Raw genomic sequence first — 57,671 nt, 5'->3', positions numbered from 1 at the left:
AAAGTTCAAGAAAGACGTTGTCAATTATGTGTTCGACTCTATATGCTACGGCTTAGGACTAAAGACAGCCGTCAAGGAACCTTCAAGTAATAGCTTTGATCCATACATAAACGAGTCGGATAACATACTGGATAAACTTCCAAGAATGTTAGCAGAGTTGAAGAAAGAATATGATGAGGCATTGAAGTCCCTTCTTGTACTTCCAAAAGATATTATTTGGGATGCAGTTGCTTATTATCCAGCGTCAGCAGAGAATCAGCTGTATTTGATAGAAGGTAAGATTCATGTCATCAGCAATCAATTGGGTATCAACGATAACAACTGGTGCAAGAATCTGAAGGAAAAGACTTTGAACAGTCATAGACAAAGGAAGGTAAACTCTGTCAAAGAAGTATTGGATGCAAAGAAGATAGATTTCACCAACCTATTGAATACCGCACTTGTCAAGCCATCAGCTTCCTACATCAGCAAGTCTGGACACTATGCTTCTGATAAACTGTCTGACATCGAAAAATTGGAATCAGAGATAAAAGGTCTATATGGTGAAATGGGTGTTAAGTATGATGATTGGTGCAAAATAGAAAAGAACAGAATCTTGTCACCATACGTTGTTTCTGATAGTAGTCGCCTTCGTCAGATGCTGTTGAAGATAGCAATGCCAGCAGCCATATTCTGCGGAGTTGGCTATTATGGCGGAACTTATGCAGTATCTACTGACGAAATCAACGCTTATGAGCAAAGGATGAAAGCAGCAGACGGTTATCTTGCCAATGGAAATTACGGAAAAGCCATTGCAGGTTTTATACAAGCTTCCAACCAGTATGACGGAAGTTTCAGAACATCATCTTATAAGGATGAAGCATTGTCACAGGCAGATGTTTGTTTCGCAAAGATGCAAGACCAAGTAACTTTTTTGATAGATGGAAAGCAATACGGACAGATACTTGCCCTTATGAATTCTATTCCAACGGAATACTTGGCTGCAAATCAGAATAAGAGCGACTGGATTGAAAAGACCAAAATAGATCTGCAAAATACAGTAGCAGAAGAAGTTGACCAACTGGCAGAAATAATTTCGTTCAACGGAGGTCATCTAACGGAGGACGGTAAGAAATACCTTGATCAACTTTTGGCTGTATCTCCCGACAACTATTGGTTGAACCTTATTAAGACGAAAGAAAAATGAAGAATTCAGCAAAAAACAAAATAAAGGCATTGTTGCTTTCTGCTGCTGCGGCATTATTGCCAACTCATGCTCAAGCAGAAGAAACCGCCACTTTTATGCCTGACCTTGGCAATAATGATGATTTCTTCGGTGAGACTAAACGCTCATGGGGAAAGGTATTCAAGAATGTAGCAAAACTCGATAAGAATGGTGAGGTGAAATACATTGCAAGCCATCGTTCGCACATGTCACATCGTTCAGGTGGTGGCGGTGGTGGATCTGGTCACAGGTCACACTACTCTCATTATTCATCATACGGAGGTGGTTCAAGTCATTACTCATCAAGTTCTCGTAGCAGTTCGTATTCTTACAGCAAACCTAAGCCAAAGACTGCAGGTGATTATTCAATCGGTGATAGAACATTAAAGACAGGTATCCATGGAAGTGACGTAACCTCACTTACAGGCTACCTTGCAACAGCTTTATACATCAACCGCTCTTGGATAAAGGAAAAGGATGGCTATTGTCTCTATGATGCTACCATAGCATCCGCTGTCAAGCACTTTCAAAAGGATGCAGGTTTACCTCAGACTGGTATTGCAGACCAAACGACCATTAACAAGTTGAAGTCATGGAATAATAACAAGACAACCGTTATCCTTGGTACTCGTGAGTTATCGTATTCAGAATCATCAACCGATAAGGGTACTGATGTGACAGAACTTGTGAACTTGTTGACCAAGGCTGGATTCGCTCCTGATCCGAAGAAGATTGTTATGACAAATGATGGTAGAACAGAGTTTACTAAGGATATTGCAACAGCAGTTCGTTTCTTCCAAGCATACAACAACCTTAGTGTTACAGGAAGAGCTAATGAGGCAACTATCAAAGCGTTAAAAACAAAGGCACAATAACATGAATAAAATAGCATCAAATATGATAAAGTCTTTATTAGTTGCATCTGTATTTTCCATATCGGGAAATGATGTAGAAGATACAAACGACTATATGTATACTGTAGGAAATAATGATGATGAACAAACAGTTACGAGTAAGAAGAAATCTATTATAAAAAACGTCATAAAATTAAATGGAAATGGTAAGTTTACTTTGATCGCTGGCCATCGTTCTCATTATTCTCACCGTTCACATTATTCAGGGAGAAGAAGCAGATGTACTTCATTTAGGTCACCTATAGAAATGGTGTTGGGAGACAGGACTATCTTAAAAGGAATGTATGGAGCTGACATAGATATGTTAGCTGCGATTTTGGACTCTAAAGGTCTATACGACAAACAATACGTGACTAAAATCAAAGGTATGACATGCTTTGATTTTAGAATGGAGCAATGCATAAGGAATATACAGGCAAAGTATGGTATGACTGTAGATGGAGTATGCACCAGTGAAGTTCTTTCCAAAATTCTATAACCTATGGAAATAAAAATAGATAGAAATATATATTCGGACTCTTGCATATCCAAGGTTGTATATTTATTGTCTGAAAAATTTAGTATAGCAAGAACCTTTGTCAACAATTACGAGATTCTTACAATAATTCATAAAACAGACGATGATTTTGATGTCAACGATTTTTGGGATAAAATGAATGACTTTAAGTTAAGGGAAATCATCAATATAGAGACCAAGGACATTAAAACAATTTTATATGCAAAGGCATTTGGCGAATTTGACAATTTAGACGAAAATGATTTCGATTAATAAATATCACATACTTCCATTTAACTTTATCAGGATCAAGAATAAAGAGGTTCTGGTAAATGAATTAGGAGACATGATTGTCGTTCCAACTGGTACCGCATGCCGTTTAGTGAACCAGGAAATTATTGAGGAAGAGTTGTTCAAAAGCCTTTATGCCAATTTCTTTGTAACAAACAATTATTTCTCCCCATTGATGAATGTCTATGCCACCAGACTTAGAGAGAAGAAAGGTTTTCTGGACAACTTTACCTCACTCCATATATTCGTTTTAACCCTTCGTTGCAATCAGAATTGTGTGTATTGTCAAGCATCAAGTCAAGATGAGGTAAGCAAGCATTGTTCTATGAGCTTTCATACAATGGGCAAAGCTGTGGAGTTGATGTTTAAGTCTCGCTCTCCATTTCTTACAATGGAGTTTCAAGGTGGAGAACCTACATTGGAACCCAAGCTGATTAGATATGGCATAGAACGCGCAGAAGAAACAAACAAGACTGAGAAAAGGAAGATAGATTACGTTCTCTGTACGAATAGCATAAATCTGACAGAGGAGATAATGGATATTTGCCAAACTTACCATGTGCTGATTTCTACATCTCTTGATGGTCCTGAATGGCTACATAATAGAAACAGAGGCAAGAATGATAGTTATGAGAAAGTTGTTGCCGGTATAACAAAGGCAAGAGAATTATTAGGGTATGACCAAGTCTCTGCTTTGATGACTGCATCGGAAGAAGGTGTTTTTCACCCTATTGAGATAGTTGATGAATATTACCGATTAGGCTTCAACAGCATCTTCCTAAGAGCATTAAATCCTTACGGACTTGCAAGAGACAATTCCGATTGGGACGTATATACAGACAAGTTCATTGATTTCTACAAGAAAGCCCTTAATCACATTATAGAGCTTAACCTTAACGGAAAGTTTTTCATTGAGGAGTTTGCTGCTATCATTCTCCGAAAGATGCTAACACCTTTCTGTACAGGTTTTGTTGACTTGCAATCACCAGCAGGCATCATAAATTCTGTCCTTGTATATAATTATGATGGCTATGTATATGCATCAGATGAGTCACGTATGCTGGCAGAATTCAATGACTACACTTTCCGCTTGGGAAGTGTGGATGACAAATATGAAGATATTGTCTATGGTCAGAAGGCAAGAGAATTGGGAAAGATATGGTGTAACGAGACGATAGCAGGTTGCTCTGATTGTCCGATACGAGTGTATTGTGGTGCTGATCCAGTACGTAACTATTCCACCCAAGGTGATACGTATGGTTACAGACCAAACTCATGGTTATGCAGGAAGAACAAAGCCATCATCGAGTACATTATAGAATTAATAGTAACGCGTCATGATGAGGTGATGCCGATATTCAAAAGTTGGTTGGTATGAAACAAAGACCATTAGACATATTATCTAACGACAATACTTTGTTCTGTACGGAACAGTGTAACAATCATTGTCTGATGTGCTGTCAACCACCGATAAATGTTGATGACATTGATTGGTTGTACGAAGAAAACCTGTTACGCATACAAAACGCTCCCAAGGATTTACCCATAATAGGTATTACAGGAGGTGAGCCAACTTTATTAGGCGAAAAGCTAATCTCTCTCATAAAGTATATTCGTGAGCAACTTCCTGACACTGATATTCACATTCTTAGCAATGGTCGCAATTTCAAAGATGCAGATTACACATCTGCTTTAGTGGAAGCTGGTGAAGGACGTATCATCTTCGGCATACCTTTACATTCCGATTTTTACAAGGATCATGATATAATTGCAGGAGCAAAGGGTGCTTTTGAGGAAACCATAATAGGACTGTACAATTTGGCATCTGTAGGAGCGTGTATTGAACTGAGAATAGTAATGAATAAGCTTAACTACAGAAGGTTATTGCCTATGGCAGAATTTATCCACAAGAATCTACCCTTTGTTGCATGGATAGCATTCATGGGTATGGAATATACAGGATATGCCATCAAGAATTCTAAAAATATTTGGGTTGAGCCGAAGGATTATATTGCACATCTATTGAATGTAGTAAAATTTCTGGATGAATGGCGCTACAATGTGTGTATATATAACATACCGTTGTGCCTCTTGCCCGATAGCTTTCATGATTTTGCCCAAAAGAGCATATCAGATTGGAAGAACGACTATCCTGACATCTGCCAAGAATGTAAAAAGAAAGAAATGTGTTGTGGCTTGTTCGCAACATCAATAAAACCATACGAAGGATTAAAAGCGATACAATAATGGGAAAAATCAGAATATATTCAAAACCGCCAAAGCCAATCGTTTTGCTTTCAGAAACGTACACTGTATTAAGTTCTTACAAGTCGGGAAGAGCGACCTTGCGTTTGACTCCTGATGGTGAATACCTTTTTACAGTCTATGGCGATATAGGCGAGTCAACAGCAAAACGAAGCTCTACCCATAAGGCTACAGAGCAGAAAATGACTAACATTATGCTCAAGATGTATGAGGATACACAGGATGCTTATACTGCAATACAAAAGAAGAGCAAATTACGTTTGGCTTCATCGTATTCTGTTCAGCAGAATGTAAAACCACAAGGCGTATACCAGTGGAAGACATTGGATATAAAGAAACCTACGGACAACGAAACAAAAGAGCTTGTTATGAGTGAAGCAAGAAATTTGGCTCACAATCCCCAAAGTTCTTCTGTTAGTGAATCTGAGTTTGTGAAGGCAAACTTAGAGAGCGTGAAGAAACAACGTATGGACGCATGGGATGAGATTCAGAAGTTGTTCAATCTCATTGAAAAAGCTCAAGCAGATAGAGCCAATGCTTCTTTCAAAAGGGCATATGATGCGAGTGTAAGAGCGCAACAAGAAATCATTGATGGCGAGAGTCATATAGTTGATGATGCTTTTCACTCATTCTCTAATACATTGATGGTGCCTTTTATTATAGAGTTGGAGTACAAATACAATCAGGCAGCTAAGAGTATTGACGTAAGCATAGAACTGACTGAAGATCCTTTGTTGAAGATGCCAATGAAAAAAGCAACTTTGAAGACAACGGGCAAGCTATCTGTTCGCGCAAAGGCACAAGGTGATGTTCAACGGGATTATGCCTACACCTGTTTGTCGCTCATGTATTATATAGCATGTAATGTGTTCAATATCACTCCGAACATACAAACCTGTAGAATAGCTCTATATACAGCGAGAAAGGCAGATGGTATCTGCTGGTTGGAATTTAACAGAAATAGGTTTGCCACATTGCATCTCTCAACATTAGATCTTCTGTTGGACATTATGGCATGGCCCAACGTCTCTAACTTAAAAGTATTGAAAACCACTTCGAAACTGGAAAGCATTGAGAAAACTGCATTTGAGAATCAGATTAAGTCACAGATTTCATCTTTAATGTAGAATGACTCGAAAGCGACTGAAAGTAATGAACCTACTATTGGTGCTACTGCTATTGTGGAATCCAATGGTTTTATGGCAATACTACCAGAGTATGGTCATTGCTTTTTTATTGTCTATAACTATCGTGAGTATCGGTTTAGTCATTTCGAGAGTTCGTAGTTTGAGGTTGAAAGTTTGGGCATTCAACCTTGTAACTATTGCGAGCATACTCTTTCATGCAGAGGTGATTTTCACGATGGTGTATGCATATAAAGAGATACCGAACCTGTATGAACTGCATGGGAAATACTATTTCAATAAACCTTATCTCGACCAACAGTTCAATGATCCTGAATTTGTAACACGATACAAGACAAATTGCCAAGGATATAGGGTTGATGATTTATCCTCACAGGAGCAGAAAATTGAAAAATGTGATTGGCTATTTATCGGAGATTCATATACACAAGGTGCTCAGGTAGAATACAATCAGTTGTTCAGCTCTTTGATTTATAAAGACTTTCCCGATAAAGTCATAGTTAATGCAGGTATAAGTGGTGCTGGTCTTTATGATGAGTTGAATTATTTCAAAGACAAGGGCAAAAAGTTGTCTCCCAAAGTTGTGTTCCTTCAGATAGGAGCTTTTAACGACTTTATGAATATCAGAGAACATCAGCCATCCTTACAGGATTACATCATGGAGTGGTCGGCGCTATATCGCTACTTCGAGTATAACATAGCCAATAGTGATGAGTTGCCATTAGGCAGATGGACGGAACCATTCTTTCCTAACAAGGAAGATAATATTGACAACAATATCTTCTTTAAACAAACGTCTGATTACAAGGAAGCCGACAAGAAGGCATTCAAGGAAAGTATCTCAGAATTCAAAAAAGAAGTTGAATCTATCGGTGGTAAGTTGGTACTTATCTTTATCCCTTCAAAAGAACAGATTTCGCCAGAATTGTTGAAGGAGGTTTTGGATGAGTACAATATAAGCAAAGAAGAAATTGACCTTTCTATTCCAAACAAATTATGCCAATCGGTAGCGAATGCTCTTGGAGTGGAGCTTTATGATTTGACAACGGAGTTCAGGCAATCCAACTCATTTCCATTCTTTACACATGATGAGCACATGAATGTAGTTGGACACCAGCTTATAGCAGAGAGGATTGTCAAAAAGTTAAGCTCGATAAGTGGTGGATATGACTATTTGAGTGAGGGTAATTATCATGAGCGTTATCCAACGATTCATGCCGATGGTACTATGGTGTATCAGTCTCAAACAGAGCACTATTATACTATAAATAGATTGAATGTGAACAATGGTAATCGTGAGGAATTGTGGAGAGGTGTTAGCGAACTGGTACATCCTATGATTTCAAATGATGGTAGATACCTTGTGTTTACAGAGGGCAAACAAGAGTCTTTGAATACAGATGTTATTCTCTATGACTTTTTTAAAGGACATCAAGTTGCCATTAACAAGAAACCAGCAAAGGGAGCTATTCCATGTGTCAATAAATCGGCAACAAAGATAGCTTTTCCTTCCTGGACAATGGATCACACGACTCCCTGCATTGTACTTTATGATATCGCAACAGGTAGACAAACGCAATTTGAAGATGGTGTAGAGTGTTGGCGACCAGTATTCTCGAATGACGATCGACACATCTATTATATTCAGAAAGAAACACAAGATAGCCACTTTGTAATTAAAAGCTATGACGTAGCAACTGGCAAAAAATGCGTTGTATTAAAGCATCCATACGATATTTGGGATATTGCGGTATCACCTTCCGGGAAGTACATTGCTTATGCAGGAAACAAGGATACAAATTGGGATTTGTTTATCTATGACATGGAACAGAAGCAAAGCCGACAGATAACACATACTCTTGGTGATGAGTGGGATCCTGCTTTTGGCATTTCTGATGATGAATTATGGTTTGCAGGTGTCTTCGGCATCAATGATGGCATCTACCATATAAAGCTAAAAAAATGACAAAACTATATCAGACATTAATATGGTTGTCAAGTGTAGGTGTATTGACTTGCTTCGTCAAGATGTATGTCTTGATGTTCCTTGTTATGTCTGTTATCATCGTGTTATCTTCCAAATTCATAGAAAGGAGCCTGAGTAAAGTTGTGGTAATTACTGACATCGCTATTCTCGTTTCGGCATTCTTTACATTGAAAAGTCCATTGGGATTGATCCTTCCTTTAGGTTATTCTGTATTTGCATTTTCTGCAATATCTTTGATTATAAACCAATATCGTGATTACAAGGATTACACAGCTTTGGAAATTCTCTGTTACCTATTCTTCTTTCCAAAGATATTTGCAGGCCCGATTGATAGAGTCGATGATTTTGTTAGGCAACTGAGAGGGAAAAAGAAACCTACATTGAAGAAACTTTATCTTCCAATCAAGATGTGCATCTTTGCGTGTTTCTATAAATTTGTCATTGCAGACAGATTATATATCCTATGCAATGATGACTATGATGGATTGAATGAGGTATGTAGCATTTTATGTTATGGAGTGGCTTTCTTCTTTGATTTCTATGCGTATTCTATTTTTGCCATTGCATTTGGTAAATTGTTAGGTATAGATCTTCCTGAGAACTTTGATTCACCATATTGTAGCAGGACATTTCGAGATTTCTGGAAGAAATGGAATGTCACATTAGGAACTTGGTTGAGAGATTACATTTATATCCCTTTAGGTGGCAACAGAATATCAGCAAGGCAATGGAGATTAAATATTTTATTGGTTTTTGTTGTTAGTGCAATATGGCATGACTTGTCTATCCCGTTTATCGTGTGGGGAATAACTCATGCGATACTCTTAATAATGGAACGAAACCTTAATATCAAGGGCAATAGATACTATGGTTTTTTCGTCTTTCTGGTTTGCATCCTTTTATGGCAACTGTTTGATGTTAATGGAATTGAAGATTTTGTGTTTCGTCTTATAAAGGTTACGGAATATCAACCTATAGACAATTCTATTGTGGTTGGAGTATTTGTTTCTTTGTGTGCATTATGGTTTGCTGACAGAAGTTCTACCAAGGATATCATATTCAGACACAAGGATTCGAATCGCTATATTTTGAAAGAAGTTCCAATAACAAGTATAATTTTTGTGCTTGACATCTTATTGGCAAATAATCCAAGTATAAATTTCTTTTATATGAAGTTCTGATGGTCGTATTGGGAATAACTGCATATTATCATGATTCGTCTGCTGCACTAATAGTGAACGGACAAATCGTAGCTGGAGCGTTGGAGGAACGTTTCAGCAGGAAGAAACATGATAACAGGTTCCCGATTTTGGCTATTCAGTTTTGTATGGAATACGCAGGAATATCATTAGATGATGTGGATGTTATTACTTTCTACGAGAAACCATTCAGGAAGTTCGAACGCATCATTAAGGATAGTATTGTTTATGTTCCCAAAAGTTATGATCGTTTTTTGAAGTCTGTTCCTATATGGCTCAAAGAACGACTGAATATGCGAAAGACCATAAAGAAAGAGCTGAAAGAAGTCTATAGTCGTGTTAAGGCTGACATTCGATTTGTAGATCATCATCTTGCACATGCTGCTAACGCATATTTCCTATCACCATATCAGGATGCTGCAATACTGGTATTGGATGCGGTTGGTGAGGATTCGACGACATCTATTTATAGTGTGTCTAACGATAAAATTACTTTGATTCAACAGCAAATTTATCCAAACTCCATAGGGCTATTGTATTCTGCCTTTACGTATTTCTTGGGATTCAAAGTGAACTCTGATGAATACAAGGTCATGGGATTAGCACCATACGGCAACAAGGATTCGGAAGAAACAAATCGCTTTGTCAGTATAACTAAGGATAATCTTGTAGAGATCCACGAGGATGGAGGTATTGTGCTCAATACAAAGTACTTCTCTTTCATGTATTCCGATAAGATGGTCAATGACAAGAAGTGGGAAAGGTTATTTGGTATCAGTAAACGAAATGTTGGAGAAGAAATTACCACATCTCACAAGAACCTTGCTTTGGCAATACAGTCAATTACGGAAGAGATTTTCTGTAAGTTGGCAGTTACTGCAAAGAACGTAGCGGGCAAGACCAATTTATGTATCTCGGGCGGTTGCGCTTTGAATTGTGCCGCCAATGGTGTATTACTAAAGACTCACTTGTTTGACAACATATATGTGCCTTATGCTCCTGATGATTCTGGATGTGCTATTGGTGCAGCATTGGTTTGCTCATTATTGATGAATGGTAAGATTGAGGATACTTCATTCATAGGTCCTGAGTATAATGATAATCGTATAGTGGCAGCAATTGAACAGAATGGATTGATATACAAGCATCTTAAAGATGCAGAGTTGTGTGATGAAGTAACAGAACTGTTGCATGAAGGAAAAGTCGTTGGTTGGTACCAAGGCAGAATGGAGTTCGGACCACGAGCTTTGGGTAACAGAAGTATTCTTGCAGATCCGAGGAATGCAGAGATGAAAGACAAGGTCAACTCCAAGATTAAATTTCGTGAAGAGTTCCGTCCGTTTGCACCTGTAATACTGGATAAGTATGCAGATGAGATAATGGAACTACACGGAACGGAAAGCGAACACATGATGTTCACCTACACGATGAAGAAAAAGGGATTTGATGCAGTCACTCATGAAGATATGAGTGCAAGAACTCAGATTCTACATAGAGAATATAATAACAAGCTATACAAATTGCTTGAAGTATTCTATGAAAAAACAGAATGCCCGATGTTGCTGAACACAAGTTTCAATGTCATGGGTGAACCGATAGTATGCACTCCGGAAGATGCAATTAGGACTTACTTAAACTCTGGTTTGGATGCTTTGGTAATAGGTAATAATTTAATAAAGAAGTGATATGGATTTAATAAAGGAACTGTTTATATACATATACTCACAACGGAAATGGTGGCTTGCACCAATCATTCTGTTGCTGTTGATAGTTGGGCTATTCGTAATCTTTGCGGATTCTGCAATAGCGCCATTCATTTACACATTATTCTAATGAAAAAAATTGCACATATCAGATCCGTTGGAAAGATTATAAATAAGGCTATTGTTACGGTCTTGTTGACACTTGTGTGGTTATTTGTGATAATGCCATATCATATATTCATGCACAGTAACAGAGGAGGTAGATGGATTACTTTCAACAAAACTTATAGTCAAGATGATTTTATTCACATGGGATAAAACATTGGATTATGACAAGAGAACAAATAGAGGACATCATTGAAAGGGCAGAACACTCAACAAGGCAAGTGTTTATTATGTTAGGTGTTATCATCGTAAGCATCCTGCCCCCTAAATGTTTATGCAGACTTATACCGTTTACAATAAAAATGGCATATGGGATGATTAGAGTCTATCATCTTCATATACCATTTTATTTTTAGGGACATTTACTGAATATCCTTACTTAGATTTATTTTCCTTCTCTCTCATTTCCTTTACCTTTTCAACTCCCGGCATCTTTTTAGCCAATACACTTTCTCCTGTAGGAAAGTAAAGCGGAAAGATCTGCGATAAGAAACTTACAATATCACTACGCTTCTTACCCATGTTGAAAAAAGCGGAACAAACAAAGTACATAAGAGCTTGCTGACTACATGTATCTTTTAACTGAATGGTTATTGAGGGAGTGATTATCAAATCGTGTTCTGCAAATGCGCAAGCACTGGCAAGAATAGCTTCCTGTTCTTCTTCGGTAAACATCTTTATTTTTCCAGCCAACCATTCAAGCTCTCTTTGCTGAAGTGCTTGTTGCTTTTCGTTTTGATGCTCCAATAGGATTGCTACATTTTTTTGTTGCTTTTCTGTCAAGGCGTTTTCTAATGCTTGATTCTTTCGTTTAAGAACGTTGAATTTCAGCAAAGCAGCAATGTACATACAGAAATATCCTACTGCAATATCGAATATTAGGACAAGCAGATAATTGTTACTTGAGTTTTGTGTGTCACCAGTCATATATTCACTAATAGGGATTACAGCTAATAGCATGATGATGGCTATTGCATAAAGTACCCTGTATCGCATCTTGTGGCTTACTTGCGGTAAAGAGGCAAACAAAAAGGCGATAATCAAAACGGCAATTATTGCACTGAATGGTATGAAAGATGTCTCCATAGTTTTATTGCTCAGTTTGAGGGTTAACAATAATGCGCCAATAGCCACCATGGTCTGCTCCTTCACGAGACAAAATCCCCATAGAACGAAGCTTTGAAATATGTTTTTCTACGGCTCGGGAGCTTATTCCTATTTTATAGGCCATTGCTTCTGCAGACATTGATGGGTCGGAAATGACGAAATCAATAATCTTTTGTGCGGTTTTCCCAATGCTTTTAGATTTGTTTTTCGAATCTCCGAACTTTTTCTCCGAACCTTTTGGGATTATCTCCGAACCTTTCTCCGAACTTTCTTGCGTATCACCAAAGGTTTTCACCGAACTTTTGCTGTTTCCACCGAACTTTTCCACCGAACTTTCTTCGTTTTCAGGGTACTTTTCGAGGGTACTGTTTACCCTGTTAGCCACTTCCTCAACAGGTATTCTTCCGTTGTCACCCCAGTTCAGATTATAGAAAGTGGTGTAGAAAGAAGTCGCTTCCGTTTGATATTGAGGTTCTTTGCCTTGCAGGAAATTGGGTAGTTTTTCCGTAAGCTCCCGCATTTTGCGTAAACCGGAGCCACGTTTCTCCATATAGTCCAACTGTGTGAACATGTCTGCAATGACAGGGTTGCGGCGCATGGACGGCACTTTGTATATGTCACGGTCTTGAATCTGTGTACCGTCAAGCATTGCGCCCGGTGATACTAGTTCTACTCGGTCATCGTAAATGTCAATATGTACTTCACCACCCATCACGGTGTAATCCCGATGGATAAGGTGGTTTACCAATCCTTCGAAGATGGCACGGTCTGAATAGTCGGGGAGGTTTAGACGATAGTTCGGCATCTTCACCCAACCACTCATGGTATAGTTCTTGATGAAGTCCATGCCGTATTTCAATAGCAATACAAGGTTAGCCCGATGCTCTACGGAACTGATGGCATCATCTTTATAGAGTCCAGTCCAACGGGTACAGAAAATACGTGATTGGAATACGGTACAATTATCCACAAACAGCAATCCGGCATTGGTCAGTTTGCCATCAGGAGTTACCAGTCCAAATGATTCCAAATATTTGTCATTCCATTCCTGATGGGTTTGCTCACGGAAGGTATTGGCAAGGATAACAAAAGAATGCTTGCTGGCATCCACTTGGGTAGGCAGTGAATCCCAAGTCATGTGCGTACCTTTCAATACCAATGAAAGAAGTTGTTGCGAATTACACTCCACGCTTTCATTGCCAATTCGCATATATGCGGTACGTGTTCCATCCTGATAGTAATAATAAGGTGTAAGCGTTCCTGTCTTTACTTTCACTTCAAGCAGGGTATGCCCTTCGTGTTCTATCGGAATAAGTTGAACTTCCGGCACAGGGTCAAGTCGTGCCTTTATCATTTCACTGATAAAATCAGCATCGGCTTGTGGATTCTCCAACCCTACAATTACGCCGTCATCATTCACTCCATAAAACAAACTGCCACCGTCCGTATTGGCAAAAGCCGACACGGATTTAAGCCACGACTTCACTTTCTTACGTTCCAGCATTTCCTTGAAATCGTAAGCTGAGCATTCTGTTATCAATGTATTGTTATGTATCTGCATTATTCGTATAATATTTAATTCTTATCACAAAGGTAGTGATAATATGATAATTTCAAGTGTTTTAACTTACAAAGAAAGTCTCAAGTCTGCTAAGAGAACAGCCGTTTCCGTTTCATCTTTCGGTGCATCTTTGGGCTTCCATGCCACAACAAACCGTACAGATGCGGATTTCACCTTGTAACCTCTTTGTTCCCATTCAGATAACGTGCCCTGCATTCTTGATGATAATTTTGCTATAGGTTTATCGGTCGATGAACTATACAAGAAGAAATCATTGTAAATTAAAGAATCTCCTCCTCTTAGTGCTAAAACCTCTTGTTTCCGTTCTTTGAAGAATCCCAAATTGACATCTTTGTGAGAGAGTTGCAGTACAATTTCTTCAGGCATGTCATATTGTCGCTGATCTATAAGATAGCGGTCTGCACTCAAATGATTGAAACAATCACCGTTTGTATGTATGAACAGCCTGTTTTTCGCACGGGTTATTCCTACGTAATATCGACGCATCAGATGGGCATCCTTTACATAATTGTCGGATATGAGCATATACACATCGTCAAACTCTCTGCCTTTGGCCTTGTGAATAGTTGATACCACAACGTCGGCTCCTGATGTGTCGCAAAAGTCTTCCACTGACGACTCAAATACAAACTCCTTGAAGTCACTGAAATATTTTGTTTTGTTGGTTTGTTCAAACAGTTCCACACACCGCTTCACATACATCAAGCTTAGACTTCTGTCATAAGTAGAGAAGGTGTTATGCTTGGCTTCTTCCCACAGTTCTTCCGTGATTAACGGTGTTTTTATCCGCTTGTTTATATACCTCAGGAAATATCTCATTTCGGCCATATTCCAAAAACGTAGGTCGTCCATTGATTGTATCAGTTTACTGTTTATGCCATGTTTCCGCAAAAGAGCCATCAGGATAACGGCCTCTTCATTTGTTTGGGTCAGTACACAAGAAGTTCCTTTATCCCTATGTTGAAGCAAGTTTTCGACGAGCGGCTGATACATATATTCCGATTGATAGCGTATCACTTCAACCCAACCCTTTTCTTTTCTCATGGAGATAATTGGTGTACTTTTTATCCTTTTATGTATATTTTTCAAGAATCCGTTGGCAAAATCCACCGGCTGGCGCGCACTGCGGTAATTTTCGGTCATTTCGACAAACGTGCTTCCGCTTTCTTGCGCCAGTCGGTACATATAACCGGAATCGGAACCGCGGAATTCATAGATGTTCTGGTCATCGTCTCCCACTGCTATCACACGCATCTCCTCATTATTAGCCATTAAAGCCTTTACAAGCGCATGCTCTTCAGCTCCCATATCCTGAGCCTCATCTATGACTAACACCGTCTTGCCAATCTTATTGGGTTCTACTTCTCCTTGACATATCATCTCGGCTGCATTTGAAACGACATTTCTTGATTCTTCAAGATTTCCTATCCGTCCCAGGAGGTCAAAACAATAGGAGTGGAATGTTTTTATTTCGACAAAGTGGGCGGCGTTGCCTATCAACTCCATGAGCTTTTGTTTGAATTCCGTAGCGGCTGCCCTTGAAAAGGTTAGCATCAGGAGCTGTTCGTGTTTCACATCTTCAAGTAGCAGAAGTGAGGCCAGTTTGTGGACCAATACACGTGTCTTTCCACTACCTGGGCCGGCTGCGACTACAATGCAACGTGAACCCTTATCGGAAATAATATCCATTTGCCGTTTGGATAATTGTCCGAACAATTGTTTGTACTTCTGTGGTGTCAAGTTACGTTGTATCTCGTTTGCTCTGTCTCCTTTGAAATATTTTATGACAAACTTTCTGTAGTCCATTTGGAAATAGTCCTGAACATATTGCAAGGCCGCATGATAATCTCTTACCATCAGATTGGCATATTCGCCTACAATATGCACTTGCTGGATTTTCAACTTGTAGAATTCGTTGAGCATCCGATAGTCGTCTTGCTTGTATCTCGACTTGTTGTCCTTTATTCTTTGGATATTCATGGCATTATAAAGTACCAAAAATCCGCCTTCAAGTTTTAGTGAACCGATTTTCGACAAATACAGAAGTGCTTCTTCCACGTCTTCTAATTGAATGTCATCAAGTCTGCTGAAAAGGGATTGAGTGCTTGACTTTATTCGGTTCAGAAGTTCTACCACGGAGAACTGGATGGCTTTACCGGGCATGTTTTCCTTTTCTGCATAAGAAGCTGATTGATATAGCCATTCCACGGCAAAACGGCTTATCTCCAATCGCTTCTCAAAGCGTCTCATAGTAGACTCCAAGTCTGCCTGGCGACTTATTTCCATATTGCGGACCGCATCTTCTTTCTTACGGGTGTACCCCTTGATGGTGAGGAAATAGAGCAGCGTCCGGATATCTTTTTCTTTGGATGTGCTGATTCCGTCGTTCACGGCATTTTCATTCAGTTGCTTGCATGATATTCGTAAAGTTCCGTCGGGAATATGATTAAGGATGTATTGTTCAAGTTTTGCAAAGCGTTCGAGGAGAATTTGTGACTTTCGTTCCGAATCACCTGCATCCTGCAAATAGGCAGATATATCTTTACTGTCTGCCAATATACCTTCCTGTCGCATGCGCTCCACTACAGATATAACATCTCTTTTGCTTAGTCCCAAAATGTCTGCCAGATAATCGATTCGTGATTCTGCTTCCGAATCCTGAGCCTTGGCGATATGTTTTTGAGAAATCAATGACTTGATGATACGGACTGCCTTTTCTATTTCATCGTTGCCAAAAAGTAGTGATGCTGCTATGCGTTCTCTTGCTTCGTCCATATTCTTTACCGTTATTCCCGTGGCATATACATGAGGTACATTGTTTCCTCTTACCAAGTATCCGCTTTGTTCCAAAGCTGCTAATGCTGTCCGTACACGGGTCTCAATGTCAGATACCGAATCATCCCATCCTGCTTGCCGGGCAATTTCCAACGCAGAACAGTTGACTTTCATACGGTGTTTGGTAAGGTCTTTGACGGCTTTCCATACCTGTTGTATTTCACTAATGCTAAGTTTCGTTTGGTTTAGCAATATAAAATGCTTGTCCAAATCATTGTCACTGTAAAGCACATAACAACGTGCGCTAAGACCAGGATCACGACCTGCCCTGCCAGCTTCCTGTACATAATTCTCCAGCGAATCGGAAATATCATAATGCACTACAAGACCGACATCTTTCTTATCGACTCCCATACCAAATGCAGACGTGGCCACGATGATGTGTGCCTGATCGTTCATAAAAGCATCTTGGTTGGCAATTTTTTCATCGGCTTCCATTTTCCCATTGAAAGGGAGTGCCTTGTAACCGTCACGAGTCAGTTTTGCAGCCAGTTCCTTTGTCCGTTTGGTGCGTGACACGTAAACAATTGTCGGACAATCGGCTTCTGCTACAAGTTCTCTCAGTTTTAAATATTTGTCATTGTCATTCTCTACATGTATGACGGAATAGTGTAGATTTGTTCTTGAGGCTGTTGATGCGAATAATTCCAAGTTCAAATCCAAAGTCTGCTTGAAATAGTCACAGATGTCTTGGATTACTTTCTGTTTTGCCGTGGCCGTGAAACAGGATACAGGAATCGGGGTTTTGCATTTTTTCTTTTGCTGGTATTTTTGGATGAATTTGCCAATGTAGAGATAGTCAACTCTGAAATCCTGCCCCCATGAAGAAAAGCAGTGCGCTTCGTCTATCACAAACCTTACAACGTGGCGCGCCATCAATATTTTTTCGATTGTTTTTGAACGGAGCATTTCGGGAGAGATATACAACAACGAGGCTTCTCCGTCTTGTACTCTTTGTATGGACAGTGATCTTGTGATAGGGTCTAACATCCCATTTATGGTTACGGCATCCGTGATTCCTCTGTCGGCAAGGTTGTCTACCTGGTCTTTCATCAAGGACTGTAAGGGGGAGATGACAACCGTAAGCCCGTGCACGGAGTGTCCCGCCATGAGTGCAGGCAGTTGAAAGGTAAGTGATTTACCACCGCCGGTAGGAAATATTGCCAGCAGCGATTTCCCTTTTACCGCAGCTTGGGCAGCACGTTCTTGCAGTGGCTCGCCTTCGTATGTTCGGAAGCGCTCATATCCGAAAAATGTTTTTAGGTTATGGAGCACATCCAATTGCGTATGGCAGTAGTCGCAGCCTTCTTTGCAAGTAGTGTGTCGCAGGAGTTTTATGATAAATTCCACTTCCGGATAATTATAAAGTACCCATCCGGGAGTGATGGAGCGGTAATCGGTGGTGTCAATCAGAGCCAATGCGTATGCCAATCCGCATGGATATTGGTTGATGAGCATGTGAAGATCGGCATGTTGGCAAATCTTTCCGGCATAAAGTTCTTTAATAAGTTCAGGTATTCCTTTATGGATATACTCCGCACTTACCATACTGAGAAATCCTTCAAATTCCTTCTTGTCCTTCAGCAGCGATGCAAATAGTATACGCTTTTCTTTCGGTAATGAATGCCAGCATGCTATTTCATCCAACAATAAGTCTTTTGCTTTCTTGCAATCGTTCACCGGATTGTTCATTTGTTCGCTCATCAGTTTGTCATCTTTCACAAGCCTGTGGTAAGGGCGTTCAGGGAACAGTAAAGGCGAAACATAAAGTGTATCAACTAAAATCCAGCGGCATATTTTGTCCGTAAACAGGTATTTAGCATCATGGTGAACGATATTGTGTCCGCAGATGTAGTCTACATCGTTTAAGAAAATGAATAGTTCTTCTTTTGAGATTTTATGAAATGTCGTGTTATCATGCTTGAGGGCTCCTATATCATGGGTTCTATGGTCTTTCAAGCCTATTTCAACATCTACTATGGCATAATTGTGGGCACTACATGGTACAGAGGTGGTTTTATTGCCGATGATATTGTTTCTATCCTCGGTTTTCTTGATTCCTATGAGTTTGCTCCATATTGACATATCTCAATATAATAAATAGTTTTACAACTTGAATTTGTTATGTATCTGCATCGTTTTCTTATTGTTGTTTGGGTATAACATCCCAATATCATACACAAAGGTAAGGATAAAACCGAAGAATCTGTTAAAAACATCGCTTTCTTTTGATTTTTATGCGTTTACATCTCGTTGTTTATGAATAAAAATCCTACTTTTGTGAGCAAGAGCGTGTGTTGCTTATGAATGCTTATTTTCGGGTTTGCGTTATATTTGCAACACGTGTACGTAAGTCGCTGATAGATATATTACGTTGATTTTGAGGAAGTCAAATGATTCCGATAAGGAAACAGATAATAAACAATAAGCAAAAGCGTGCAGCTCTGGTGAGTTGCACGCTTTTGTGTTTCAGGGGGAGGGTATGAGCTCGCTTGACTGCATCACAAGTAGTCCTTCTTATCAACCTTATAGTTTTCGGGAGACACAGAATAAAGTGTTAATCGTCTAAATTCTCAAATTTTGAATACTCTCCATTAAACTTCAAACGCACGATTCCCGTATCTCCATTCCTGTTTTGAGCAATAATAATTTCTGCTGTACCACGTAAGTTATTTCCTTCTGTATTCAGCTAATTCCTTTTTTAGACTTCCTATGATTGTTTCCGGTACGGAACGAGAGGAGGGAGATTAATGGCTTGTATGTGAGAATGAGTATCTCCTTTTTAATTTCAGTTCAAAAAATGTTTCCATTGTTTTTTCTTTATTGTTGTTGAAATAAGTCTTGATATAGACTTACATTATAGTATGTTGTATAATCTGTTTTCAAATACAGGTTTCCACATTCATGAGTATGTCCGAATAGGTGGACTTTTGGTGGATGCTTTGAGATGGCTTCTGCAAGAAGTGAGCAACCATGTCCATTATCTAAGTAACCTTTTGCCGCTCCATGTGTGACAAGTATATCCAAACTGTCAGGAATACTCAACGGGGTATGCAACCAAGGTCTGGCCTCAATGGAGTAGAAATTCAATCCACTAAAAGAAAATCCATTGTTCAACAAAAGTTTCACATTGTTCGGTATCTGTTTTTGAACGTCAGCAATCGGATATATGTCAAATGACAAATCATGGTTTCCGGGTACGAAGAGTCGCAGCAGTGCAGGAATGTTAGAATACCATTCCATAAATCGGGCAAAGTTGTATTCATCGGTTTCTACATCGCCTGCACAAATCAGAATATCCGTATCAGGCGGAATTTGAACTTCTTCGTGCTTCCCATGTGTGTCAGAAAATGCGAAGATATTAAAACCTTTATATCGAATCATCATATCGGCAGTGCTATTTTATTTTTCAATAGATATTCGTTCCCGGAATTGCCCTGGTTGTAATGGGTGAATTGCCCGGCATATATTTTCTTCTCATACTTCTGCGCAAACCTTACGGTGTGCATGGTTCCGCTGTGAATAGGGCATTCCGCCACAATCAACTTCTGGCATAAAGCGGCCTGTAAGCGATTACGGGCTATCAATCGTGTGGGATTGGCTTTCACGCCAATTACTTGCTCGGACAATAGAAGACCTTCATTTTGAAGAATCCTATCTTGCAGTGGCTTGTTCTCTTTGGGATGAGTAATATCCAACCCGGAAGCCACAATAGCGATAGTTTTACCATTAACAGAAAGACATCCTTGATGGGCAGCAGTGTCGCAACCTAAAGCCATACCGCTGATAACTACTTCTCCATTCTTTGCACATTCTACCGCACAATTATAGGCAATATAACAGCCTTTTTCCCCGGCTTTTCTTGCTCCTGCGATTGCAACGGCTTTTCTGTCCAATAAATCCATATTTCCCAATAAATGAATGAGTGGAGGACAATCTTCTCCTATGACACGTAGGCATTGAGGAAAGTCGGGATGATGGAAGGGGAATGAACAGATACCCAACCTTTCTTGCTCTTTTATCCGTGACTTGGCCTTGTTCAATAGCTCTTCCAAATCATCCCGTTCTTTCGCTATATTATTGAAGAAATTTTCATCAGCCCGGAATATTTCAGATGCTTTTACGCCCAGCCATTGTAGACATAAAATCTGTTCTACGTTCAATCTTTTTCCCATGCCCAATCAGTATAGAGTACCTTTATATAAAGATGGCGTAGCTTTTGCATTGCCCAGGCAGCACAACGTAATATCACCGTCGTATTCACATTCAACAGTGAAGAAGCCAAGAGCATCCGGTTCGCAGGTTACTATTTCGTATTTACACACCTGTTGTCCACAATGAACAATAGAAGTACTGTTCAACTGAGAACGAATACTCACTTTGCAACCAAACTTCTCGGCTATCATGTCTTTGTTCCTTACATTTTTTTTACCGGCAACCGATTTTGATAACCATTCCTCTATGGTTACATTTGCAGGTATTTCAGCTTTTATAAATCCTTTCAAATCACAATAATAATCTGTTCCTAAATCCTCGAATTGAATGATGTTTATCCTATATTTCGCTCTTGGTACATTGAGTATATCTTCAGAGATGATTTCACCGGTAATGTTGCATTCCTCGATAATGGTTTTCAGAATGTCTATGGTAGAGATGGAAAGCGAATCCACCATTTTCAAGATACTTTCCTTTAAGGACATATTAGTAAGGTGGTCATCTATCACATCATTCACCGCCTTTGCCGAGAGGTTGGAGAACTCTTTGATGTAGCGTATCCGTCCGGGGCGACCCAACAGGTTCTCGTCGATATTCAATTCGTTAGTCGTAAGGATATACAATTTTCGTTTGCTATTATATACTCCGTCTATCATTTTCAGCAATACATCTTCCTCTTCATCAAAAGTTTTTTCCGCTTCGTCTATCAGTATGATTGCTTCGAAACACAGTGATTGAATGAACTCCAGCATACCATCCATCGGTTTGGAAATGACAATGACAGGCAGTCCGATTTTGTTGCAGAGCAACTTGGCGGCAATGGTTTTGCCCGTTCCTTTTATACCGTTGAAGATAACACCGAGATTCTTATTATTCTTGACAAACAATTCCGAAGTCCATGTTGTGATAATCCGTTTCATCACATCTTCGCATTCGAGGTCATATATCTTGAAACTGAACGCAAAGGTTTCGTCTATCTTCTCCAATCCAAGTCTTCCGGTGTTTGGTTCTTTATAGATTCGGAATACTCCATTGCCGGGTGTTGACATCAAAGAGGCATAGCCGGGTATAGGGAAAAGAATGCCGCCTTGGTTTATCCATTTCTGTTTCTCGATTATTCTTAAATCTTCTTTTTGCAATTTGTTCGTTCCCGGATATTCGTATTCTTCTTTGGTGAGCATATAAACCTCTACATCTACCAATTCATCACAGCCGGTAATGCCATGCTCCCGTTCCAATCCTTTGAAGATAAAACCACTTTTGATTGCCACCCTGCGCGAAGCGTCGTTGCGAGGGAAGACTGTTATAACGAGTGTACCTACACAGCATTCATTGAAGAGGTAGGGTAAGATAGATTTTATGGTTTCTGTCATATACCCATTCCCTCGTGCTTCTTTGTGGAGGAAATAGCAGATTTTATAGTTTGCAGCGTTTCCGTTCGTTTCTTGAAGTGAGCAAGGATATAACTCAAATACGCCAATCACCTTTTGTGCTTCTTCCTTTTTGGTAATGACAAACAGGTTACCGGTAACCAGCTCTTTCCGAATTTTCCCTTCTGCTTCGCTCGGATGGCTCATCGGGGAGAAACCGGTTTGGAGAGCGGTCTGTTCGTCACTCATCAGTTCATAGACGCCTAAAGCATCTGTTGTTTCTGCATTTCGGATGCAAAGTCTTTCTGTTGATATTTTCATACTTATCATAATTTTTGTTCTTGCATTAATAAAATTGAATCGACCATCAGAAACCGGAACTTGGGATTTCTGACGGTCGATTCAATTATATACAAGTTGAGATGAAAATTTCAGAATTGAGAAAGAAAATGCAGAATTATCTGGAGATAATCTTTTCTATATCTTCCTTGATGGCATTCAGCACCTCGCTCACTGTTGCATTTTCCTGTATTTTCTTTGATTGATACAAAAAACGGTCACCATATTTATTATAGGTACGGGTTCCATCTTTGTGCTTCCTTGCTTCTATCTTTTTATTCGCATCTATACATATGGAGGGAAATTCAACAGCCTCATCATCGAATTGGAAGAATGATTGTGGGATTTTCTCATTTTTTGTATTTTCCCAATATTCTTCGTGCGTAGCAGGCTTTTCTCTTATCCATTCTATACCGCGGCAATACCTATCTCCTTGGAGTTGCACCAGTAAGATGTATTCATTGTGAATTTTCACTTTTGCTTCCAACAAACCTTGTCCGTGAGTAAAGCCCCAGTTTGTATAGACTTTATTCGAGTTAGTTTCCTTGCCTTTTATCTCCTCTATGTTTAATCCGGAAATAGTCCGTACTTTCAACAAATCATTTAAATGCTGATTGAGTTTGACACATAGTTGCGAGTACCATATCTTGTCTTGCAAATCCCCAATCCGTAGTTCATTGCAATACTCTTTGTTTGTCTTCGCTAACAAGAACGTGTCTCCTTCATTTACTTTCCAACTTTGAGCAAGAGTATGCAAACTCTGTATAAATAGACAATAATCTTCAATTAAAGCCCGATGGTATGGTTCTTCCACATCATTTTTTTTGTTCTTGCTTATGGTTATGGTTATGGCTTCGTACAACTGCTTGTAACTGCAAATCTTCCATTTTCCTTCTTTTTCAATATCTTTCTTGTCTGGAAACTCTGTTGCCAGCGATAATAGTATCAAGTTATCTTCCGGCGTGGGTTTTAACTTAGCTGCATATTCATCCAACTGGTTTTTACGAGGAATGCTCTTTACTTTGTTCTCCAATACAAACGGGATATGCTCACCATTACACAGCTGTACGCATAGGTCTAAATTCAACAGTTCTCTTTTTACTTTCCATGCTTTGGATTTCCATTTTACACTACATCCTAATTCCTCGAATATTGCTATGAACAGGTCAGGGTATCGTTCTCCTATCCAAGACAGGAAATTGCTATGAAACAATTCCTTGGAGGACAATGACAAATTGAATAGCGGTGATGACAGGAGTTTTTCTTTTATCTCTTCTTTCATGATTTTATGTATTAGTGGTACAACAATATCTTTTGTAATCTCAAAATTCAGCCGATGTTCTCCCTCGAACCATCTTGCATTGTCTTTTTTGTAATGGGCAATAAATTCATCATGCCCATGTACTAAAGTGTCGTTCTTACCGAACAAGGCGTATGTCTTGTTTTGGTCAAATGGTGAGAGGTCCTCAAATTGGCATTTTTCTATTGCTTGATAGGCATCACATAATTCGGATGTGATTTCGTACTGGGTTTTGCCGTCTTGGCGGGGATTCAGAAATTCATGAACACCAATCTGGGTGCGCATGAATTCGGAAACGTGAAAAGCCGGGTTGACCAGTATTTTGCGATAACCTCTGAGCTGTCCGGCAAACATGCCGCCCATGGATGTGCCGATGATTATATTCGGATGCTCTTTTTTACACAGAGAACGTAGCATATCAAGAGCTTCGTCTGGAAGAATGGGCAAGTCGGGAGACAAGATTTCATAATTCGGGCAGAACATCCGCAAATTCTTTGCTGTTGATGATGAGCCGGAAGATGACAAACCATGTATATACAATATTTTCTGTTTCATACAAATAGTTTTTTATTCAAATATATGCGCCAGAGCTGGAAAATTTCAAAGTCGTACAACTTTAACATATCTTTAACATAATGGTTGTCTATAGTTGATTTTCCTTTTCCCTTATCTCCCGAATCTTTTCCAGTCCCGGCATTTTCTTTGATAATGCACTCTCACCAGCAGGGAAGTAGGATTTTAAACAATACAATAAACGGATAGACCGCCCCTCAGATAAGGGCAAAACCGGAAGATTGTATAGGTAGAATCCGTGTATGCCCCATGCTTTTTATCACGGAGGTTTATGTAAAACCTTGTCCCGCGCACGTGGGCTCGTCGGTTCGCGCATGTGTGCCCGTCGGTTCACGCACGTAAACCGGCGAGCCCACGTGCATGGGACGAAGCTTTGTAATAAGGTTTCGGGAATTATGCATCAAGCTTCTCTGCATTACACATAGGGCATCAAGGGAAAAAGTACCCGTGTTCGGGGAGCAAAAGCCACACTTCCGGCACTGTATGCAACGGGATTTCCCCCCTAAATGCAGTATTTGCACGAGGAAAGTGAAGAATAAGCCCCAAATCGGTGTTAATAGATGTTATTTTGATATGATTGAAAATTGGGTAAAAAAGCATTGCTAAGTTCTTACTATCAGATGATTAAGGCTGTAAATGAGAAGAAAAAGTAGTGCTGGCAACCGTTTTGCCAGCACTTGCCAGCACGGTTGCCAGCACTGCTGTAATGCCGATGAACAGGGCGATACAAGCAATCAGTGCTGCGTGCTGGCAAAATTGATGATTTTCAAAAACTGGCTGCTGAAGCTTGAGCGGGGGGATTAACATGAACTATGTACCAGCAATGTTTCACCTTTTCTTTATAACACTATTCACCACCCGTATGGAGGAAACCAATTTGTTTGTCGAAGTAAATACATCCACATTCCAAATATGGGATGAACGTCCTTTGTGCAGGATAGTACCTACTGCCCTTACAGTATCTCCCTCGTGTGCAGAGGAAATGTGGTTTCCACTGACTTGCATTCCCACGACAATTTCGTCGGGTTCGCAGATTATCATGGAGCCGAGTCCTGCGACGGTTTCGGCCAAAGCGAGGGTGGCACCGCCGTGCAAGATGCCGAAAGGTTGGCGGGTACGGTGGTCTACCGGCATGGTTGCTTCTACACGTTCTTCCGAAGCGTACGTATATTGGATGCCCAAGTTTCCCATCAATGCGTGGCGTGCCCGTTCGTTCAGCAAGTCGAGGGGAATCTCTGCCGCATGTACTTCTGCCAATATTAGTTTTTCTACGGCCAGAGCCACTCCATCTTCTGCATTCGATGTGGTCACATAGTCTGCACAGACTTTTACCGAGTCTTGTGAATGTCCCATAGCTACCCCCATGCCGGCCAATTGGAGCATGGTCACATCGCATACGCCATCTCCAATGGCGATGACTTCTTCCCGTTTTACTCCCAAATGTTCTAACAGGACGCCTAAGGTATTTGCTTTATCGACTCCGCAGGGCACTACTTCTAAGAAGTAAGGCTCGGAACGGAATGTGTCCAAAGTTCCGGCCAGACGCCTTTTCCAATGTTGTTCCAGCCCGACCAAAGCTTCCTCCTTATTGCTCACCAGCATACATTTGCATGGTGCAAAATCTATGGCAGTGGAGAATTCTTCTTCTCTGATTATTCTCAAGTTATTCAGTTGGGCTTCACGCTTTATGTGTTCATTGTTCGGACTGTCTGTTATGATGTTGTCATCATGGTAGGTAAAGATGGCAAAACCGTTCTTGCGGGCTTTCTTTTCCAGATAAGGCAGCATTTCCGGATTGATGCGGCGTTCAAACAGTATTTCTCCGTTCTGCGCCTTTATTATCTGGCAACCATTGTAGGAGAGTACGAATCCTCCATAATTACCTAGTTCAAGGACCTTGGCCAATGGCATCAGCCCGTAAGTCGGCCTACCGGATGCCAAGACTATGCGCACTCCCATTTGCTGTACCTTCAGCAAAGCTGCTAATGTTCTTTTACTGATTTCTCTTTCATCATTGAGTAGCGTTCCGTCTACATCAAGAACCAATAATTTATATTTCATGGCAACTCAATTTTGGGGTTATTATGTTACAAAGTTAGAAAAATGACTGTTAAAACGGTAATATTCGTTTTATTGTTTACTGAATTTTCTTTTATTTATTCTATCTTTGCCTGCGTTTTGTTCCGCATTCTCTATCCGGAGAAGCGGATGAAAAGGGAATCGGGTGAAAGTCCCGAACAGTCCCGCTGCTGTGAGTTCCATGTTCGGTGTATCATACTTGTGCCACTGTCTTTCAGAAAGGATGGGAAGGCGATGCACCGGGAACGAGTCAGAAGACCTGCAAAACAAAGTCGAAAAATTGTCCATTCGAGGAAAGTGGGCAGTGCGCAAATGGTTTTAAGATAATCTTCAATTATTCTATGTCAGGAAGGACTAAGGTACAATTGGTCTGTGCCGTTTTCTTGAGTGTAAGCATGTTCCGGCTCTCTGCCCAGGAAGTGGGGGGAGATACGATTACGGGGAAAGTGTATCAGATAGAGAAAGTGACAGTGACAGCACGTCGGTCACCCAACAAAGTAACTTCTGCCGTACCCGTACAGACTATGTCACAGCAGGATATCAGCCGGTTGGGAATACAGAATATGGCAGATGCCGTGCGGCGCTTTGCCGGTGCCAATGTCAAGGACTATGGAGGTATTGGAGGATTGAAAACGGTTTCCATCCGCAATATGGGGGCGGCTCATACGGCTGTCAGTTATGATGGGGTGGCGGTGAGCAACTGTCAGGCAGGGCAGATAGACATCGGACGTTTTTCATTGGACAATGTTTCCATGCTTTCGCTCGCCATCGGGCAGTCGGAGGACTTGTTGCAGTCTGCCCGCTTGTATGCATCGGCCGGTGTGCTGGGCATAGAGACGGAAAAGCCTCATTTTGACGATGGACGTAATGCCGCTTTCCAGGCACGGGTGCGTGGCGGTTCGTTCGGAATGGTCAGCCCTTCGCTGCGTTGGTGGCAGAAGTTGGGCGGTCGTACACGCGTGGCGGTAGATGCCGGTTATATGAGGGCGGACGGGAATTATCCTTTTACGCTGGTCAATGGCAAATATGTGACGGAAGAGAAACGTAATAACTCCGGCATCTATTCATGGCAGGGCGAAGCCACCCTTTATCATACGTTCAAGGATGGCGGTGAACTGGATGTGAAAGGCTACTACTTCTATTCCCGTCGGGGACTTCCGGGGGCGGTTACACTCTATAATCCTCTTTCCGATGAGACACTTTGGGATGAGAATACTTTTGTACAGGCACGTTATAGGAAGCATTTTTCGCCCCAATGGAGTTTGCAGGCGCAGGCAAAGTATAATCATGGCTGGAACAAGTATAAGGATGAAGGCAAGGAATATACCGACGGATATTATCGGGAAAATCACCGGCAAGACGAGTATTATATCTCCGCGACCGTTCTCTACCGTCCTCTGGAAACTTTGACCCTTTCGTTGGCGCAGGACGGAGTGATGAACAAGCTACGCAACAGCTTGCCGGAATGTCCTTTCCCCACAAGATATACTTCTATCAGTGCTTTCAATGCACGCTATCGGCAAGGATGGCTCACGGCCACCGCTTCGTTGGTGCATACCGCCACGTCGGAGCATACAGAGAAGGGTACGACTCCCGACGATTTCCATCGTTTTGCCCCTTCTCTGTCGGTCAGCATGCAGCCGTGGCAGGACGAGTCACTGTATCTCCGGCTGATGTATAAGAGTACGTTCCGTCTGCCCACTTTCAATGACCTCTATTACTACCGGCTGGGCAACCGCAATCTGCGGCCCGAGAAAGCGGACGAATATAATGTCGGTATCACATGGAGCAAATCCGGATGGGCTGTGTTCGATTATATTTCCTTTACGCTCGACGGTTACTACAACGATGTGACGGATAAGATTGTGGCTTTTCCCACCACCTATGCGTGGAAGATGGCAAACTACGGCAAGGTACATGCCGCAGGTGTGGATGCCACTTTGGCCGCCACTGTACCCTTGACAAAAAAAATAAAACTGGTTATGTCGGGCGGATATACGTGGCAGAAGGCCATTGACCTGACCGATGCCGATGCCAAGAACTATAAAGACCAATTGCCTTATACCCCTCTCCATAGCGGAAATGCGTCTGCCATTGTGGAAACGCCGTGGGTGAATGTGGGCTACTCGGTGGTGGGAGTGGGAAAACGCTACTATTTGTCGCAGAACCTTCCGGAGAATGAGATTGAGGGGTATTGGGAGCATACGATGAGCCTCTCTCATGAGTTTGCTTTGGGCAGTTGCCGACTCCGGTTGCAGGCTGAGATTATAAACCTGACCGATGAACAGTATGACGTGATAAAATATTATCCTATGCCGGGCCGTTCGTGGCGGCTGACGGGGACCTTTAAGTTTTGAGTCAGCCATTTATAAACAATAAGAAATAATTATAAACAATAACAACAGTGATTATGAAAGTAAGAAGTTTATTATTCGGTATGCTCTGCATGCTTGCTTTGGGTGCCTCTTTGGTATCTTGTAGTGACGACGACGATGATTCTCTGGATGATGACGGGTCGAAGGTGACACTGCCGCAGACGCGTGTCTATATTCTGAACGAAGGCTCTCAAGGGGCCAACAATGCAGGACTTGCCTTTTATGCACCCAATAAGGATGCGGATTTTATCAGTGATATCTACAAGACCCAAAACAATGCCAAGTTGGGTGACCTTGGTCAGAGCATGATTGAGTATGAAGATGAAATATATATAGCCGTTTATGGCTCTAATTATCTGACCAAGCTGAATGCTGCAGGTGTGGAGTTGAAACGTGTTTCGTTCGTAGGCGACAACGACCTCAGTGCTGGTATTCGCTATATAGATGCTGAGGATGGGTATATCTATGCTTCCTTTTGGGGAGGAGCAGTGGCTAAAATCAATGCGACAACGTTGGAGGTAGTGGATAAATTGACCGGACTTGGTGACAATCTGGAAGGTGTGGCAATCTGTGAGGACATGCTTTATGTTTCGAATAGTTGTACTGCTGACTATACTTATCACAATGATGTTAAAGTGATAGACTTGCGAACATTCACACTAAAGGAAACATTGACAGTGGCTTCCAATCCCAATACACAAATGCTGGAAGAGGACGACAAAGTGTTCCTCATTTCTGATGATTATTCTTCTGCAGAGGGCTATGTGCTGCAGATGATTGAGCCGGCCAAAGGCAACAAGGTTACCAAGATAGGCAATGCCACTTATATGGCTGCCAATAATGATATATTGTATCTGGTGAATTCAATGACGGACTGGAGTACTAAACCGGTTACAACTGTCAACACTTTCTTTACTTACAACATCAAGACGGGACAGATGAATAATGCTTCTTTCCTGAAAGATGCTCCTGCTGAACTTGTATCGAGTACATTGCATATGTTGACAATAAACGACAATAACGGTGATATTTATATCAGTACTTCCGATTTCATTACGAACGGTACCATCTACCGTTTCAAGAAAGACGGTACGTTCATAGAAAAGTTCGATGCAGGAGGTGTCAATCCTAATTCCGCTGTTTTCTTTAATTAATGTCGATGAAAAGGAACAGCTTTCTTATCTGCATACTCGCAGTCTTGCTTCTTTTCTCCTGCGGGGGAAGGGGCAAGACTGCCTCTGCTTTGCCCGACGGTGACACCATTCCCTTACGTTATGCGGAGAACCTTACCTTAGTGTCCTATCCCGACTATACCCTTGCCACCCTGCGCAATCCCTGGGATACGTTGCACACGCTGCATACCTATATCCTGGTTCCTAAAGACCGTGAACTCCCGGCACATCTTCCGGAAGGTACCGTGGTGCGTACCCCGCTCTCCAAATCGGTCATTTACTCTTCCGTACATTGCGGGTTGATGGATAATCTGGGCGTGTTCAGTAGTATCGGCGGCGTTTGCGACCTGAAGTACATTAAGCTGCCGGCCGTGCACGAGGCTTGCCGTCGGGGTATCATTGTCGATTGCGGCGATGGTATGAATCCCGATATGGAACGTATCATCGACCTGCATCCCGATGCCATTCTTCTATCTCCGTTCGAGAACAGTGGTGGTTATGGCCGTATCGAGAAACTGGATATTCCCATCATCGAATGTGCCGACTATATGGAAACTTCCGCTTTGGGCCGTGCCGAATGGATGTGTTTTTACGGGCTGCTCTTCGGGGCTGCGCCACAAGCCGACAGTCTGTTTGCCGAGGTGGATAGCTGCTACCGGCGCCTCAAGATGCGTGCAAAGCTTTCCTCCACCTCACTGTCCATTGTCAGCGAGATGAAAAGTGGTTCGGCATGGTACGCTCCGGGAGGGCGTAGCACTATAGGAAGGCTTTTTCAGGATGCTTGCGGGCGTTACGCTTTTGCCGACGATACCCACAGCGGTTCTGTTCCTCTGGCTTTCGAGACCGTTTTCGACAAGGCGGGCGATGCCGACGTCTGGCTGGTGAAGTACAACCGTGACCGCGATATGACCTACGCTGATTTGGAGGCGGATTATATCGGCTACACCGGTTTTAAGGCTTTCAAGACCCGGAATGTCTATGGTTGTAATACGGCGAAAGTTCCTTTCTACGAGGAGACTCCGTTCCGTCCCGATTATTTGTTATCCGACCTAATACAGATTCTGCATCCCGAAATAGGAGATTTGGGAGGTTTGCGCTATTTTTGCAGACTGAAGGAGTGATGAACACAGAGATACGGAACTTTTGTGAAAGTAATAGAAAACTCTGTGCCTCCGTGTCTCTGTGTGCTAAATAATGTAACTATGAGTAAAGGCTGGAAATATGGTATCGGGCTGGGAGTAGTAATCTTATTGCTTTTTGCGGGCAATCTGCTGGTGGGGTCGGTTTCGATTCCGCCTGCCGATGTTTTCCGTATCCTGCTCGGTGGAGAGGGGGAGAAGGCAAGCTGGAGCTTCATCCTTTGGGAATCCCGTTTGCCCCAAGCGCTGACGGCGCTGCTTTGCGGTGGCGCATTGGCTGTCTGCGGACTGATGTTGCAGACGGCTTTCAAGAATCCGCTGGCAGGACCATCCATTCTGGGCATCAACGCCGGGGCAAGTCTGGGAGTGGCCTTCGTCATGCTGCTGTTTGGCGGCAGCATCACGGCAGGGGTGTTCAGTCTGTCCGGCTTCTTCTCCGTACTGCTTGGCGCATTTATCGGAGCCATGCTGATTATGGCACTTATCCTTTTCTTTTCCACGCTGATAAAGAGCAATGTCATGCTGCTGATAACGGGTATCATGATAGGCTACATCGCTTCTTCGGCCATTGCCCTGCTGAACTTCTTTGCTACGGCAGAGGGGGTGCAGTCCTATATGATATGGGGGCTGGGCAACTTCGGTGGAGTTTCCCTACAGCAGATGCCGGCCTTTGCGCTGGTCACTATTGTGGGACTGTTCGGCTCATTATTGTTGATAAAGCCCCTGAACGCCTTGTTGCTGGGAGAGCGCTATGCCGAAAATCTAGGTGTAAATATCCGCCGTGTGCGCAACTGGCTTTTGATTATCACCGGGCTCTTGACGGCTGTCACCACCGCTTTCTGTGGTCCGGTCGCCTTTATTGGCCTGGCCGTGCCGCATGTGGCCCGCATGATATTGGGGACAGCCAATCACAATTCCCTATTGCCGGTCACCATCCTGAGTGGCGGTGCAGTGGCACTGCTTTGCAACTTGATTTGCGTCTTGCCCGGCGAAGCGGGTATTATCCCCTTGAATGCCGTCACGCCCATTATCGGTGCGCCGGTCATCATCTACGTTATTCTGAGCCAGCGGAAGCCCCAACAATTCAACTAAGCTATTGCCGACAGCTTGACAAGTTTTTGCCTTACTATTGGCAAGACTTTGCCACCGCGTTGGCAAACTTTTGCCATAGGCATGGCAAAGTTTTGCCAAACCTATGGCAATGTCTTGGCAAAATTTCTCTCTGATTATCAACGTGCTACTTTTTTTTGTATTTTTCTCTCCATTCTATAGGGTTTTATCTTCCTCACCGCTCTTATTAATAGAAACCCCTTAAAAACATGCCTTATGAAAAACTTTGTAGGATTTACACTTGGGTGTTTGTTTGCATTCTTATCTTCGGGTATCACCCCGTTGATGGCGCAGGACGCGGCAGTGAACGAGCTCGTCATCACCGGTACGGTCAAGAATAAGGACAGCAGGAAGAAACTCGAAAACGTGAACGTCTCTGTTGTCGGCAACAATATCGGAACGGTGACCAATGCCGACGGCACATTCTCCTTGAAAGTAGCGGAAGCGGAAGCTTTCCGTGGACTGGAAGTCTCCCATATCGGCTATCTCACTACACACCTCTCTCTGGAAGAACTTGAAAAAACGGGCGGGCTGACCATCTGGATGATACCGGCTCCCAATCTTTTGAGCGAGATTGTGGTCTATGGCAATAATCCCCGCGTCATAGTGGAAGAGGCCATCAAGAAAATTCCAGTAAACTATTCTGGCAATGACAACATGCTGACCGCCTTCTATCGGGAAACCGTGCAGAAGCGCCGCCGCTATATCAGCGTGTCCGAGGCAGTGATGGATGTCTATAAGACGGATTATAACTCCCGCGATGTGGACCGCGACAAGGTGCAGCTGCTGAAAGGCCGCCGCCTGCTGAGCCAAAAGCAGAGTGACACGCTGGCTGTGAAAGTGGTGGGAGGCCCCAATTTGTCCCTTTATCTGGACATTGTGAAGAATGGCGATGCGCTGTTGAGCACGGACAATCTGGACTATTATGAATTCCGTATGGAGGACCCCGTCAATTTGGATAACCGCATGCAGTATGTGGTCAGCTTCCGTCCGCGGGTCAGCCTGATGTATGCCTTGTTCATCGGGAAACTGTATATAGACTACGAACGGCTTTCCTTTACACGTGCCGAGTTTGGCCTGGACATGGCAAACCGGGTGAAGGCAGTGGAGGCCATTCTGCATAAGAAGCCCGTCGGCTTACGGTTCCGCCCGCAGGAAGTCACCTATCTGGTGACCTACAAGCAGCAGGGGGCCAAGACTTACCTGAACTATATACGGAATGTCATCCGCTTTAAATGCGACTGGAAAAAAAGGCTGTTCTCCTCCAGCTACACCGCTTTCTCTGAAATGGTGGTGACCGACAGGACGGAAAGCCCTCTCTCCGGCATCTCCAACAAGAACACCTTCAAACGGAAGCAGGTATTCTACGACCTGGTGGATGAGTACTGGAACGAAGACTTCTGGAGGAACTACAATATCATAGAACCTACGGAATCCCTGGAGAATGCAGTCAGCAAATTGCGGAAACAATCCAATTGATTATCTGATAGTTTTCCTTATATTTGGAGCAACCGAGAAAAAACACCGTGTATGCTGGACGAACTGATGATACTGGCCAGAATAAAGGAGGGCGATATAAAGGCGTTCGAAGGAATCTTCCGCCGGTATTATTCCCCTCTTTGCTGGTATGCTGCGGGCATCACGGGTGATACGGCGTCTGCCGAGGAAATTGTGGAGGAGCTGTTCTACGTGCTGTGGAAGAACCGGGAGCGGTTACAAGTATTCCAGTCCGTGAAAAGCTATCTCTACCGTTCTGTGAGGAATGAAGCCGTGCAGTTTTGTGAGCATCAGGAGGTCAAGGAGCGCTATCGGGCATCTGTCCGTACGGAGTCCGGGCCGGGCTATTCGTCCGACCCCCACGCGCATTTGGAGTACGAGGAACTACGGACTCTCATCCGGCATACGCTCGACAAGCAGCCCCGGCGCCGGCAGCAGATTTTCAGGATGCACCGCATGGAGGGGAAGAAATATGCAGAGATTGCCTTGTCGCTTTCGTTGTCCGTCAAGACGGTGGAAGCGGAAATGACCAAGGTACTCCGAACCTTACGAAATGAAATTGATAATTATATCCGGACACAATGATGGAAGTAGATAAAAAGAAGACAAGGACCGACGAGGCATGGGTACGGCTTTATGCCCGCTTCGAAACGGACTGCCTGCTGCCGGCAGATGCGGAACATGCTCCGGCAATGCACCGCAGGCTTTACCTCAAGTGGGGGAGCGTTGCGGCAGCCGTGATTGCCGGAATCGTATGTTTTGCCGCATGGTGGGCCGTACCGGAACAAGGTGGGGACAGTCGTAGCTTGCTGACGGAGGAGAACCGGGAGAAGCCCACACTGGTCAAGACCCTTGAAGACGGTTCGGTGGTATATCTGGCGCAGGAAAGTACGCTGAAGTATCCCGAACATTTTGCGGAAGACAAGCGGGAAGTGAACCTGCAGGGTGAAGCCTTCTTCGATGTGGCAAAGAAACCCGAGCAGGCTTTTACGATTGAGACGGCGAGGGTGCGTGTGGAGGTGCTGGGCACGGCTTTCAATGTCAGGAGCAATGAAGGGGCCCCCTTCAGCTTGTCCGTGAAGCGCGGGAAGGTGAAGGTGCTGCTGAAACAAGAGGAACAGACGGTCTTTGTAGAGGCGGGAGAAACGGTTATCTTGCAGGGGGGCAGTCTGCTCGTCAGCGAGACGGAGAATCCGGAGCTCTTTGACCGTTACACCAGCAACATCCGTTTCAAGGACGAGTGCCTGGAGGATGTGCTGCGTGCTATCAATAAGGAGTCTGCCGGCTGGCAGATAGAAGCCGCGTCGCCAACCCTGGGCAAAAGGCGGCTGACGGTCGAATTTTCGAATAACTCCCCGGAGTCTGTGGCCGAGCTGATATGCTGGACGTTCGACTTGAAGTGTACACGTCAGGGCAATAGACTGATATTGTCGGAACAATGAATTCAATGAAATGCTTCATTCTCCATTTTTCACTCTTCATTTTCTTCCTGGCGGGCAGTGCAAGAGCGGACGGAGGCGATGTGCTGGACCGCATCGTCCGGCTGCCCGGAATGAAGGGAACGGTTTATGCGCTGTTGGGGAAAGTCTCGGAGCAGTCCGGCTATCTGTTTATCTATGACAGCAAGGTCATCCATAACGACTCAGTAGTGAGGGTTAGGAAGCAGGAGTGTTCCGTGAGACAGGCCATTCATAGGATAACCGGCAGTCGGAACCTCGAATTGAAGGTATTAGGCAACCATATATTGATAACACGGGCGGCAGAAAGGAAGAGTATGGAAGAAACGGTACTCCTGCCGCCCCGACCGGCGTATTCCACCATTGCCGGAATCCTGTTGGACAAGGAGACGGGAGAGCCCGTCGTCAGTGCGTCGGTCATCGCACAAGGAACCTCACTGGGTAACATTACCAACCAGAACGGTGAATTCCGGCTCAACCTGCCCGACTCGTTGAGGCGCTGCATGCTCTCCTTCTCCCATCTGGGTTATGTGGGGCAAACGGTGGAAGCCTCTGCTTTGGAAGGACGCAGCAATGTCCTGAGCCTTGAGCCGAAAGTCATTTCCTTGCAAGAAGTGCTTATCCGCCTGGTGGAGCCTAAAAAGCTGCTTCGCGAGATGATAGAGCACCGGGATAGGAACTGCTCCACTTCTCCGGTCTATCTGACCACCTTCTACCGGGAAGGTGTACAACTGAAGAACAAGTTCCAGAGCCTGACGGAGGCCGTTTTCAAGGTCTACAAATCACCGACGATGGAACCCGGACAGAAAGACCAGGTGAAACTGCTCAAGATGAGCAAGATAGATAACCGGGAGCAGACGGACAGTGTGCTTGCCAAAATCAGCTCCGGGGTGGAGGCGTGTCTGCAGTTGGACATCATGAAGAATCTTCCCGACTTCCTCTTGCTGGAATCCGGCGAGGAACTTTATACCTATACTTCGGGCGACATCGTATCGGTGGACGACCGTACTGCCAACGTCGTCTATTTTGAGCAGAAACGGGGGGTAAAGGAACCTTTGTTCTGCGGAGAACTCTATATAGACTCGGAGAACAGCGCCTTGCTACGCGCTCGCTTCGAAATTCATCCCCGGTATGTGAAGGCTGCCACACGGCTTTTCGTGATACGCCAGGCACCGAAAATCAAGCTGACAACGGAGAAACTTGTCTATACCGTCTCATACAAACCTTGGAACGGTACCTATTATGTCCACCACATCCGTGGCGACCTTTACTTCAAGATGAAGAGAAAACGCATGCTCTTCAGTAATCCCACTCTGTATACCTGGTTCGAGATGGTGACTTGCCGGATTGACGGGGAAAACGTGACGCGCTTCCCGCGTGCGGAACGGCTGCCGGTGCATACCGTCTTCTCTGAAACCGACTTCAAGTATGATGCCGATTTCTGGGGCGACTTCAATGTGATTCCGCTGGAAGAGGAGCTTGGAAAGATTATCGAGAAGGTCTCCCTGAAGATAGAGCAGACGGAAGCTCCGTAAACATGGCCCTCAATCGTTTGCGGTGGTTAGATTGTATATTCTACACTAAAATTATCTCTATTTTGTTTTTTTATTGTAATTTTGTCCCCGGTATTAGTTTAAATTTAAAGATTGTAACTATGAGATTACCTGAGGACCCGGTGATGCTGTACAGCTTCATCAACATGAAACTGCGTGATTTCTATCCTTCGCTGGACGCGCTCTGCGAGGATATGAACGTAGAGAAAGAGGACATTGTACGAAAATTGAAGCTCGTGGGATTTGAGTATAATCCTGCAAAGAACAGATTTTGGTAAATAATGTTTCTGTATAAAACAACTCCCGTTGCTTGTTGTTGTAAAGCGCAAGTTAACGGGAGTTGTTTTGTTATGGAACTATGGGATAAGGCAGAACGTCTTTGGACGAGGGTCAAGAACTGGAAAACAGTACGCGGCTGGCACATCTGGAAGTTGAAGCTGGTGGATGCCCGGTTGTATTTCGTCAGCATGTTTGTCGGTTTGCTGACGGGACTGGTCGCTGTGCCCTATCACTATCTTCTCTATTATCTGTTCCACCTCCGCAGTGGTTTCTTCGCTTCGCATCCGGCCTGGTACTGGCACATTCCACTCTTTCTGTTTTCTTGGGGCATTCTCGTCTTCGTCATGTGGCTCGTGGGGAAAATGCCGCTTATCGGCGGGGGAGGTATTCCGCAGACACGCGGCGTGATTAACGGGCGCATCACTTACCGGCATCCTTTCATCGAGATGGTATCCAAGTTTGTAGGGGGCATTCTGTCCTTCTCGGCGGGGTTGTCTTTGGGGCGCGAAGGGCCTTCCGTGCAGATAGGCTCTTATGTGGGTAGCCTGGTATCCCGCTGGACTCATATCCTGAAAGGCGAACAGAAACAGTTGCTGGCAGCCGGGGCGGGAGCGGGGCTCGCTGCGGCTTTTGCAGCGCCACTGGCTTCCTCGCTCATTGTAATAGAATCCATTGAACGCTTCGATGCCCCTAAGACGGCCATCACTACCTTGCTGGCGGGTGTTGTGGCAGGAGCCGTGGCAAGCATGGTCTTTCCTGTGAATCCTTACCATCTGATAGAAGTAACGGAACCGGTTTTCGCCTTCTTTGTCCAGATGAAGTATTTCTTGATATTGGCGGTGATTGTCTCCGTATGCGGGAAGTTCTACTCCTCCACCATGAATGCTTTCAGGCATGTGTATGCCAAAGTCAATTCTCCGGCGTATGTCAAGATGTTCTATCTGGTGCTGGTGGCCTACATCATTTCGCTGATGCAGGTCAATCTGACTGGAGGCGGGGAGCAGTTTCTGCTGGCCCAGGCACAGAATGGCAGTACGCAGATTATGTGGGTGACGGCCGTCATGTTGCTGCATTTTGTCTTTTCAGTTTTCTCTGTCTCTTCCGGATTGCCGGGCGGCAGTTTCATTCCGACGCTGGTTACGGGAGGGTTGTTGGGACAGATTGTCGGTCTGGTAGGAGTGAGGTACGGTGTCATCGGGCAAGAGAATGTCAGTTATATCATGCTTGTTTCCATGTCGGCTTTTCTGGTGGCCGTGGTCCGTACACCGCTCACGGCCATTGTGCTGATTACGGAGATTACGGGGCATTTCGAGGTCTTTTACCCTTCGGTGGTTGTTGGTGGGTTGACCTACTATTTTACGGAACTTCTGCAAATGAAGCCTTCCAACGTCTCCCTCTATGAAGATATGATTCATGCTCCCGATTTTAAAGAAGAGAAACGCTATACGCTTTCAGTGGAGATTATGACGGATTCTTATCTGGACGGGAAACTGGTGGACGAACTGTCCCTGCCGGAGCGTTGCGTCATTATCAATGTACATCGGGATGGAAAAAATCTGGTCCCCGCAGGAACTCGTTTGATTCCGGGGGACCAGGTACAGATTGAGATGGACTCGCAGGACATAGAGAAACTCTATGAACCGCTTGTCAGTATGGCGAATATCTATTAAGCCAGATTGCCTATCTCGTCCAGATTCTTCTGGATGTCGGCATCCGTCAGCTCGTAATTCACTAAATCGCCGGACAAATACTTGTCGTAGGATGCCATGTCGATAAGTCCGTGACCGGAAAGGTTGAACAGAATCACCTTCTCTTCACCCGTTTCCTTGCATTTGTTTGCTTCGCGGATGGTTGCGGCAATGGCATGGCAGGACTCGGGGGCGGGGATGATGCCCTCTGCTTGCGCAAACAGACAACCGGCGTCGAATGATTCGAGCTGCTTGATGTCCACCGCTTCCATATAACCGTCTTTCAGCAGTTGTGATACGATGACACCTGCACCGTGATAGCGTAGGCCGCCGGCATGGATATTGGCAGGGGCAAAGTTGTGTCCCAGTGTAAACATGGGCAGCAACGGAGTGTATCCGGCCTCGTCTCCGAAGTCGTATTGGAATTTGCCGCGTGTCAGCTTCGGACATGAAGCAGGTTCGGCGGCGACAAAGCGTGTTTTCTTTCCTTCGAGGATGTTGTGGCGCATGAAGGGGAAGGCGATACCGCCAAAGTTGGAACCTCCTCCGAAGCAGGCGATGACGGTGTCGGGATATTCACCTGCCATTTCCATCTGCTTTTCGGCTTCCAGTCCGATGACGGTCTGGTGCAGGGCCACGTGGCTCAATACGGAGCCGAGGGTATATTTGCAGTTGGGAGTGGTCTGTGCCAGCTCTATGGCTTCGGAAATGGCTGTTCCCAGCGAGCCCTGATAGTTGGGGTGGGCGGTCAGTATATCTTTTCCGGCGCGGGTAGACATGGAGGGAGACGGGGTAACCTGCGCACCGAATGTCTGCATGATGCTGCGGCGGTAGGGCTTCTGCTCGTAACTGATTTTCACTTGATAGACAGCAGCTTCCAGCCCGAAAAGGCGGGCGGCATATGCCAGGGAAGCTCCCCATTGTCCGGCACCGGTCTCGGTGGTCACGTTGGTCACTCCCTCCTGCTTGCAATAGTATGCCTGCGGGATGGCGGAGTTCAGCTTGTGCGAGCCCATCGGGCTGACGCTCTCGTTCTTGAAGTAGATATGTGCCGGTGTGCCGAGCGCTTTCTCCAATCCATAAGCGCGCACCAGCGGAGTGCTGCGGTAGTATTTGTACATTTCGCGGACCTCTTCGGGGATTTCAATCCACGTGTCGGTCTGATTCAGTTCCTGGCGGCAGAGTTCCTCGGCAAAGATAGGATACAAGTCTTCTGCTTTCAGCGGTTGCTTGGTGCCGGGGTGAAGCGGTGGCATGGGCTTGTTCACCATATCGGCTTGTATGTTATACCAGTACTGTGGGATTTCCTCTTCCGGGAGAATGAATCTTTTCTTTTTGTTGCTCATAGTGGTTAAAATTATTAATAATTCAATGCCCAAATGTAGCTATTATTTTTGAACCAATTTCTTTTTCCTTTTGTTTTTTGTATATCAAGGTATATTTGTCTAAGTTTGCCGCGTTTCATTAATCGATGCATTTATGAAGATTTATCATAAATTCCTTTTGTATCAAAATAAATGGATTCACCCTTACGTACGGATGACAGTGGGAGTAATGACTTCCATCACTTATTTGGCCTCCATCCTGCTGATTGTCGGCGTGGTCTATGAGCATGGCTTTACGATTTCAGAGGTCGAGGCGCATCAGCTCCAACGCTTGTACCATGGGGTGTGGATTGTTTTTCTGGTAGATGTCACCCTTCGCATTTTGCTGGAATACAAGGATACCCGGCGCACCTTCAGTAAGCTCACCTGGATACTGACCATTCTGCTCTATCTGACCCTTATCCCGGTCATTTTCCATCGTCCGGAGGAGGAGGGCGCCATCTTGCAGTTCTGGGAATTTCTGCATGGCAAGGCCTATCATCTTGTCCTGCTGCTGGTGTTTTCCTTTTTCAGCCTTTCCAACGGGCTGGTACGGTTGTTGGGGCGGCGTACGAACCCTTCGCTTATTCTGGCTGCAAGTTTCCTGATAATCATAATGATAGGCACGGGGCTGTTAATGTTGCCGCGCTGCACGGTGAACGGCATATCGTGGGTCGACTCGCTGTTCATATCCACCAGTGCGGTGTGCGTCACGGGGCTGACGTCTGTCGATGTGGCGTCCACTTTTACCCCGACCGGTTTTGTGGTAATCATTCTGCTGATTCAGATAGGCGGTCTGGGAGTGATGACACTGACGAGCTTCTTTGCCATGTTCTTCATGGGTAATACCTCGTTGTACAATCAGTTGGTGGTGCGCGACATGGTGAGTTCCAATTCCTTGAATTCCTTGCTCTCCACCCTGGTCTATATTCTGGCCTTTACGCTGGTGATTGAAGGAATAGGGATGCTTGCTATCTGGGGAGACATCCACGGGACGATGGGGATGGACCTTCAAGAAGAGCTGGCCTTTTCCGCTTTTCATGCCATTTCCGCTTTCTGCAATGCGGGATTCTCCACGTTGCCCGGAAATCTGGGTAATCCGTTGGTGATGACGGGGCACAACCCGTTCTTCATCTATATATCTCTGCTGATTATTTTGGGGGGTATCGGTTTCCCCATACTGGTGAATTTCAAGGATATTATTCTTTACCATCTGCGTCGTCTGTGGCACTTTCTGCGTACGTGGCATTGGGACGGCAAGCGTTTTTACCATCTGTACAACCTGAATACAAAGATTGTACTGATAGTCACCTTCCTGCTGCTGGTACTGGGCACGGTGGGCATTGCTGTCTTTGAGTGGAATGCCGCCTTCGCCGGCATGTCGGTGGCCGACAAGTGGACGCAGGCGTTTTTCAATGCCACGTGTCCCCGTACGGCAGGCTTTACCAGTGTGGACTTGGCAGGCTTGGGGGTACAGACATTGCTTATATATCTGTTTCTGATGTGGGTGGGAGGCGGTTCACAGTCTACGGCAGGCGGTATCAAGGTAAATGCCTTTGCGGTAGTGGTGCTGAATCTGGTGGCTGTGTTGCGCGGCACGGAACGGGTAGAGGTGTTTGGCCGTGAGCTGTCACACGATTCTATCCGTCGTTCCAATGCCACGGTGGTGATGTCGTTCGGCGTCTTGTTGCTGTTTGTTTTCATCATCAGTATGCTGGAGCCGGGTACGTCGCTTTTGGCCATTACCTTCGAGTGTGTGTCGGCATTGAGCACGGTGGGGTCCAGTTTGAACCTTACCCCACGGTTGGGAGACGACAGCAAGCTGCTGGTGGCACTGCTGATGTTTGTGGGGCGTGTGGGACTAATTACGCTGATGCTTGGCATCATCAAGCAGAAGAAGCATACGAAGTATCAGTATCCGAGTGGTCAGATTATTATCAATTAAATGAGATGAAGTATATTATTATCGGTTTAGGGAATTATGGTCACGTGCTGGCAGAAGAGCTTTCTGCACTGGGGCACGAAGTGATAGGTGCGGACGTGAGCGTCGGCCGGGTGGATAGTCTGAAGGAAAAGATTGCCACAGCCTTTGTCATCGACGCTACGGACGAGCAGGCCTTGTCCGTATTGCCGCTGAACAGTGTGGATGTGGTGATTGTTGCCATCGGCGAGAATTTCGGTGCATCCATCCGTGTAGTGGCTTTGCTGAAGCAGAAGAAGGTGCAGCATATCTATGCCCGCGCCATTGACGCTGTCCACCGTTCCGTGCTCGAGGCTTTTGAGCTGGAACGCATTCTTACTCCCGAGGAGGATGCCGCACGCGGACTGGTACAGTTGCTGGAATTCGGTGCCGATATGGAGACATTCCGCGTGGCACCGGATTATTATGTAGTCAAGTTCACCGTTCCGGACAAGTTCATTGGCTATTATGCCAATGAATTGAATCTCGATAAGGAGTTTGGCCTGAAGATGCTCGCCTTGAAACGTGCCGAGACTTTGAAGAATTGCCTGGGCATCTCGTATGTGGAACACAATGTACTGAACGAACTGCCGGAAAATGACCAGATACAAGCCGGCGACCAGTTAGTGTGCTACGGACGGTATAAGGATTTCCAGAAGTTCTGGAAAGCACTATGATAATTGGTAGTTGGAAATGTGTCAAAAGTGGTATTCACCCCCCATTTTCAACTAATCAAAGTCTTTCTCCCGACACCGATGATGGAAATAATCAGTCAGGAAGTGTGCATTCTTGCGTATGAACTCTTGCCCGTATTCTTTTCTTTGCAAACTGTTCAGATAAGCATCCGGAAGCATGCCTTCGTCTTGCAGGATGCAACTCAATTGGTAGGGGATAATGTCTGGGTTGACGATGAACATAATGGCGTTTTTCTCTGCTTCCTCCTTATTATAATTGGGGTTGTCCGGAGATTTGATGCATTCGCACAGCTTGAATTGGATATGTAGGCCGGTGTGCGGGTTGGCCATCAGCATGGCTCCGGTTTCTGTATGTATGCGTGGTATGTCCAGGTCTTCTTTCAAGCCGTATCCCATCTTGTTCAGCAGAAAATCAGAGATTTCCTCTTGCGATTGGCAGAATACAAAAGATTTCCCGCCGGATGCTTTTATGAAATCATGGAATGTAGCCTTTTCATTCGTCTTTTCTTTCTGTTTCGTCAAGTCGTCCACATATTCCGCCATTTTCTGGTCGTACTTGTTTTCGAGAAGCATGCCGCACTGCCACCATGCGTTGCCAAAATAAATCAGTTCGCAGATAAGGGTGCTTTTCCCTGCCTCTCGGCTACGGATGGCCGAAAGGTTCAAGGACTTCTTGGTTATCTTGAATTCGCCTTCGTCCTCACTGCACAAATCTTTGACGTACAGAAATTCATCGTCTTCTTTCTCCAGCAGATAGCAACTGTTTTCCCGTGCCTTCACTTTGCCCCAAAGCTGATGTTCGGGATGGGCTTTTCCGATGAGAGCCAGCCATTCCGGTGAGGTCAGCGACAGCAGGTTGCGGCGGCCTTTGAACGTCAGTGAGGTGCGTGTGGCATATATGAGGGTCTCTGCCATTTCGGGAGTAATCTTTTCATCATCCAGCAACCGTTCAGCTTCGTCCCGGCATTGGGCGACATTTTCGATGTTGAAGTAGCATTGGTAGTGAAACCAATCCAGTATCTCCCGGTAGCGGAAGAAATCTTCTTCTCCCATGGCAGAGTGGTATAGAAATTCCTGCATCCTTTCATTTTCGGGAGCGGTTTCGTATTCCTCTGCAAGCAGTCCGTATATCTCTTGTGCAGTCTGCTCTATTCCGGGATTCTCGGGGTTGATGGCGCTTATTCCCCGGCATAGATATTGTATATGGTGCCAAAGCAGAAAGCGTATGTCCTCCAGATTGATTTCATCCGGAAAATAATCGCCTTTGATGGGGTAGAAGGGCAGATAGGTTCCGTATCGCTTCCGGCACTCGGCAGTGAATGCCTGCCAGATGCCGGTCTGGGAGATGACGTCCTCAAACCATGCGGCGAGGCAGAGGCTTGTATAGCGTATGTTTTCCTCTTCTTCGAAGGCGTCGGCTATCGTTGAAGAGTAAAGTCTTTTGTGGATTTCGTTTGCAATGCCGACGTAGTACTGGTCAACGCTGTTTGTCTGCTTGTACGGATGCAGTTCCAACCATTTTTTGGGATATATTTTCTTCATGACTCTAAAGTGAGTTTGGTGTGTATTTTTTATATGTTTCATTTCCAGCGTAAAGATATGTTTTTTATGGGAATTTTCTTGTTTTTCCTCCTTTCGATTAGTATATTTGTATGCTACTATTAAATCGTTCCATCGTGTGGAAAAAATCATTCCACTATGGTGGAACGATTTTTCTTCCGTGGTGGAATGATATTTTCTCCATGGTGGAATGATTAAAGAATAGCATTTCTTCTCCTTAATGCCGTGGAAGAAGAAATGACGGAATTGCAGGACCATTTAAAAACAGAATATATATGAGTGCGTATTACGACCTTTTCGAGAAACCCGACGTCCGCCAGACCGGCGAGCAACAATCCCTTTATGCCCGCTTTGTCCCCAAGGGCACCATCGACCGCAAGGAATTTATCGAGCGTGTACATCTTTTCACCGGCCTCAGCCGCAGCCTGCTGGAAGGAGCGATGGCAGGCTTTATGGACGAGTTGCGCGACTGCCTTGCCAATGGCTGGACGGTGGAGCTGGGCGAACTGGGTTACTTCACCCCCTCTTTGAGTTGTACCCGCCAGGCGACGGACAAGAAAGAGCTTCGTGCTGCCTCCATCGCTTTGCGCGGGTTGAATTTCCGTCTGGGCAGGGAGTTCTATAAGGATTTGAAAGGTAAGATGCAGTTGGAGCGTTGTCCGCAATCGGCATCGGCGCCTGCTTCGTCTGCCGATGAGGCGTTGGGCGTGGAGCAGCGCTGGCAGTTGCTGGATGAGTATTTGCAGCAGTATCCCTGCATCAATCGCTCTCAGTATGCACGGCTGGCAGGACGTAGTTATAAGCAGGCGGTTGTCGATTTGAATAGGTTTATAGAAGAAGGGGTGTTGATGAGGCATGGGATGGGGCCGAGTGTGGTGTATGCCAGAAAGAGGTAAAATTCAAGATGTGTATTTGCATCCGAATCGAAATGCAAAGGACATATCCCGTGAGCTCAATATGGATAAAGGGCTGTTATTCCGCATATTGAAAAAGCTGGAGGCAAATCATTCTCGACACCCCCAAGAATACGGACAGAGCACATCTGTTTTATGAGAAAGCCGGATTCAAGAAAATAGAGAAAGAAGAACTCCCCATCGAATACGATTATCCGTATGATGACAGTGACTTCTTCTGCCTGACCTTGAACGGATACCAATAAATTTACGGTTATTAGAAATTTAATCGGATAAATTAAGATTTATGGAGATACATAAAGTCCATTCTGTTTTTTTCAGTGCTACATTTACTACCAAAGCCATCGTGCAGGGTATCGTCAAGCAGCTGCACGCCGATAATATCCAACATGACATTACGAGTAATGTTTTAATCCCCCGGTTTGAGATTGGGACGCAATGAATTGTTGGTCGTAGGCGTGCCGTCCTATTCAGGAAGAGTGCCCGACACGTGCCATTGCGTTGGAGAACCCCATAAAGACAGATGAAAGTCAATGTATTTCATGTGGAAGGTGCATTGCCCTATGTCCTGTCGGCTCACGAAACTACCACTATCCATTTTTCGGAAAAAAGAGTTTGGAGTTTGCAAGCGCAAATTCAGAGAGAAAAGAACCTGAACTTTTTTACGCTGTCAATTAAAGATGCCGTAAAGGATAAAAACAATGTATGATTAAGGAATAAAATTTCTTAGTCATTGTCTATCAGTTCCTTTCTTTTTCTCCAATATCCTTTTTTATCCTACGAAAACCTCCTTAAACCTCCGTTAAAGCACCACCCCGTTTTCTGCCCGTTGTATCTTTGCATCGTGGTCACAAAGAAACTGGTTTTGCAGACTGACGAGCGAACAAGACCGACTTTTATTAATCAACTTAAAATTAAAAAACTATGGCTTTGAATTATGAAGTAAAAAAGAGAGTATTCGGTTTTGACGAGACAAAAACGGAAAAGTACGTGGCGCAGATGAAAACTTTGGGTGTGGTAGGTTTTAAGGATTTATGCGACGAGGTTTCCAAGATAGGCATGGCGCCTCGCGGTGTGGTGAAGTTGGTGCTGGACGGATTGATCGACACCTTGAATATGGATATCAACAAGGGATTTTCGGTACAGCTGGGTGAGTTCGGCTGTTTCCGTCCCGGCATCAACGCCAAGAGCCAGGACAAGCTGGAAGATGTGAAGGCAAGCACGATTTATCGCCGCAAGATTATCTTCACTCCGGGCTTCTACTTTAAGGATATGCTGACCCGTGCCAGTGTAGAGAAGATGGATTGGTCGGGCAACGGCACCGTTTCTGGTGGGGGTAGCTCCAAACCAAATCCGGATGGCGGCGGTTCCGATGGCGACCAGGGAGAAAATCCGTTAGGATAAACATTCTGTAAATAAGGAGAATATGAACTTTCTCAGAAAAAGGTTCATATTCTCCTTGAAATACTTGACTTCGCCTTTTGAATATCGTATCTTTACATCAATCATTTAAAAATCAGACAAACTGCTATGGAAACAGAAAATGGCTTTCGTATCACGACTTATAAAAAGAAAGATTTGGCATGCCTCTATTGCCCCAATGCTACTGCACGTTGCGCCATCCGCACCCTGACGCGGTGGATAAAACGGAATCACGAGCTGTATGAAGCCTTGGCGCATACCGGGTACAATGTAAGGACACGGACATTCATGCCGAAGCAGGTGAGCCTTATCGTACAGTATTTGGACGAACCTTAATATTCTTTTCAACCTCATTTATTATGTTAAAGCGGGAAGTTGCGGTTAAACTTCCTGCTTTTGTTTTTGTCATAGATACGTTGCAACACAATAGGTATAACTAACATAAGGTATTAATTAAAAAAAGAGAAAAATGATGAAAAGAATAGTTCTGATATGGATGGCCGCCTTCCTGATGGGTGGCATGGCAATGGCACAACATGCCCGCCACAGTGATAAAATGCCCGAACCGAAAGTCCGTGCCGAGCGCATGACGGAACGGATGGTGAAAGAGTACTCCTTGAACGATACGCAGAAACAACAACTGCTGGAGGCAAATCTAGCATTGGTTGAGAAAATGGGAGATATGCCGATGCATCGTGCCAAAGCACACAAGCATCATAAGAGAGATGGCAAGCGCCATCAATTGACGGATGAGCAACGCGCGCAGAAAAAAGCGGAGATGGAAAAGAAGCGTGAAGAGATGAAGACTGCCCGTATTGCTTATGATTCACAACTCCGGAAGATTATGACGGAAGAACAATATGCTGCATACAGCAAGAAAGTGCAGGATAGAAAAGCAAAAATGGAATCTAAAAGAAAATAAATTTTCTATTGCATTCAATTTGTACTATTTTTGTCCGGTCAACTACTAAAAAACAGAACGATGAAGAATATAGTCTATATTTTAGTGTGTGCATCGGTCATCTTCTTCACTGCTTGTTCGTCGCAAGACAAGAATAAGAAAGACGGTACGCAGGTATTGATGCAGGATAGTACAGAAATTGCCGGCCCACAGCGCATGCAGGTGTCTGATGTAAAAACATCCTTTACGTATAAGGGAAAAGAGTATCAGTCTTCTGTAGTGCGCCGGCCGGATGAATCTCTGCCGATAGTGAAAAACGAGCAGGGGGAGAAATTTGTGGATAACCGTATCACCTTGCGCATCACGTGCGGCGGGAAGCAGGTGGTGGATAAAGTGTTCACCAAAGATAATTTTGCTTCGTTGGTGGATGCCAAGTTCATGAAGTACTCTATTCTTGAGGGGCTGGTCTATGACAAGACCACTCCGCAAGGAATCATATACGCGGCCAGCGTCTGCTATCCGCAATCCGACCTTTATGTTCCCATCAGACTGACCATTACGGCTGACGGGAAAATCTCCATGGCAAAAGAAGAACTGATGGAGGATTATCAGACAGACAGCATTGATTAGTGGATAGTTTTCCAGATTGTTTCCAGTTTTATAGACCATCTTTGCCGGTATGAAAATCCTGATTGTAGAAGATGAGCAAGATTTGCGGGAAACCATCCGCACTTCGCTCTTGAAAGAAAAGTTTGTTGTAGAGACCGCTGCCGACTATTTTTCGGCATTGGATAAAATCAATGACTACGATTACGACTGCATTCTGCTGGATATCATGTTGCCTGGCGGGAGCGGTCTGGACTTGCTGCGTGAGCTGAAACGGCTGCATCGCAGTGACAGTGTGCTTATTATCTCGGCCAAAGACTCGCTGGACGACAAGGTGGACGGGCTGGAACTGGGAGCCGACGATTACCTTACAAAGCCTTTCCATCTGGCAGAACTCAATGCACGTGTCAAGTCATTGATACGTCGGCGGCAGGCGAAGGGAGATGTGACCGTCACCCTTGGAAATCTTTTGCTCTACCCCGACAAACGGCAGGTAGAGATAAACGGAAAACCCTTGCAGCTGAACCGCAAGGAGTTCGACCTGCTCTATTATTTTGTAGTCAACCCCGGCCGGGTCATCAATAAAATGAGCCTTGCCGAGTCGGTGTGGGGAGACAATATAGACCAGGCGGATTCGTTGGATTTTATCTACTCGCAAGTGAAGAATCTGCGTAAGAAATTGAAACAAGCTGAGGCTACCATAGAATTAAAGGCTGTCTATGGATTCGGCTACAAACTCTCCGAACTATGAAGCTGCTGAGCTACACCTACCGCAAACTTGCATTGCTGCTGTTTCTGTTGATGGCAGTGTGGGGTGTGCTGTTCTATTACGCAATCATTGACGAGGTGGTGGATGAGACGGACGATACGTTGGAGAATTACGGTGAGATATTGATGGAGAGTGCGCTTCACGACCCCTCGATACTCGAAACGGAAGGCTCGTTGATGTCTTTCTATAAGTTCACCCCTATATCCGAAGAGGAAGGGCGGCATTACAGACAAGTGTTCTATGATGCTACGGTTTATATCGAACTGGAGGATGAAGACGAACCGGTACGTGTCATGTGTACCGCTTTCCGTATGCCCGACGGGCAATATTATGAGTTGAAACTGATGATTTCCATTTTGGAGCGGGATGACATGGTGGAGGCTATGCTTTGGTATCTGGGAGCGCTGTTCCTGTTGTTTCTCATCTGTACTTCCATCGGCATCCAGTTGGTGCTGAAGGGAGTGTTCCGTCCGTTACATAGGTTGCTTGACTGGCTGCACTGCATTCAGCCCGGCAAGGAGGTGCCTCCATTGGACAACCCGACGAAGATACGGGAGTTCCGCCAGCTGAGCGATGCTGCATTGGATATGGGCAACCGCAGCTACAAGGCATACGAGGAGCAGAAGCAGTTCATCGAGAATGCCTCGCATGAGTTGCAGACACCGCTTGCCATCGTGAGGGGAAAAGTGGAACTGCTGGCTGAGAGTGAAGGGATGACGGAACAGCAAATGGAGCAGCTGGACGAGATATATGCCACGCTGGGGCGTGCCGTAAAACTGAACAAGTCCCTGCTGTTGCTTTCCCGTATAGAGAACGGGCAGTATACCGAGATGGAGGATGTCTCGGTGGATGAGATATTGGATGAACTCTTGCCCGACCTGATGGATATCTATGAACATAAGCAGGTGAGACTGATACGAAAACGGGAGGAGCAGCCTTTTATCATCCGTTGCAACCATTCGCTGGCGCAAATACTGGTTTCCAATCTTGTGAAGAACTCGTTGCTGCACAATAGGGAAGGGGGAGAGTTGCAGGTGTTTACTACTCCCGCTTCTCTGGTCATCAGGAATACGGGGGATGCCCCTTTGGATGGAGAGAAGTTGTTCCGGCGTTTCTATCATGGCATGGATGGCAAGAAGGACTCCACCGGACTGGGGCTTGCCATAGCGCGTTCCATTGCGTTGTCGTCTTCATTGAAGCTCACGTATGAATGGCAGGACGGTATGCATACCTTTCGTCTGGTTAAAGAAAGTAAAATTTACTGTTAACTGCGGTTATTCCTAAATCTTTCCTAATTCTCTACCGTTATTTGCAATGTGAATAATATGAAATTTATTAGTAACATTAAAAAATAACGATTATGAAGAAAGTATTGTCTATTCTTGTGTTGGCTCTTGTAGCTGTTCAGTTTGCCTTTGCCGGTGATGTCATCACTCAGGATACCAAGCAGCTTCCGCTGACGGCACGCAATTTTATCAACCAGTATTTCTCGAAACCGCACATTTCACACATCAAGATTGAAAGTGAAATATTGCAGACTAAAAAATATGAAGTGCTGTTGACAGACCGTACGGAAATAGACTTCGACAAGAAAGGAAATTGGTTGGAAGTGGATTGCAAGAAGTCCGCTGTTCCCGAAGCATTGATTCCGGTTCCGGTAAAGGAGTATGTGAAGGCTAACTTCCCGAGAGAGATTATTACTAAAATCGAACGCGGACGTACCGGTGTGGAAATTGAATTGGGTAATGACTACTCTTTGAAGTTCAACAAAAAGGGAAAGTTCGTCAGCATGGACGATTGATTCTCCAGTAACTATTAACCTAAACTTTATAGAGAAATGATGAGAATGAAGATTCAAATGTTGGCGATGATGTTCATCGCCGCCTTGGCACTTGGTGCATGCAGTGATGATGACGACAAGGATGATGTCAAAGTGCCCGAAGCAATGTCACAAGCATTGAAGTCCAAATACCCTTCCGCAATCCATGTGGAATGGGAACAGAAAGGGGGCTATTTCGTTGCAGATTGTAAAGTGGATGGGCAGGAAAAGGATGTATGGTTCAATAATCAGGCGGAATGGCAACTGACGGAAACCGAATTGCTTTGGAATAATCTTCCGGGAACAGTACAGACCTCTTTCAGCGCCAGTGAGTATGCCGGTTGGAAGATAGAGGAGATTGTTCTTTTGGAGTATCCGGTAGTGCCTATGCAGTTTGTCATTGAAGTTGAAAAGGGAAATGCAGAGTATCAATTGTTCTATTCGGAAGAAGGCGGCTTGCTACAGACAAAAGATGTGAGCGGTAATAGGGATGATACGCATTGGCCGGTAAAACTTGATTAGAGAAGAGTTAAGGATAAGGGATTAAGGACATTAGTGTTGTGCAATCATATTGAAAACTTAATCCCTTAATCCTTAATCCCTTATCCTTAACTACATCGGCTTATAATCCTTCGCCAGTCCTCCTTCGCTGGTTTCTTTGTAGAGGGAGGGCAGGTCGTTTCCGGTTTCTTTCATGACTTCCACCACTTTGTCGAATGACACGCGGTGCATGCCGTCGGTGAAGGAGGAGTAAAGGTTGGCATCCAAGGCGCGTGCGGCGGCGTAGGCATTACGTTCGATGCACGGGATTTGTACCAGTCCGCAAACTGGGTCGCAGGTCATACCCAAATGATGCTCCAATCCCATTTCGGCGGCATATTCTATTTGTGCCGGACTGCCTCCAAACAATTGGTTGGCTGCGGCTGATGCCATGGAACATGCTACACCTACCTCTGCCTGGCATCCGGCTTCCGCTCCCGAAATGGAAGCGTTGGTCTTCACGATGTTTCCTATCAGTCCAGCTGTGGCAAGGGCACGAAGTATGCGTGTGTCGCTGAACTCCCGGCTTTTTTGCAGATGATAGAGCACTGCCGGTACAATGCCACACGAACCGCAGGTAGGTGCAGTGACAATGACCCCACCTGACGCATTTTCTTCACTTACTGCCAAGGCATAGGCAAATACCAGTCCGCGCGACTGGAGGGAAGCCTTGTAGCCACTGGCACGTATATAATAGGTAGAAGCCTTTCGGCGCAGATTCAGAGGGCCGGGCAAGACTCCTTCACTATCCAATCCCCGTTTTACGGCAGCCTGCATGGTTTTCCATACCTCCTGCAGGTAATCCCAAATGTCGCTTTCCTCGCATTCCTTGACGTACTCCCAGTAACTTTTTCCGGTACGTTCACACCATTGCAGTATTTCGGTCATACTGTTCATTTCGTATACATCCGGGGTGTTTACGGATGATGCTCCATCATTCTCTTCTGCCAGGGCACCGCCGCCGACGCTGAATACGGTCCATTGGTCGGTCTCCTTGCCTTCGCTGTCCAAAGAGACGAATTTCATACCGTTGGGATGGAAGGGCAGGAATATTTTGGGCTCCCAGATTATTTCTACCGGTGCTGCGGGTTGCAGTGTCTCGGTGATGGCAACATTGGTCATGTGCCCCTTGCCGGTAGCGGCGAGGCTTCCGTATAGGGTTACTTGGAAGGCGGCTGCTTCGGGATGCCTTTCCAGGAATATCTGAGCTGCCTTGCGCGGCCCCATAGTGTGGCTACTGGATGGACCGGTACCGATACGGTAGAGTTCTTTGATTGATTTCATATATTTCAGATTTATGATTTCAGATTTATGATTTAATTATCAACTGTCAATTATCCATTAACTCAAGTCTACTACGGTAATGCCTGCTCCGCCGAACTGTATATGTTCGTCGGCAAAGTGGCGCACTCCGGGAACGGTTTCCAGATATTGGCGGATAAGCGTGCGCAGGATACCCGTTCCTGTTCCGTGAAGGATACGCACACGCGACATGCCGACGAGGATAGCATCATCAATGAAATAGGTGACGGCTTGCAGCGCTTCGTCGCCACGCATGCCACGGACATCAATGTCTTGCTTGAAATGTAGTTTCTTCTCATACATGCTGTCTTGGGTCTGGACGCTGATGAAAGTGCTTTTGGCGGACACGTCAGCTTGTTTGGGCTGCGCGTTGGTGCGTTCTAGCCTGTCCAGCTTGACGGTAGTCTTGATGCTGCCGAACGCGATAATCGCATTCTTGCCGTTCACTTCCATTACCTCGCCCACAGAGGTCTGTCCCTTTATTCTGACGTTGCAGCCGGGGACGATTGCCGCGAGGCGTTCCGCTTCTTTCCGCGCCTGCTGTTCTGCCAAAGCCTGGGCAGACGGTCCGTTCTCTTTTCCATTGCCTGCTTTCTTTTCCTTTTTCCGGTTCTGCTTTTCTTTCAGCTTTTCCATCTTGCGGGCAATTTTTTCTTCCAGTTCCTTGTTGGCAAGCGCTTCCATTGATTCGCGGAAGTCCGTCAACTCCTGGCGGGCCTGGCGTGTCTTTTCTTTTTCTGCCTGGGCTTCTTTGATGGAGCGTATGGTGTTCTCGATGCGTGCATTGGCTTCCTGCATCAGTTGCTCCACCTCTTCTTTCGCTTTGCGCAGAATATCCTTCCGGGATTTCTGCAAATCTTCGATTTCGGTCTGATAACGCTCGATGGTCTCTTCCATGTGCTTTTCACGCTGGCGTATTGTCTGGCGTTTGCCTTCCCAATAGCGTTTGTCGCGCACAATGTCCTGCAGGTACTTATCGGCGTTGATGTATTCGCTGCCCACAATTTCCGAGGCATCGGCGATGACATCTTCCGGCAGACCTATCTTGCGGGCAATCTCCACAGCGAACGAACTGCCCGGATTGCCTATCTGTAGTTGGAACAGTGCCTGCATCAGATGGCGGTCGTAGAGCATGGCGCCATTCACTACACCTTCGTGGTCTTCGGCAAAATGCTTCAGGTTCTGGTAGTGTGTGGTGATGACACCGAACGTCTGTTTCTGGTTGAAACGCTTCAATACGGCTTCGGCAATGGCACCTCCTATCTGGGGTTCTGTTCCGCCCCCGAATTCATCAATCAGGATGAGGCTCCGTTCGTTGCAGCTTTTCATCATGATTTTCATGTTCGTAAGGTGGGAGGAGTAGGTGCTCAAATCATCTTCAATGGACTGCTCGTCACCGATGTCGATGAATATACTGCTGAATATTCCGGCATGACTGCGTTCGTGCATCGGGATGAGTAGTCCGGATTGCAGCATGTATTGTAATAAGCCTACTGTCTTTAAGCAGACGGACTTGCCGCCTGCGTTCGGACCGGAGATGATGAGGATACGTTGCTTCTCATTCAGTTCGATGTCAAGCGGTACGACTTTTTTGCCATGTTTGGCGAGAGAAAGTTGCAAGAGTGGGTGTACCGCCATTGTCCAGTCCAGCAGTTGCTTGTTTTCGAGAGCCGGTTTCAGTCCGGATATTTGCTCGGCAAACAATGCTTTGGCACGTATGAAGTCTATTTCGGCAAGGAACTCGTATGATAGCAGTACGTCGGGGATGGAGGGACGCAACTGGTTGGAGAAGCCCGTCAGGATGCGGATAATTTCTCTGCGTTCGTCACCTTCAAGTTCTCGTATGCGATTGTTGGCTTCCACTACTTCGGCAGGCTCGATGAATACGGTTTTACCACTGGCCGACTCGTCGTGTACAATACCGCGTATTTTCCGTTTCAGTGCCGGTGCAACGGGAATGACCAGACGGCCGTCACGCATGGTGGGTGTTACGTCTTTGTCCACAACGCCCTCGGACTGGGCATTTCGTAGAATACTGTTCAGTGAGCGGGAGATGCTTCCCATGGTACTTGCCAGTTCCCGACGGATGCGTGCCAGTTCTGCGGAGGCGTTGTCCTTGATTTTTCCGTAAGGAGAGAGGATGCCGTTTATTTTCGCTATGAGCTGCGGGAAGACGGTGATGTCTCTCGCCAGCTTTTTCAGGCAAGGGTAGGGGGAAGCGCTTTCTTCCTCATCATCGTCGCTTTTCTGTAGGAAGCGTACTATATCGCGTATGGTTTCCAGCGAACGGCGCAGGTCGAAAAGTTCTGGCTCGTCCAGATACATGCCTTCCACGCGTATGCGTTTCAGTGACGGACGTACATCAAAAAAGTATTGTGCCGGGAAGTTGTCTTCTTCTTGGAGTATGCGTACAAATTCGGTGACTTGGTCCAGACGCTCCTCCACCTCTCCAAAGTGGTCGGAGAATGCCATGTCCATCACCCGTTCTTCACCAAGTGTACTGAGGCATTTTTCTTTCAGCAATCGGCGTATTTGGTCGAAACCTATTTTCTGTTCAAAGTTCTGCGGATATATCATGGTGCAAAAGTACTATTAATTCATGAAAAAAGAGAAAGGAAGTTTGCAGAATTAAAAATGATTTGTACCTTTGCATCGCTTTAAGAAAAAAGCACTTCCCGAAAAGGAAGTTTTTAGGAGAGGTGGCAGAGTGGTCGATTGCGGCGGTCTTGAAAACCGTTGTACTGCGAGGTACCGGGGGTTCGAATCCCTCCCTCTCCGCTGAACTAACCGGACAATACCGGACAGTAAGCAGACAAGTCCCACAAATTCAATGATTTGTGGGACTTTTTTTTATCCCCTTGTGTCTGCCTTAAAGTACACCTTTTCGCCCCTAAAAGACAAAGTTCGTAACCTAACTCGTACCCCCGACAAACAAAAACGGAAAGGGGGTACAGATTGTCCGAAATTGGCGAACTCCTGTCGCTATTTGGCTTGCCTGCATAGAACTCATTTTTAGAGAATTACAATAGTTTTGCTACTTAAAAAGTGAGTTATGAAATCGACATTCAACATTTGCTTTTACGCAAAGAAAGACAAACAAAAAGCCAACGGTGCGTACCCCCTTTTCGCCCGTATTACAGTGGACGGCGTGGCGAGCCGTTTTAACACCAAGTTGGACGTGTTACCCTCTATTTGGGACGGCAAAATGGGCAAGGCTACCGGACGTACTGCGGAAGCCAGCCGCATAAACCGTATGCTGGATGATATAAACGCATCCTTGAACACCATTTACCACGAAATGCAGCGGCGTGACAACTACGTGACCGCCGAGAAAGTGAAGAACGAGTTTTTAGGTCATAGTGAGAGCCACGAAACAATCCTTACCCTGTTCCAAAAGCACAATGACGATGTGAAGCAGTTGGTCGGCATATCCAAGACGATAGCGACTTACCGCAAGTATGAAGTCACCCGCCGCCACCTTGCCGAGTTCATTCAAAGCAAGTACAATGTATCGGACATATCCATTAAGGAGATAACGCCGATGCTCATTACCGATTTTGAGTTGTACCTGCGTACAGCCTGCAAGTGCGGTTACAACACTACCGCCAAGTTCATGCAGTTCTTCAAGCGCATCATCATCATAGCCCGTAACAACGGCATATTGGTAAATGACCCGTTCGCCAGTTATAAAATCCGGTTGGAGAAAGTGGATAGGGGCTACTTGACGGAGGACGAGATAAAAATCATCCTCAAAAAGAGAATGGTTTCCGAACGGCTGGAACACGTCAGGGACTTGTTCATCTTTGCCTGCTTCACCGGGCTTGCCTATATAGATGTAGCCGGGCTTACGCAAGATAATATCCGCAAATCCTTTGACGGCAACCTTTGGATAATGACAAAGCGGCAAAAGACGAATACGGACGTTAATGTTCCTCTGCTGGATATTCCCAAGATGATTTTGAAGAAGTACAAGGGCAAGTTACCGAATGGCAAGATACTTCCCATAATCAGCAATCAGAAGCTAAACGCCTACTTGAAAGAGATTGCCGATGTATGCGGAATTAAAAAGAACCTGACATTCCACCTTGCCCGGCACACGTTCGCAACGACCACCACACTATCAAAGGGCGTACCCATTGAAACGGTTTCCAAGATGCTGGGACACACCAATATCGAAACGACACAAATTTACGCCCGCATCACTAACAGCAAGATAGGCAGCGATATGCAGGGGCTTGACAAGAAGTTTGTCGGCATCGAGAAGATTTACAAGGAAGTCGCCATGTAATCTTGATTATTGGGAACTGGTCACAATTTGTGACCAGTCCTTACTATTTATTCCAACATTACTTAATTCCCTAAAATATACAATTATGGATTTACAGATTATCCAAAACAAGATTTTTGAAGTCAGAGGTTGCCGGGTGATGCTTGATTATCATTTGGCAGAACTCTACCAAGTGGAAACACGAGCCTTGAAACAAGCGGTCAAACGTAATATCGACCGCTTCCCCAGTGATTTCATGTTTGTTCTCGCCCAAGAGGAAGCTAACTTACTGTTATCCATAGGGGTGTCACAAAATGTGATACCCCCTGCTTACAACTTCGGCGTTGCTATGCCTATGGCTTTCACCGAACAGGGCGTAGCCATGCTTTCTTCGGTTCTCCGCTCCAAAGTAGCCATAGAAGTAAACATTTCAATCATGCGGGCTTTTGTCCTCATGCGTCAAATGGTAATCTGTAGCTAACACTTGAAAAGGGACCCGGAACAACATTTAAA

Annotated in this window: 49 protein-coding genes, 1 tRNA gene, 2 pseudogenes and 1 riboswitch (1 of these 53 running past the window's edge); of the genes and pseudogenes, 39 read left to right on the top strand and 13 right to left on the bottom strand. The window is 44.8% G+C overall.

Annotated features, from left to right (window positions below; all coding sequences use genetic code 11):
* The 11 genes from DWZ03_RS05630 to DWZ03_RS20160 form a co-directional block, all read left to right on the top strand.
* Nucleotides 1-1,186 carry the 3' portion of a hypothetical protein gene (locus DWZ03_RS05630; protein WP_120129161.1) on the top strand. The gene continues 257 nt to the left of window position 1, outside the view, so 1,186 of the gene's 1,443 nt are visible here — the last part of the coding sequence; its start codon lies off the left edge, out of view; it ends in the stop codon at nt 1,184-1,186.
* Nucleotides 1,183-2,079 carry a peptidoglycan-binding protein gene (locus DWZ03_RS05625; RefSeq protein ID WP_120129159.1) on the top strand — a complete coding sequence of 299 codons (897 nt, stop codon included), beginning with the start codon at nt 1,183-1,185 and terminating at the stop codon, nt 2,077-2,079. Before DWZ03_RS05630 ends, DWZ03_RS05625 begins: the two co-directional genes overlap by 4 nt.
* A gap of 1 nt (nt 2,080) precedes the next feature.
* A complete protein-coding gene (locus DWZ03_RS05620; RefSeq protein WP_120129157.1) occupies nt 2,081-2,596 on the top strand; it encodes a hypothetical protein in 516 nt (171 codons plus the stop codon).
* Nucleotides 2,597-2,599: 3 nt separating this feature from the next.
* Nucleotides 2,600-2,887 (top strand): His-Xaa-Ser system protein HxsD, encoded by a 288-nt coding sequence (gene hxsD, locus DWZ03_RS05615; protein ID WP_025073886.1) that lies wholly within the window; start codon nt 2,600-2,602, stop codon nt 2,885-2,887.
* Nucleotides 2,874-4,283, top strand: a complete 1,410-nt coding sequence (gene hxsB / locus DWZ03_RS05610) for a His-Xaa-Ser system radical SAM maturase HxsB (RefSeq protein WP_120129155.1) — start codon at nt 2,874-2,876, stop codon at nt 4,281-4,283. The genes hxsD and hxsB overlap by 14 nt, the downstream gene beginning before the upstream one ends.
* Entirely contained in the window at nt 4,280-5,152 is an 873-nt protein-coding gene (gene hxsC / locus DWZ03_RS05605; protein ID WP_120129153.1) for a His-Xaa-Ser system radical SAM maturase HxsC, read from the top strand. Before hxsB ends, hxsC begins: the two co-directional genes overlap by 4 nt.
* A complete protein-coding gene (locus tag DWZ03_RS05600; protein ID WP_120129151.1) occupies nt 5,152-6,297 on the top strand; it encodes a hypothetical protein in 1,146 nt (381 codons plus the stop codon). The genes hxsC and DWZ03_RS05600 overlap by 1 nt, the downstream gene beginning before the upstream one ends.
* A gap of 91 nt (nt 6,298-6,388) precedes the next feature.
* On the top strand, nt 6,389-8,281 hold the full coding sequence (locus tag DWZ03_RS05595) for an alginate O-acetyltransferase AlgX-related protein (RefSeq protein ID WP_243634945.1): 1,893 nt from the start codon (nt 6,389-6,391) through the stop codon (nt 8,279-8,281).
* Nucleotides 8,278-9,483 carry an MBOAT family O-acyltransferase gene (locus DWZ03_RS05590; RefSeq protein ID WP_120129147.1) on the top strand — a complete coding sequence of 402 codons (1,206 nt, stop codon included), beginning with the start codon at nt 8,278-8,280 and terminating at the stop codon, nt 9,481-9,483. The genes DWZ03_RS05595 and DWZ03_RS05590 overlap by 4 nt, the downstream gene beginning before the upstream one ends.
* Complete coding sequence (locus tag DWZ03_RS05585) at nt 9,483-11,186, top strand: carbamoyltransferase (RefSeq protein WP_120129145.1); 1,704 nt, start codon at nt 9,483-9,485, stop codon at nt 11,184-11,186. Before DWZ03_RS05590 ends, DWZ03_RS05585 begins: the two co-directional genes overlap by 1 nt.
* 1 nt (nt 11,187) lies before the next feature.
* Complete coding sequence (locus DWZ03_RS20160) at nt 11,188-11,334, top strand: DUF5989 family protein (protein ID WP_230583511.1); 147 nt, start codon at nt 11,188-11,190, stop codon at nt 11,332-11,334.
* A gap of 410 nt (nt 11,335-11,744) precedes the next feature.
* Here DWZ03_RS20160 and DWZ03_RS05575 read toward each other — a convergent pair whose 3' ends face one another.
* From DWZ03_RS05575 to DWZ03_RS05535, 8 genes are all read right to left on the bottom strand, one after another.
* Entirely contained in the window at nt 11,745-12,455 is a 711-nt protein-coding gene (locus DWZ03_RS05575; protein WP_120129141.1) for a hypothetical protein, read from the bottom strand.
* Between the two features lie 4 nt (nt 12,456-12,459).
* Nucleotides 12,460-14,037, bottom strand: a complete 1,578-nt coding sequence (locus tag DWZ03_RS05570) for an ATP-binding protein (RefSeq protein WP_120129139.1) — start codon at nt 14,035-14,037, stop codon at nt 12,460-12,462.
* A gap of 66 nt (nt 14,038-14,103) precedes the next feature.
* The gene (locus DWZ03_RS05565) at nt 14,104-18,978 is read right to left on the bottom strand and encodes a RecQ family ATP-dependent DNA helicase (RefSeq protein ID WP_120129137.1); all 4,875 of its coding nucleotides are present in this window, start codon (nt 18,976-18,978) and stop codon (nt 14,104-14,106) included.
* Nucleotides 18,979-19,450: 472 nt separating this feature from the next.
* Nucleotides 19,451-19,543: a DnaB-like helicase C-terminal domain-containing protein gene (locus tag DWZ03_RS05555; RefSeq protein ID WP_080782291.1), complete on the bottom strand. Its 93-nt coding sequence runs from the start codon at nt 19,541-19,543 to the stop codon at nt 19,451-19,453.
* 170 nt (nt 19,544-19,713) lie between these two features.
* Complete coding sequence (locus DWZ03_RS05550) at nt 19,714-20,280, bottom strand: metallophosphoesterase (protein ID WP_016272794.1); 567 nt, start codon at nt 20,278-20,280, stop codon at nt 19,714-19,716.
* Entirely contained in the window at nt 20,277-21,068 is a 792-nt protein-coding gene (locus tag DWZ03_RS05545) for a DNA-processing protein DprA (protein WP_133303150.1), read from the bottom strand. Before DWZ03_RS05545 ends, DWZ03_RS05550 begins: the two co-directional genes overlap by 4 nt.
* A gap of 6 nt (nt 21,069-21,074) precedes the next feature.
* The gene (locus DWZ03_RS05540; protein WP_165859850.1) at nt 21,075-22,799 is read right to left on the bottom strand and encodes a GNAT family N-acetyltransferase; all 1,725 of its coding nucleotides are present in this window, start codon (nt 22,797-22,799) and stop codon (nt 21,075-21,077) included.
* 136 nt (nt 22,800-22,935) lie between these two features.
* Nucleotides 22,936-24,672 carry a YqiA/YcfP family alpha/beta fold hydrolase gene (locus tag DWZ03_RS05535; RefSeq protein ID WP_016272791.1) on the bottom strand — a complete coding sequence of 579 codons (1,737 nt, stop codon included), beginning with the start codon at nt 24,670-24,672 and terminating at the stop codon, nt 22,936-22,938.
* Nucleotides 24,673-25,326: 654 nt separating this feature from the next.
* On the opposite strand from DWZ03_RS05535, the gene DWZ03_RS19950 reads away from it, so the two are divergent.
* Complete coding sequence (locus DWZ03_RS19950) at nt 25,327-25,494, top strand: hypothetical protein (protein ID WP_153881101.1); 168 nt, start codon at nt 25,327-25,329, stop codon at nt 25,492-25,494.
* 24 nt (nt 25,495-25,518) lie between these two features.
* Here the strand turns inward: DWZ03_RS19950 and DWZ03_RS05520 are convergent, their stop codons facing one another.
* Nucleotides 25,519-26,751: a Cof-type HAD-IIB family hydrolase gene (locus tag DWZ03_RS05520; protein WP_057089719.1), complete on the bottom strand. Its 1,233-nt coding sequence runs from the start codon at nt 26,749-26,751 to the stop codon at nt 25,519-25,521.
* A 100-nt stretch (nt 26,752-26,851) separates the two neighbouring features.
* Nucleotides 26,852-27,051: riboswitch (cobalamin riboswitch) on the top strand.
* 59 nt (nt 27,052-27,110) lie between these two features.
* Between DWZ03_RS05520 and DWZ03_RS05515 the strand changes: the two genes are divergently transcribed.
* The 10 genes from DWZ03_RS05515 (at nt 27,111) to DWZ03_RS05470 (ending at nt 39,021) form a co-directional block, all read left to right on the top strand.
* The gene (locus tag DWZ03_RS05515) at nt 27,111-29,126 is read left to right on the top strand and encodes a TonB-dependent receptor plug domain-containing protein (RefSeq protein WP_120129130.1); all 2,016 of its coding nucleotides are present in this window, start codon (nt 27,111-27,113) and stop codon (nt 29,124-29,126) included.
* Between the two features lie 53 nt (nt 29,127-29,179).
* The gene (locus DWZ03_RS05510; protein WP_016272788.1) at nt 29,180-30,298 is read left to right on the top strand and encodes a YncE family protein; all 1,119 of its coding nucleotides are present in this window, start codon (nt 29,180-29,182) and stop codon (nt 30,296-30,298) included.
* 5 nt (nt 30,299-30,303) lie between these two features.
* Nucleotides 30,304-31,437, top strand: a complete 1,134-nt coding sequence (locus DWZ03_RS05505) for an ABC transporter substrate-binding protein (protein ID WP_044468140.1) — start codon at nt 30,304-30,306, stop codon at nt 31,435-31,437.
* Between the two features lie 81 nt (nt 31,438-31,518).
* The gene (locus tag DWZ03_RS05500; protein ID WP_016272786.1) at nt 31,519-32,547 is read left to right on the top strand and encodes an iron ABC transporter permease; all 1,029 of its coding nucleotides are present in this window, start codon (nt 31,519-31,521) and stop codon (nt 32,545-32,547) included.
* 234 nt (nt 32,548-32,781) lie between these two features.
* A complete protein-coding gene (locus tag DWZ03_RS05495; RefSeq protein ID WP_044468135.1) occupies nt 32,782-34,044 on the top strand; it encodes a carboxypeptidase-like regulatory domain-containing protein in 1,263 nt (420 codons plus the stop codon).
* Nucleotides 34,045-34,095: 51 nt separating this feature from the next.
* Nucleotides 34,096-34,647, top strand: a complete 552-nt coding sequence (locus DWZ03_RS05490) for an RNA polymerase sigma-70 factor (RefSeq protein ID WP_005831734.1) — start codon at nt 34,096-34,098, stop codon at nt 34,645-34,647.
* Nucleotides 34,644-35,504 (top strand): FecR family protein, encoded by an 861-nt coding sequence (locus DWZ03_RS05485; protein ID WP_044468136.1) that lies wholly within the window; start codon nt 34,644-34,646, stop codon nt 35,502-35,504. The genes DWZ03_RS05490 and DWZ03_RS05485 overlap by 4 nt, the downstream gene beginning before the upstream one ends.
* Complete coding sequence (locus DWZ03_RS05480; protein ID WP_120129128.1) at nt 35,501-37,054, top strand: carboxypeptidase-like regulatory domain-containing protein; 1,554 nt, start codon at nt 35,501-35,503, stop codon at nt 37,052-37,054. The genes DWZ03_RS05485 and DWZ03_RS05480 overlap by 4 nt, the downstream gene beginning before the upstream one ends.
* A 119-nt stretch (nt 37,055-37,173) precedes the next feature.
* Nucleotides 37,174-37,350: a DUF4250 domain-containing protein gene (locus tag DWZ03_RS05475; RefSeq protein ID WP_005832662.1), complete on the top strand. Its 177-nt coding sequence runs from the start codon at nt 37,174-37,176 to the stop codon at nt 37,348-37,350.
* 72 nt (nt 37,351-37,422) lie between these two features.
* On the top strand, nt 37,423-39,021 hold the full coding sequence (locus tag DWZ03_RS05470; protein ID WP_008665015.1) for a ClC family H(+)/Cl(-) exchange transporter: 1,599 nt from the start codon (nt 37,423-37,425) through the stop codon (nt 39,019-39,021).
* Here the strand turns inward: DWZ03_RS05470 and DWZ03_RS05465 are convergent.
* Nucleotides 39,018-40,385, bottom strand: a complete 1,368-nt coding sequence (locus DWZ03_RS05465) for a TrpB-like pyridoxal phosphate-dependent enzyme (protein ID WP_005831725.1) — start codon at nt 40,383-40,385, stop codon at nt 39,018-39,020. The genes DWZ03_RS05470 and DWZ03_RS05465 overlap by 4 nt on opposite strands.
* Nucleotides 40,386-40,518: 133 nt before the next feature.
* On the opposite strand from DWZ03_RS05465, the gene DWZ03_RS05460 reads away from it, so the two are divergent.
* Both DWZ03_RS05460 and DWZ03_RS05455 read left to right on the top strand, forming a co-directional pair.
* On the top strand, nt 40,519-42,348 hold the full coding sequence (locus tag DWZ03_RS05460; protein ID WP_022401997.1) for a TrkH family potassium uptake protein: 1,830 nt from the start codon (nt 40,519-40,521) through the stop codon (nt 42,346-42,348).
* Nucleotides 42,349-42,353: 5 nt separating this feature from the next.
* The gene (locus tag DWZ03_RS05455) at nt 42,354-43,040 is read left to right on the top strand and encodes a potassium channel family protein (protein ID WP_120129126.1); all 687 of its coding nucleotides are present in this window, start codon (nt 42,354-42,356) and stop codon (nt 43,038-43,040) included.
* 51 nt (nt 43,041-43,091) lie between these two features.
* Here DWZ03_RS05455 and DWZ03_RS05450 read toward each other — a convergent pair whose 3' ends face one another.
* Complete coding sequence (locus DWZ03_RS05450; protein ID WP_229122544.1) at nt 43,092-44,600, bottom strand: DUF3843 family protein; 1,509 nt, start codon at nt 44,598-44,600, stop codon at nt 43,092-43,094.
* 293 nt (nt 44,601-44,893) lie between these two features.
* On the opposite strand from DWZ03_RS05450, the gene DWZ03_RS05445 reads away from it, so the two are divergent.
* From DWZ03_RS05445 to DWZ03_RS05390, 12 genes and pseudogenes are all read left to right on the top strand, one after another.
* On the top strand, nt 44,894-45,514 hold the full coding sequence (locus DWZ03_RS05445) for a DsbA family protein (protein ID WP_005832650.1): 621 nt from the start codon (nt 44,894-44,896) through the stop codon (nt 45,512-45,514).
* Nucleotides 45,515-45,818: 304 nt separating this feature from the next.
* On the top strand, nt 45,819-45,974 hold the full coding sequence (locus DWZ03_RS19945) for a hypothetical protein (protein ID WP_165853744.1): 156 nt from the start codon (nt 45,819-45,821) through the stop codon (nt 45,972-45,974).
* Between the two features lie 59 nt (nt 45,975-46,033).
* Nucleotides 46,034-46,081: pseudogene (locus tag DWZ03_RS20450) on the top strand (hypothetical protein); the annotation flags it as partial.
* On the top strand, nt 46,077-46,241 hold the full coding sequence (locus DWZ03_RS05430; protein WP_394798708.1) for a 4Fe-4S ferredoxin: 165 nt from the start codon (nt 46,077-46,079) through the stop codon (nt 46,239-46,241). The pseudogene DWZ03_RS20450 and the gene DWZ03_RS05430, both read left to right, overlap by 5 nt.
* 215 nt (nt 46,242-46,456) lie before the next feature.
* Entirely contained in the window at nt 46,457-46,936 is a 480-nt protein-coding gene (locus DWZ03_RS05425) for an HU family DNA-binding protein (protein ID WP_009038158.1), read from the top strand.
* 126 nt (nt 46,937-47,062) lie between these two features.
* Nucleotides 47,063-47,290, top strand: coding sequence for a DUF4248 domain-containing protein (locus tag DWZ03_RS05420; RefSeq protein ID WP_005831704.1), 228 nt, complete (start codon nt 47,063-47,065; stop codon nt 47,288-47,290).
* Between the two features lie 136 nt (nt 47,291-47,426).
* Nucleotides 47,427-47,876, top strand: a complete 450-nt coding sequence (locus DWZ03_RS05415) for a DUF4890 domain-containing protein (RefSeq protein ID WP_005832642.1) — start codon at nt 47,427-47,429, stop codon at nt 47,874-47,876.
* 60 nt (nt 47,877-47,936) lie between these two features.
* Nucleotides 47,937-48,485: a DUF4738 domain-containing protein gene (locus tag DWZ03_RS05410; protein ID WP_005831701.1), complete on the top strand. Its 549-nt coding sequence runs from the start codon at nt 47,937-47,939 to the stop codon at nt 48,483-48,485.
* A gap of 49 nt (nt 48,486-48,534) precedes the next feature.
* Entirely contained in the window at nt 48,535-49,212 is a 678-nt protein-coding gene (locus tag DWZ03_RS05405; RefSeq protein ID WP_005832639.1) for a response regulator transcription factor, read from the top strand.
* Nucleotides 49,209-50,498, top strand: coding sequence for a sensor histidine kinase (locus DWZ03_RS05400; protein WP_005831698.1), 1,290 nt, complete (start codon nt 49,209-49,211; stop codon nt 50,496-50,498). Before DWZ03_RS05405 ends, DWZ03_RS05400 begins: the two co-directional genes overlap by 4 nt.
* Nucleotides 50,499-50,590: 92 nt before the next feature.
* A complete protein-coding gene (locus tag DWZ03_RS05395) occupies nt 50,591-51,031 on the top strand; it encodes a PepSY-like domain-containing protein (protein WP_005831697.1) in 441 nt (146 codons plus the stop codon).
* Nucleotides 51,032-51,067: 36 nt separating this feature from the next.
* Nucleotides 51,068-51,571: a PepSY-like domain-containing protein gene (locus tag DWZ03_RS05390; protein ID WP_005831695.1), complete on the top strand. Its 504-nt coding sequence runs from the start codon at nt 51,068-51,070 to the stop codon at nt 51,569-51,571.
* Nucleotides 51,572-51,661: 90 nt separating this feature from the next.
* Here the strand turns inward: DWZ03_RS05390 and DWZ03_RS05385 are convergent, their stop codons facing one another.
* Nucleotides 51,662-52,873: an L-serine ammonia-lyase gene (locus DWZ03_RS05385; protein ID WP_005831694.1), complete on the bottom strand. Its 1,212-nt coding sequence runs from the start codon at nt 52,871-52,873 to the stop codon at nt 51,662-51,664.
* Between the two features lie 57 nt (nt 52,874-52,930).
* Nucleotides 52,931-55,468, bottom strand: a complete 2,538-nt coding sequence (locus tag DWZ03_RS05380) for an endonuclease MutS2 (RefSeq protein WP_022402003.1) — start codon at nt 55,466-55,468, stop codon at nt 52,931-52,933.
* A 116-nt stretch (nt 55,469-55,584) separates the two neighbouring features.
* Between DWZ03_RS05380 and DWZ03_RS05375 the strand changes: the two genes are divergently transcribed.
* The 3 genes and pseudogenes from DWZ03_RS05375 to DWZ03_RS05365 all read left to right on the top strand — a co-directional run.
* Nucleotides 55,585-55,669, top strand: a tRNA-Ser gene (locus tag DWZ03_RS05375).
* Nucleotides 55,670-55,943: 274 nt separating this feature from the next.
* Nucleotides 55,944-57,179 carry a site-specific integrase gene (locus tag DWZ03_RS05370; protein ID WP_120129119.1) on the top strand — a complete coding sequence of 412 codons (1,236 nt, stop codon included), beginning with the start codon at nt 55,944-55,946 and terminating at the stop codon, nt 57,177-57,179.
* Between the two features lie 85 nt (nt 57,180-57,264).
* A pseudogene (locus DWZ03_RS05365) lies at nt 57,265-57,630 on the top strand (ORF6N domain-containing protein); the annotation flags it as partial.
* Nucleotides 57,631-57,671 lie beyond the last annotated feature (41 nt).

Source organism: Bacteroides sp. AF29-11 (assembly GCF_003602895.1).
In the GTDB taxonomy this organism is placed as follows: domain Bacteria; phylum Bacteroidota; class Bacteroidia; order Bacteroidales; family Bacteroidaceae; genus Bacteroides; species Bacteroides uniformis.
The sequence above is the reverse complement of the archived record's forward strand: the minus strand, read 5'-3'. Positions and strand labels throughout refer to the sequence as shown.

Excerpts from the sequence above, each read along its gene's own strand:
- DWZ03_RS05625 (WP_120129159.1), top strand. The coding sequence starts at position 1,183 with ATGAAGAATTCAGCAAAAAACAAAATAAAGGCATTGTTGCTTTCTGCT.
- DWZ03_RS05620 (WP_120129157.1), top strand. The coding sequence starts at position 2,081 with ATGAATAAAATAGCATCAAATATGATAAAGTCTTTATTAGTTGCATCT.
- hxsD (WP_025073886.1), top strand. The coding sequence starts at position 2,600 with ATGGAAATAAAAATAGATAGAAATATATATTCGGACTCTTGCATATCC.
- hxsB (WP_120129155.1), top strand. The coding sequence starts at position 2,874 with ATGATTTCGATTAATAAATATCACATACTTCCATTTAACTTTATCAGG.
- hxsC (WP_120129153.1), top strand. The coding sequence starts at position 4,280 with ATGAAACAAAGACCATTAGACATATTATCTAACGACAATACTTTGTTC.
- DWZ03_RS05600 (WP_120129151.1), top strand. The coding sequence starts at position 5,152 with ATGGGAAAAATCAGAATATATTCAAAACCGCCAAAGCCAATCGTTTTG.
- DWZ03_RS05595 (WP_243634945.1), top strand. The coding sequence starts at position 6,389 with ATGGTCATTGCTTTTTTATTGTCTATAACTATCGTGAGTATCGGTTTA.
- DWZ03_RS05590 (WP_120129147.1), top strand. The coding sequence starts at position 8,278 with ATGACAAAACTATATCAGACATTAATATGGTTGTCAAGTGTAGGTGTA.
- DWZ03_RS05585 (WP_120129145.1), top strand. The coding sequence starts at position 9,483 with ATGGTCGTATTGGGAATAACTGCATATTATCATGATTCGTCTGCTGCA.
- DWZ03_RS20160 (WP_230583511.1), top strand. The coding sequence starts at position 11,188 with ATGGATTTAATAAAGGAACTGTTTATATACATATACTCACAACGGAAA.
- DWZ03_RS05575 (WP_120129141.1), bottom strand. The coding sequence starts at position 12,455 with ATGGAGACATCTTTCATACCATTCAGTGCAATAATTGCCGTTTTGATT.
- DWZ03_RS05570 (WP_120129139.1), bottom strand. The coding sequence starts at position 14,037 with ATGCAGATACATAACAATACATTGATAACAGAATGCTCAGCTTACGAT.
- DWZ03_RS05565 (WP_120129137.1), bottom strand. The coding sequence starts at position 18,978 with ATGTCAATATGGAGCAAACTCATAGGAATCAAGAAAACCGAGGATAGA.
- DWZ03_RS05550 (WP_016272794.1), bottom strand. The coding sequence starts at position 20,280 with ATGATGATTCGATATAAAGGTTTTAATATCTTCGCATTTTCTGACACA.
- DWZ03_RS05545 (WP_133303150.1), bottom strand. The coding sequence starts at position 21,068 with ATGGGAAAAAGATTGAACGTAGAACAGATTTTATGTCTACAATGGCTG.
- DWZ03_RS05540 (WP_165859850.1), bottom strand. The coding sequence starts at position 22,799 with ATGAAAATATCAACAGAAAGACTTTGCATCCGAAATGCAGAAACAACA.
- DWZ03_RS05535 (WP_016272791.1), bottom strand. The coding sequence starts at position 24,672 with ATGAAACAGAAAATATTGTATATACATGGTTTGTCATCTTCCGGCTCA.
- DWZ03_RS19950 (WP_153881101.1), top strand. The coding sequence starts at position 25,327 with ATGAGAAGAAAAAGTAGTGCTGGCAACCGTTTTGCCAGCACTTGCCAG.
- DWZ03_RS05520 (WP_057089719.1), bottom strand. The coding sequence starts at position 26,751 with ATGAAATATAAATTATTGGTTCTTGATGTAGACGGAACGCTACTCAAT.
- DWZ03_RS05515 (WP_120129130.1), top strand. The coding sequence starts at position 27,111 with ATGTCAGGAAGGACTAAGGTACAATTGGTCTGTGCCGTTTTCTTGAGT.
- DWZ03_RS05510 (WP_016272788.1), top strand. The coding sequence starts at position 29,180 with ATGAAAGTAAGAAGTTTATTATTCGGTATGCTCTGCATGCTTGCTTTG.
- DWZ03_RS05505 (WP_044468140.1), top strand. The coding sequence starts at position 30,304 with ATGAAAAGGAACAGCTTTCTTATCTGCATACTCGCAGTCTTGCTTCTT.
- DWZ03_RS05500 (WP_016272786.1), top strand. The coding sequence starts at position 31,519 with ATGAGTAAAGGCTGGAAATATGGTATCGGGCTGGGAGTAGTAATCTTA.
- DWZ03_RS05495 (WP_044468135.1), top strand. The coding sequence starts at position 32,782 with ATGAAAAACTTTGTAGGATTTACACTTGGGTGTTTGTTTGCATTCTTA.
- DWZ03_RS05490 (WP_005831734.1), top strand. The coding sequence starts at position 34,096 with ATGCTGGACGAACTGATGATACTGGCCAGAATAAAGGAGGGCGATATA.
- DWZ03_RS05485 (WP_044468136.1), top strand. The coding sequence starts at position 34,644 with ATGATGGAAGTAGATAAAAAGAAGACAAGGACCGACGAGGCATGGGTA.
- DWZ03_RS05480 (WP_120129128.1), top strand. The coding sequence starts at position 35,501 with ATGAATTCAATGAAATGCTTCATTCTCCATTTTTCACTCTTCATTTTC.
- DWZ03_RS05475 (WP_005832662.1), top strand. The coding sequence starts at position 37,174 with ATGAGATTACCTGAGGACCCGGTGATGCTGTACAGCTTCATCAACATG.
- DWZ03_RS05470 (WP_008665015.1), top strand. The coding sequence starts at position 37,423 with ATGGAACTATGGGATAAGGCAGAACGTCTTTGGACGAGGGTCAAGAAC.
- DWZ03_RS05465 (WP_005831725.1), bottom strand. The coding sequence starts at position 40,385 with ATGAGCAACAAAAAGAAAAGATTCATTCTCCCGGAAGAGGAAATCCCA.
- DWZ03_RS05460 (WP_022401997.1), top strand. The coding sequence starts at position 40,519 with ATGAAGATTTATCATAAATTCCTTTTGTATCAAAATAAATGGATTCAC.
- DWZ03_RS05455 (WP_120129126.1), top strand. The coding sequence starts at position 42,354 with ATGAAGTATATTATTATCGGTTTAGGGAATTATGGTCACGTGCTGGCA.
- DWZ03_RS05450 (WP_229122544.1), bottom strand. The coding sequence starts at position 44,600 with ATGAAGAAAATATATCCCAAAAAATGGTTGGAACTGCATCCGTACAAG.
- DWZ03_RS05445 (WP_005832650.1), top strand. The coding sequence starts at position 44,894 with ATGAGTGCGTATTACGACCTTTTCGAGAAACCCGACGTCCGCCAGACC.
- DWZ03_RS19945 (WP_165853744.1), top strand. The coding sequence starts at position 45,819 with ATGGAGATACATAAAGTCCATTCTGTTTTTTTCAGTGCTACATTTACT.
- DWZ03_RS05425 (WP_009038158.1), top strand. The coding sequence starts at position 46,457 with ATGGCTTTGAATTATGAAGTAAAAAAGAGAGTATTCGGTTTTGACGAG.
- DWZ03_RS05420 (WP_005831704.1), top strand. The coding sequence starts at position 47,063 with ATGGAAACAGAAAATGGCTTTCGTATCACGACTTATAAAAAGAAAGAT.
- DWZ03_RS05415 (WP_005832642.1), top strand. The coding sequence starts at position 47,427 with ATGAAAAGAATAGTTCTGATATGGATGGCCGCCTTCCTGATGGGTGGC.
- DWZ03_RS05410 (WP_005831701.1), top strand. The coding sequence starts at position 47,937 with ATGAAGAATATAGTCTATATTTTAGTGTGTGCATCGGTCATCTTCTTC.
- DWZ03_RS05405 (WP_005832639.1), top strand. The coding sequence starts at position 48,535 with ATGAAAATCCTGATTGTAGAAGATGAGCAAGATTTGCGGGAAACCATC.
- DWZ03_RS05400 (WP_005831698.1), top strand. The coding sequence starts at position 49,209 with ATGAAGCTGCTGAGCTACACCTACCGCAAACTTGCATTGCTGCTGTTT.
- DWZ03_RS05395 (WP_005831697.1), top strand. The coding sequence starts at position 50,591 with ATGAAGAAAGTATTGTCTATTCTTGTGTTGGCTCTTGTAGCTGTTCAG.
- DWZ03_RS05390 (WP_005831695.1), top strand. The coding sequence starts at position 51,068 with ATGATGAGAATGAAGATTCAAATGTTGGCGATGATGTTCATCGCCGCC.
- DWZ03_RS05385 (WP_005831694.1), bottom strand. The coding sequence starts at position 52,873 with ATGAAATCAATCAAAGAACTCTACCGTATCGGTACCGGTCCATCCAGT.
- DWZ03_RS05380 (WP_022402003.1), bottom strand. The coding sequence starts at position 55,468 with ATGATATATCCGCAGAACTTTGAACAGAAAATAGGTTTCGACCAAATA.
- DWZ03_RS05370 (WP_120129119.1), top strand. The coding sequence starts at position 55,944 with ATGAAATCGACATTCAACATTTGCTTTTACGCAAAGAAAGACAAACAA.